53 protein-coding genes and 1 pseudogene (1 of these 54 only partly in view) are annotated in these 57039 nt (G+C 69.5%); 32 read left to right on the top strand and 22 right to left on the bottom strand.

Annotation, left to right across the window (positions count from 1 at the left end; all coding sequences use genetic code 11):
* The 6 genes and pseudogenes from ACWF62_RS10510 to ACWF62_RS10535 all read right to left on the bottom strand — a co-directional run.
* Positions 1 to 524 (bottom strand): annotated as a pseudogene (locus ACWF62_RS10510) (protocatechuate dioxygenase); the annotation flags it as partial.
* Positions 525 to 609: 85 nt separating this feature from the next.
* Positions 610 to 1221 (bottom strand): DUF4190 domain-containing protein, encoded by a 612-nt coding sequence (locus ACWF62_RS10515; RefSeq protein ID WP_452629999.1) that lies wholly within the window; start codon positions 1219 to 1221, stop codon positions 610 to 612.
* Positions 1222 to 1299: 78 nt separating this feature from the next.
* Entirely contained in the window at positions 1300 to 2205 is a 906-nt protein-coding gene (locus ACWF62_RS10520; protein ID WP_452630000.1) for a PaaI family thioesterase, read from the bottom strand.
* 30 nt (positions 2206 to 2235) lie between these two features.
* Positions 2236 to 3009 (bottom strand): pirin family protein, encoded by a 774-nt coding sequence (locus ACWF62_RS10525; protein WP_378509249.1) that lies wholly within the window; start codon positions 3007 to 3009, stop codon positions 2236 to 2238.
* 138 nt (positions 3010 to 3147) lie between these two features.
* Complete coding sequence (locus ACWF62_RS10530) at positions 3148 to 4116, bottom strand: pirin family protein (protein ID WP_452630001.1); 969 nt, start codon at positions 4114 to 4116, stop codon at positions 3148 to 3150.
* A gap of 82 nt (positions 4117 to 4198) precedes the next feature.
* A complete protein-coding gene (locus tag ACWF62_RS10535; RefSeq protein WP_452630067.1) occupies positions 4199 to 5140 on the bottom strand; it encodes an NADP-dependent oxidoreductase in 942 nt (313 codons plus the stop codon).
* A 115-nt stretch (positions 5141 to 5255) separates the two neighbouring features.
* Between ACWF62_RS10535 and ACWF62_RS10540 the strand changes: the two genes are divergently transcribed.
* From ACWF62_RS10540 to ACWF62_RS10555, 4 genes are read left to right on the top strand one after another with little or no spacing between them, the layout of a single operon-like run.
* Positions 5256 to 5855 (top strand): TetR/AcrR family transcriptional regulator, encoded by a 600-nt coding sequence (locus tag ACWF62_RS10540; protein ID WP_452630003.1) that lies wholly within the window; start codon positions 5256 to 5258, stop codon positions 5853 to 5855.
* Positions 5852 to 6481 carry a DedA family protein gene (locus tag ACWF62_RS10545; RefSeq protein ID WP_452630004.1) on the top strand — a complete coding sequence of 210 codons (630 nt, stop codon included), beginning with the start codon at positions 5852 to 5854 and terminating at the stop codon, positions 6479 to 6481. Before ACWF62_RS10540 ends, ACWF62_RS10545 begins: the two co-directional genes overlap by 4 nt.
* A gap of 58 nt (positions 6482 to 6539) precedes the next feature.
* Entirely contained in the window at positions 6540 to 7850 is a 1311-nt protein-coding gene (locus ACWF62_RS10550) for a YhgE/Pip domain-containing protein (protein ID WP_452630005.1), read from the top strand.
* 7 nt (positions 7851 to 7857) lie between these two features.
* Positions 7858 to 8568, top strand: a complete 711-nt coding sequence (locus ACWF62_RS10555) for an SIMPL domain-containing protein (protein ID WP_452630006.1) — start codon at positions 7858 to 7860, stop codon at positions 8566 to 8568.
* On the opposite strand, the gene ACWF62_RS10560 is transcribed toward ACWF62_RS10555, so the two are convergent.
* A complete protein-coding gene (locus tag ACWF62_RS10560; RefSeq protein WP_378509255.1) occupies positions 8553 to 8984 on the bottom strand; it encodes a heme-binding protein in 432 nt (143 codons plus the stop codon). The two genes, ACWF62_RS10555 and ACWF62_RS10560, sit on opposite strands and share 16 nt — an antisense overlap.
* 225 nt (positions 8985 to 9209) lie before the next feature.
* Between ACWF62_RS10560 and ACWF62_RS10565 the strand changes: the two genes are divergently transcribed.
* The 9 genes from ACWF62_RS10565 to ACWF62_RS10605 all read left to right on the top strand — a co-directional run bounded on the left by ACWF62_RS10565 (position 9210) and on the right by ACWF62_RS10605 (position 19628).
* Positions 9210 to 10730, top strand: coding sequence for an ABC transporter substrate-binding protein (locus ACWF62_RS10565; protein ID WP_452630008.1), 1521 nt, complete (start codon positions 9210 to 9212; stop codon positions 10728 to 10730).
* A 36-nt stretch (positions 10731 to 10766) separates the two neighbouring features.
* Positions 10767 to 12308, top strand: coding sequence for an ABC transporter substrate-binding protein (locus tag ACWF62_RS10570; protein ID WP_452630009.1), 1542 nt, complete (start codon positions 10767 to 10769; stop codon positions 12306 to 12308).
* Between the two features lie 68 nt (positions 12309 to 12376).
* On the top strand, positions 12377 to 13921 hold the full coding sequence (locus tag ACWF62_RS10575; RefSeq protein ID WP_452630010.1) for an ABC transporter substrate-binding protein: 1545 nt from the start codon (positions 12377 to 12379) through the stop codon (positions 13919 to 13921).
* A 17-nt stretch (positions 13922 to 13938) separates the two neighbouring features.
* Positions 13939 to 14886 (top strand): ABC transporter permease, encoded by a 948-nt coding sequence (locus ACWF62_RS10580; protein WP_452630012.1) that lies wholly within the window; start codon positions 13939 to 13941, stop codon positions 14884 to 14886.
* Positions 14883 to 15788, top strand: coding sequence for an ABC transporter permease (locus ACWF62_RS10585; RefSeq protein ID WP_378570443.1), 906 nt, complete (start codon positions 14883 to 14885; stop codon positions 15786 to 15788). The genes ACWF62_RS10580 and ACWF62_RS10585 overlap by 4 nt, the downstream gene beginning before the upstream one ends.
* Entirely contained in the window at positions 15785 to 16771 is a 987-nt protein-coding gene (locus ACWF62_RS10590; RefSeq protein ID WP_452630013.1) for an ABC transporter ATP-binding protein, read from the top strand. Before ACWF62_RS10585 ends, ACWF62_RS10590 begins: the two co-directional genes overlap by 4 nt.
* Complete coding sequence (locus ACWF62_RS10595) at positions 16768 to 17760, top strand: ABC transporter ATP-binding protein (RefSeq protein ID WP_452630068.1); 993 nt, start codon at positions 16768 to 16770, stop codon at positions 17758 to 17760. Before ACWF62_RS10590 ends, ACWF62_RS10595 begins: the two co-directional genes overlap by 4 nt.
* 39 nt (positions 17761 to 17799) lie before the next feature.
* Entirely contained in the window at positions 17800 to 18660 is an 861-nt protein-coding gene (locus ACWF62_RS10600) for an alpha/beta hydrolase (RefSeq protein ID WP_452630014.1), read from the top strand.
* Positions 18660 to 19628 carry an alpha/beta fold hydrolase gene (locus ACWF62_RS10605; protein WP_452630015.1) on the top strand — a complete coding sequence of 323 codons (969 nt, stop codon included), beginning with the start codon at positions 18660 to 18662 and terminating at the stop codon, positions 19626 to 19628. The genes ACWF62_RS10600 and ACWF62_RS10605 overlap by 1 nt, the downstream gene beginning before the upstream one ends.
* A 166-nt stretch (positions 19629 to 19794) precedes the next feature.
* Here the strand turns inward: ACWF62_RS10605 and ACWF62_RS10610 are convergent, their stop codons facing one another.
* On the bottom strand, positions 19795 to 20232 hold the full coding sequence (locus ACWF62_RS10610) for a 6,7-dimethyl-8-ribityllumazine synthase (RefSeq protein ID WP_378509181.1): 438 nt from the start codon (positions 20230 to 20232) through the stop codon (positions 19795 to 19797).
* Between the two features lie 81 nt (positions 20233 to 20313).
* Here ACWF62_RS10610 and ACWF62_RS10615 point away from each other — a divergent pair, with 81 nt between their 5' ends.
* Positions 20314 to 21054, top strand: a complete 741-nt coding sequence (locus ACWF62_RS10615; protein WP_452630016.1) for a lysophospholipid acyltransferase family protein — start codon at positions 20314 to 20316, stop codon at positions 21052 to 21054.
* 40 nt (positions 21055 to 21094) lie between these two features.
* Positions 21095 to 21403 (top strand): rhodanese-like domain-containing protein, encoded by a 309-nt coding sequence (locus ACWF62_RS10620; protein ID WP_378509179.1) that lies wholly within the window; start codon positions 21095 to 21097, stop codon positions 21401 to 21403.
* 23 nt (positions 21404 to 21426) lie between these two features.
* Here ACWF62_RS10620 and ACWF62_RS10625 read toward each other — a convergent pair whose 3' ends face one another.
* The 3 genes from ACWF62_RS10625 to ACWF62_RS10635 form a co-directional block, all read right to left on the bottom strand.
* A complete protein-coding gene (locus ACWF62_RS10625) occupies positions 21427 to 21798 on the bottom strand; it encodes a DUF5313 family protein (RefSeq protein WP_378509188.1) in 372 nt (123 codons plus the stop codon).
* An 11-nt stretch (positions 21799 to 21809) separates the two neighbouring features.
* Positions 21810 to 22262, bottom strand: coding sequence for a MarR family winged helix-turn-helix transcriptional regulator (locus tag ACWF62_RS10630; RefSeq protein WP_378509178.1), 453 nt, complete (start codon positions 22260 to 22262; stop codon positions 21810 to 21812).
* Positions 22263 to 22391: 129 nt separating this feature from the next.
* The gene (locus tag ACWF62_RS10635) at positions 22392 to 23081 is read right to left on the bottom strand and encodes a TetR/AcrR family transcriptional regulator (RefSeq protein ID WP_452630017.1); all 690 of its coding nucleotides are present in this window, start codon (positions 23079 to 23081) and stop codon (positions 22392 to 22394) included.
* A gap of 101 nt (positions 23082 to 23182) precedes the next feature.
* Here ACWF62_RS10635 and ACWF62_RS10640 point away from each other — a divergent pair, with 101 nt between their 5' ends.
* The 9 genes from ACWF62_RS10640 to ACWF62_RS10680 all read left to right on the top strand — a co-directional run bounded on the left by ACWF62_RS10640 (position 23183) and on the right by ACWF62_RS10680 (position 32614).
* Entirely contained in the window at positions 23183 to 24373 is a 1191-nt protein-coding gene (locus ACWF62_RS10640) for a lipid-transfer protein (RefSeq protein WP_378509176.1), read from the top strand.
* 33 nt (positions 24374 to 24406) lie between these two features.
* Positions 24407 to 24838, top strand: coding sequence for a type II toxin-antitoxin system Rv0910 family toxin (locus ACWF62_RS10645; RefSeq protein WP_378509175.1), 432 nt, complete (start codon positions 24407 to 24409; stop codon positions 24836 to 24838).
* Positions 24838 to 25722, top strand: a complete 885-nt coding sequence (locus ACWF62_RS10650) for a MaoC/PaaZ C-terminal domain-containing protein (RefSeq protein WP_378509174.1) — start codon at positions 24838 to 24840, stop codon at positions 25720 to 25722. Before ACWF62_RS10645 ends, ACWF62_RS10650 begins: the two co-directional genes overlap by 1 nt.
* Before the next feature lie 50 nt (positions 25723 to 25772).
* A complete protein-coding gene (locus tag ACWF62_RS10655; protein WP_378509173.1) occupies positions 25773 to 26642 on the top strand; it encodes an SDR family oxidoreductase in 870 nt (289 codons plus the stop codon).
* A 5-nt stretch (positions 26643 to 26647) separates the two neighbouring features.
* Positions 26648 to 28837, top strand: a complete 2190-nt coding sequence (locus tag ACWF62_RS10660; RefSeq protein ID WP_378509172.1) for an acyl-CoA dehydrogenase — start codon at positions 26648 to 26650, stop codon at positions 28835 to 28837.
* 135 nt (positions 28838 to 28972) lie between these two features.
* Entirely contained in the window at positions 28973 to 30424 is a 1452-nt protein-coding gene (locus ACWF62_RS10665; RefSeq protein ID WP_452630069.1) for a flavin-containing monooxygenase, read from the top strand.
* A 32-nt stretch (positions 30425 to 30456) separates the two neighbouring features.
* Positions 30457 to 31038, top strand: coding sequence for a hypothetical protein (locus tag ACWF62_RS10670; RefSeq protein ID WP_452630018.1), 582 nt, complete (start codon positions 30457 to 30459; stop codon positions 31036 to 31038).
* On the top strand, positions 31031 to 31720 hold the full coding sequence (locus ACWF62_RS10675) for a DUF6308 family protein (RefSeq protein ID WP_452630020.1): 690 nt from the start codon (positions 31031 to 31033) through the stop codon (positions 31718 to 31720). The genes ACWF62_RS10670 and ACWF62_RS10675 overlap by 8 nt, the downstream gene beginning before the upstream one ends.
* Positions 31721 to 31786: 66 nt before the next feature.
* Positions 31787 to 32614, top strand: coding sequence for a PP2C family protein-serine/threonine phosphatase (locus tag ACWF62_RS10680; RefSeq protein ID WP_378509169.1), 828 nt, complete (start codon positions 31787 to 31789; stop codon positions 32612 to 32614).
* An 85-nt stretch (positions 32615 to 32699) separates the two neighbouring features.
* Here the strand turns inward: ACWF62_RS10680 and ACWF62_RS10685 are convergent, their stop codons facing one another.
* Positions 32700 to 33863, bottom strand: a complete 1164-nt coding sequence (locus tag ACWF62_RS10685) for a hypothetical protein (RefSeq protein WP_452630021.1) — start codon at positions 33861 to 33863, stop codon at positions 32700 to 32702.
* 179 nt (positions 33864 to 34042) lie between these two features.
* Here ACWF62_RS10685 and ACWF62_RS10690 point away from each other — a divergent pair, with 179 nt between their 5' ends.
* The 4 genes from ACWF62_RS10690 (at position 34043) to ACWF62_RS10705 (ending at position 39279) form a co-directional block, all read left to right on the top strand.
* Positions 34043 to 35575, top strand: coding sequence for a type I restriction-modification system subunit M (locus ACWF62_RS10690; protein ID WP_452630023.1), 1533 nt, complete (start codon positions 34043 to 34045; stop codon positions 35573 to 35575).
* A complete protein-coding gene (locus ACWF62_RS10695; RefSeq protein WP_452630025.1) occupies positions 35572 to 36774 on the top strand; it encodes a restriction endonuclease subunit S in 1203 nt (400 codons plus the stop codon). The genes ACWF62_RS10690 and ACWF62_RS10695 overlap by 4 nt, the downstream gene beginning before the upstream one ends.
* Positions 36771 to 37694 (top strand): restriction endonuclease, encoded by a 924-nt coding sequence (locus ACWF62_RS10700; protein ID WP_452630027.1) that lies wholly within the window; start codon positions 36771 to 36773, stop codon positions 37692 to 37694. Before ACWF62_RS10695 ends, ACWF62_RS10700 begins: the two co-directional genes overlap by 4 nt.
* A gap of 79 nt (positions 37695 to 37773) precedes the next feature.
* Positions 37774 to 39279 (top strand): DUF222 domain-containing protein, encoded by a 1506-nt coding sequence (locus tag ACWF62_RS10705; RefSeq protein WP_452630029.1) that lies wholly within the window; start codon positions 37774 to 37776, stop codon positions 39277 to 39279.
* Positions 39280 to 39294: 15 nt separating this feature from the next.
* On the opposite strand, the gene ACWF62_RS10710 is transcribed toward ACWF62_RS10705, so the two are convergent.
* On the bottom strand, positions 39295 to 39912 hold the full coding sequence (locus ACWF62_RS10710) for an Ltp family lipoprotein (protein WP_452630031.1): 618 nt from the start codon (positions 39910 to 39912) through the stop codon (positions 39295 to 39297).
* A gap of 181 nt (positions 39913 to 40093) precedes the next feature.
* Here ACWF62_RS10710 and ACWF62_RS10715 point away from each other — a divergent pair, with 181 nt between their 5' ends.
* Complete coding sequence (locus tag ACWF62_RS10715) at positions 40094 to 43531, top strand: DEAD/DEAH box helicase family protein (RefSeq protein WP_452630033.1); 3438 nt, start codon at positions 40094 to 40096, stop codon at positions 43529 to 43531.
* On the opposite strand, the gene ACWF62_RS10720 is transcribed toward ACWF62_RS10715, so the two are convergent.
* The 4 genes from ACWF62_RS10720 to ACWF62_RS10735 form a co-directional block, all read right to left on the bottom strand.
* Positions 43528 to 44184, bottom strand: a complete 657-nt coding sequence (locus tag ACWF62_RS10720) for a M50 family metallopeptidase (RefSeq protein WP_378509165.1) — start codon at positions 44182 to 44184, stop codon at positions 43528 to 43530. The two genes, ACWF62_RS10715 and ACWF62_RS10720, sit on opposite strands and share 4 nt — an antisense overlap.
* 7 nt (positions 44185 to 44191) lie before the next feature.
* Positions 44192 to 45604: an amidase gene (locus ACWF62_RS10725; RefSeq protein ID WP_378509164.1), complete on the bottom strand. Its 1413-nt coding sequence runs from the start codon at positions 45602 to 45604 to the stop codon at positions 44192 to 44194.
* Positions 45605 to 45613: 9 nt separating this feature from the next.
* Complete coding sequence (locus tag ACWF62_RS10730; RefSeq protein WP_452630035.1) at positions 45614 to 47203, bottom strand: ABC-F family ATP-binding cassette domain-containing protein; 1590 nt, start codon at positions 47201 to 47203, stop codon at positions 45614 to 45616.
* 163 nt (positions 47204 to 47366) lie between these two features.
* Positions 47367 to 47915, bottom strand: a complete 549-nt coding sequence (locus tag ACWF62_RS10735) for a hypothetical protein (protein WP_452630037.1) — start codon at positions 47913 to 47915, stop codon at positions 47367 to 47369.
* 102 nt (positions 47916 to 48017) lie between these two features.
* Here ACWF62_RS10735 and ACWF62_RS10740 point away from each other — a divergent pair, with 102 nt between their 5' ends.
* Positions 48018 to 49868, top strand: coding sequence for a penicillin-binding transpeptidase domain-containing protein (locus tag ACWF62_RS10740; protein ID WP_452630070.1), 1851 nt, complete (start codon positions 48018 to 48020; stop codon positions 49866 to 49868).
* 15 nt (positions 49869 to 49883) lie between these two features.
* Here the strand turns inward: ACWF62_RS10740 and ACWF62_RS10745 are convergent, their stop codons facing one another.
* On the bottom strand, positions 49884 to 51353 hold the full coding sequence (locus tag ACWF62_RS10745; RefSeq protein ID WP_378509161.1) for a peptide MFS transporter: 1470 nt from the start codon (positions 51351 to 51353) through the stop codon (positions 49884 to 49886).
* Between the two features lie 54 nt (positions 51354 to 51407).
* Positions 51408 to 51785, bottom strand: a complete 378-nt coding sequence (locus ACWF62_RS10750; RefSeq protein WP_378509160.1) for a DUF3054 domain-containing protein — start codon at positions 51783 to 51785, stop codon at positions 51408 to 51410.
* Positions 51786 to 51901: 116 nt separating this feature from the next.
* On the opposite strand from ACWF62_RS10750, the gene ACWF62_RS10755 reads away from it, so the two are divergent.
* Positions 51902 to 53428 carry an FAD-binding protein gene (locus ACWF62_RS10755; RefSeq protein WP_378509159.1) on the top strand — a complete coding sequence of 509 codons (1527 nt, stop codon included), beginning with the start codon at positions 51902 to 51904 and terminating at the stop codon, positions 53426 to 53428.
* Between the two features lie 68 nt (positions 53429 to 53496).
* Here the strand turns inward: ACWF62_RS10755 and ACWF62_RS10760 are convergent, their stop codons facing one another.
* Positions 53497 to 54048 carry a YceI family protein gene (locus ACWF62_RS10760; RefSeq protein WP_378509158.1) on the bottom strand — a complete coding sequence of 184 codons (552 nt, stop codon included), beginning with the start codon at positions 54046 to 54048 and terminating at the stop codon, positions 53497 to 53499.
* Positions 54049 to 54230: 182 nt separating this feature from the next.
* The gene (locus ACWF62_RS10765; RefSeq protein WP_452630040.1) at positions 54231 to 55919 is read right to left on the bottom strand and encodes a 2-isopropylmalate synthase; all 1689 of its coding nucleotides are present in this window, start codon (positions 55917 to 55919) and stop codon (positions 54231 to 54233) included.
* 162 nt (positions 55920 to 56081) lie between these two features.
* Here ACWF62_RS10765 and ACWF62_RS10770 point away from each other — a divergent pair, with 162 nt between their 5' ends.
* The gene (locus tag ACWF62_RS10770) at positions 56082 to 56771 is read left to right on the top strand and encodes a FadR/GntR family transcriptional regulator (protein WP_378509156.1); all 690 of its coding nucleotides are present in this window, start codon (positions 56082 to 56084) and stop codon (positions 56769 to 56771) included.
* A 40-nt stretch (positions 56772 to 56811) separates the two neighbouring features.
* Here the strand turns inward: ACWF62_RS10770 and ACWF62_RS10775 are convergent, their stop codons facing one another.
* Positions 56812 to 57039 carry the end of a lysylphosphatidylglycerol synthase transmembrane domain-containing protein gene (locus tag ACWF62_RS10775; protein ID WP_378509155.1) on the bottom strand. It continues 924 nt past the right edge of the window, so only the last 228 of its 1152 coding nucleotides appear in the window; the start codon falls outside the window, past its right edge; it ends in the stop codon at positions 56812 to 56814.

Consider the following 57039-nt stretch of genomic DNA (forward strand, 5'->3'; position numbering starts at 1 on the left):
GCGCTGTAGGAGCCGTTGGAGAGGATGAAGGAGGTGTCCGGGCCGGGTGCGCCCTGGGTCGGCGGCCCGCCCGGCGTCGCGGCCTGCGGTGGGTAGCCGTTGGCGCTCCGGGAGCCGGACTCGAAGCCGGAGTACACGCCGCCCGCGTCGCAGTGCCAGATCTCGACAACCGCGTTGGCGATCCCGCCGCCGCTCGCGGGGGTGCAGGTGTCCGAATCCTGGATGCGCAGAACCACTTCGAACGTGGTCCCCGGCCGGTCCTCTCGGATGTCGTTGCGGATCGAGTCGACGTCGAACCAGTAGGGGCCCTGCGTTTCCTCCTTGCCTGCGACGCACTGCGGTGCGCGGGCGAGCAGGGCGACCGCGTCGTCCGAGGCGGAGCCCGCCGCGGTCGTCGGCGGGGGGTCGGACGACCCCCCGGTCGAGCAGGCGGCGATCAGCCCGGACAGCCCGACGGTGCCGCCGAGGGCGAGGGCCCGGCGCCTGCTCACCCGCGCGCGGCTGCTCTCGATGTCCTTGTTCACCCGTGACCCCGCTTCGTCCGACGTTGCTGCGACGTCCATTCTGATTCGTCGGGAAATCGCATCGGGCACCGGAGGGGTCGCGGCGTCAGCGGGGGGCCGGCGTCAGCGTGATGGACAGCTGGTTCTCGACGTTCTGCCGGAACTCGTCCTGGCACCGTTCGATCGCGGCGCTGTCGGTGCCCGCATCGCGGAGGCAGTCGACGAGGTCGCGGCCGCCGACCTTGTTGAAGATCCCGACCCCGACCACCACCAGCACGATCGAGACGATCACGGCCAGTGCCCCGAGGATGATGCCCGCCAGGGACATCCCGCCGTTGGTGGCGCGACGCTTCTTGAACTGCGAGCGCCCGACGAAGCCGAGGATGACGGCGAGGACACCGAGCACGATGCCGCCGATGATCGTCCAGACGCCGAGGACCGCGAGAACGCCGAGGATCAGCGCCGCGATCCCCGCGCCGTTGCTTGGGGACGGCTGCGGCTGGTACCCGCCCGGTGGGTAGCCGCCCGGCGGAACCTGTCCGCCCGGGTACGGCTGTCCCGGGTAGGGCTGCCCGTACTGCGGCGGCGGCCCCGGATACGGCTGCCCACCGGGGTACTGGGGCTGTCCGCCCGGGTAGGCGGCGCCGGAGCCGGGCGGTCCGTACTGCGGCGGTTGCCCCTCGGGTGTTCCGTCGGGATTCGGCGGCTGATTCGTCATGACTCTCCTCGGCTGGCGCGACGTCCGCACTAGCAGGTTAGCCCCGCCGACGCCGGGGCGGCGGTCACGACGGTCGTGTCAGAGCAGGTGGACGCTGGACTGCGCGCGGGCCAGCACGATCCCCGACGAGTCGACCGTCTCGGTGTCGATCAGCGCGAGGCGCCTGCCCGCGCGCACGACCTCGGCCCGCACCCGCACCGGACCGCCGTCAAGGGCGGGGGACCGGACGAAGTCGATCCGCAGGTCCAGGGCGCGGTAGTGCTGGCCGGGCGCGGTCAGCGTCTGCGCGGCGAGGCCGGTCATCAGATCCGACACCGCGATCAGGTTGCCGCCCTGCACGGTGCCCAGGTAGTTCGCCATCCACGGCCGCGGCGTGAACGTGCCGACGACGCGGCCCGGCCCGACCTCGGCCAGGTCGACGCCGAACAACCCGGCCAGCGGGCCACGGGCCACCGCGCCGGAGCCGATCGCGGTCACCACGTCGAGACCGGACCGGCCCGCGAACTCGGTGGGATCGGTGCCCGGCTCGGCGTCGGGGACGGGGAGCGGGGGGCCGCCGAACACGGTGTCGGCGTGGGTGGCGCCGCGGGTGACGACGACCGCCCGCGCGGTCAGTGCCGCGTACGACTGCCCGTCCGGCCCGGTCAGGTCGCCCGCGGCCAGTCCGATTCCGGTGTCGAGGTCGAGGTGCACGGCGTTGCCGCGGGCCACGATGTCGCCGCGGTCGGGCAGCGGCGCCGCCAGCGCGGCGGTGACCTGCGACAGCACGGTCTGCGTTCCGGCGGGCACGGACCGCCCGACGGCGCCGCCGGGGACCGCGTCGACGAGGATGCCGACGGAGCCGAGGATCGTCCGGCCGCGATGATCGTGGAACCGGGGTCCGACCTCCTGGGTGTGCTCGGTGCGGCCGGGTTCGACGGGGCCGGGGCGGGCGCCCATCATCGCCATCAGGCGGTCGACGCGAGGAGCATCGGTGGAGGTCATGGCACCGTTTCTACCATCCGGATCGGGCCGTCAGCCGCCGAGCCGGGTGTGCATCTCCCAGACCAGGATCTCGGCGGGCCGGTCGGCCGTCAGGCGGTGGCCGCCGGTCGAGGTGAACCGCACCGCGTCGCCCTCGGACAGCGGGCCTGCACCCTCGAGGTCCACCTCGCCCTCGGCGACGAACAGGTGCAGGTACGGCGCCTCGGGCAGGGTCAGGCTGTCGCCGGCCCGCATCCGCGCGACGTACAGGGCGGCACCCCGGTTGTTGATGGTGATCGCGGAATTGTCCCGATGCTTGCGCATCCCGGATGCCACCGGCACCAGGCCGCCCCGCATCAGTTCGTCCTCGATCTCAAGCTGCTCGTAGCCGGGGGCGACACCGGACTCGTCGGGCAGCACCCACATCTGGATGAACCGGACCGGGTCGGAGTGGTCGGGGCTCGGCGCCCCGGACAGGCGCCATCCGTCGTTCTTCTCCGAGTGCAGGATTCCGGTGCCCGCGCTCATCCGCTGTGCGAGCCCGGGGTAGATCACCCCGGAGTGCCCCATCGAGTCCTGATGCACGAGCGACCCGCGCAGTACCCAGGTGACGATTTCCATGTCCCGGTGGGGATGGGTGTCGAAGCCCTGTCCCGGGGAGACGATGTCGTCGTTGCTGACGAGCAGCACGCCGTGATGGGTGTTGTCGGGGTCGTAGTGCTGACCGAACGAGAAGGAGTGCTTCGAGTCCAGCCAGTCGATCCGCGTTGCCAGGCGCTCGCCGGCGCGATGGACGTCGATCTGCGGGGTGGGTGGTGCCGACATGCAGCCTCCTTCGTGAACTTCGGTCTTCAACATAGCGAGCGGCGCAGGAGTTCCCCTCATCCGTGATCGAGCCGATGCGTGAACGTTGCCGGTGAGCCGCATCGAATCTCGGTGCACGAGTGAGGCGCTCGGGCCTCTTCAGTCCAGCGTTTCGTGAGCGGCCGGGATCGACCCGAGCCTGCCTGCCTGGAAGTCCTCGAACGCCTGGATGACCTCCGCCTTGGTGTTCATCACGAACGGGCCGGCCATCGCGATGGGTTCGCGGATCGGCCGCCCGCCGAGGACGAAGACCTCGAGCGCCTCGGTGCGCGAGTCCTGGGTGTCGGCGGCCGCGATCGTGATCGTGCTTCCGCGGCGCCCGAACACGGTGAGTTGCCCGGTCCGGACCGGGCGACGTTCCGTACCGACCGTTCCGTCGCCAGCGAGAACATAAGCCAGCGCGTTGAATTCGGGATTCCATGGCAGGGTCACCGAGGCGCCGGGCGCGATTGTCGCGTGCAGCAACGTGATCGGCGTGTGGGTCGAGCCGGGGCCGTGGTGTCCGTCGAGTTCCCCGGCGATGACCCGGATCAGCGCACCGCCGTCCGGCGAGGACAGCAGCGCCACCCGGTTGCCGGTGATGTCCTGGTAGCGGGGTGCGGCCATCTTGTTGTCGCGGGGCAGGTTCACCCACAGCTGCACGCCGTGGAACAGGCCGCCGGTGACCACGAGCTGTTCGGGTGGGGTCTCGATGTGCAGGATGCCGCCGCCCGCGGTCATCCACTGGGTGTCGCCGCCGCCGATCGCGCCGCCGCCGCCGTTGGAGTCCCGGTGTTCGAGGGCGCCGTCGATCATGTAGGTGACGGTCTCGAAGCCGCGGTGTGGATGCCAGGGGGTGCCCTTGGCCTCGCCGGGCGCCGCCTCGTTCTCGCCCATCTGATCCATGTGCAGGAACGGGTCGAGGTGGGCCAGGTCGACGCCAGCGAAGGCGCGCCGGACCGGGAAGCCCTCGCCCTCGTAGCCGCGCGGGGCGGTGGTCACCGACAGCACCGGGCGGGCAAGGGCGTCGGGCGCTGCCGCGGAGACGCGGGGCAGCGCGAGGATGTTGTCGGCGGTCACGGCGGGCATGCTGCGCTCCTCGGATTAGTAGTTGATTATTCAACTAGCTCACCGTACTCAACGTGCGCCGCCCGGAACTATTCCCGCACCGTCACGGCAGCAGTACGAACTTGCCTCGCGGGTGCCGTCCGGTCAGCTCGCGGTGCGCACGGGCCGCGTCGGCGAGCGGAAACGTCGCTGCGATCGTCACCTCGAGCGATCCGCGACCGGCGAGTTCGACCAGCTCGGCGCGCGCCTCGCGCCGGATCCGGGCGCTGTCCGGGTCGCCGCCGCCGATCGCGCGGAAGCCGTCCCGCCCGGCCCGCTCGAACGCGACGATCGTGACTATCCGGCCGCGGTCGCCGACGAGGGCGAGCGACGCGTCGATCGCCTCGTCGGTGCCCGCGGTGTCGATCGCCGCATCGACCCCGTCCGGGGCCAGCGCCCGCACCCGGTCGAGGAGCCCGTCGCCGTACTCGACCGGGATCACCCCGAGCGCGCGCAGGTGGTCGTGGTTCGTCGCGCGAGCGGTGCCGATCACGGTGGCGCCACGGGCGAGCGCCAGCTGCGCGGTCGCGGCGCCGACGGCCCCGGAGGCGCCGTGCAGGAGGACGGTGTCACCCGTCGCGACCCGGGCGGTGGTCAGCGCGTCGACGGCCGTGGTTCCGCTGGACAGCAGGGCGGCCGCCTGCTCGAAGGACAGGCTCGGAGGCTTGGCGAGGGTGACGGATGCCGGCACCGTGAGGCACTCGGTGTAGGTGCGGGCGCCGGGGTTGACGATGACCTCATCGCCGACCGAGACCGGACCGGTCGGGCCGACCGCGTCCGCCCCGACGGCCGTCACCACGCCCGACGCCTCGATGCCCGGCCGGATCGGCAGCCGTGCGGGATCGGCGCCAAAAGCGCCGCTGTACGACTTGACGTCGAACGGGTTGACCCCGATCGCGCGCAGGCGTACCTGCACCTCGCCCGGTCCGGGAGCGGGCACCGGCTCGGTGATGACGGTGAGGACCTCGGGGTCGCCGTATGCGGCCGCCACCACGGACGCGGTCATGCCATGTTCGGTCATGTCCGGCCAACCCGGGGTCGGCACTAGCTATTCCCAAGCGCCGAAATTTGTACCTCATACAAATTTGGACCGAGTGTAAGTTCGGGCGTAGGCTGGTGCCGTGACCCAGGCATCGGGGCTGCGCGCCGCCAAGAAGCTCGACACCTGGCGCGCCCTGCGCGGCGCCGCCGTCGATCTCGTCACGGCCCGCGGTTTCGACGAGGTGAGCGTCGAGGAGATCGCCGCCGCCGCCCGCGTCTCCAAGAGCACGTTGTTCAACTATTTCGACTCCAAGGAAGCGCTGCTGCTCGATCCCGACCCCGAGGATCCGGCCCGCTGGCGGGCGTTGGCCGATGCGCGGCCCGCGGACGAGCCGGTGTGGCAGGCACTGTGCGAGATCCTCGTCGGGGTCACCTGTCGCGACGAAGCACGGCTGCTGCTGCGCAAGGCGATGATCGAGCAGTGCCAGGCGATGCTCGAGCCCGCGATCGCCGCCAGCGAACCGTTCCGCGGATTCGTCCGGGAATGGGTCGGCGGCCGGATCCCCGCCGACCCGATGCTCGTCGCATTCGTCGTGAACTCCGCGCTCGCGGTGATGCACACCGCGTACCGAGGCTGGCGACCCGACGAGGGTGCGCCCGCCTTCGAACGGATCCTGCGCGACGGGTTCGCCGTTCTCGGTCGCGGACTGCTCGACCTCCCGTCTGCGGGCCCGGTGTGACCGCCCTGCTGGAGCGGCTACAGGAGCTCGAGCCGCTCGTCGTCTACCTCGCCGTCGCTGCCTTCGTGTTCGTCGAGGACGCCCTGTTCATCGGGTTCGTCGTGCCCGGCGAGACGGCCGCGATCGTCGGTGGGGTGATCGCCAGCCAGGCCCGCGTCGACCTGTGGGCGATGATCGTCGTTGTCGTGGTGGCCGCACTGCTCGGTGACACCGTCGGCTTCGGGGTCGGCCGCCGGATCGGGCCCCGGATCCTGCGGCTGCCGTTCGTCGCGGGCGGCCGACTCGACGGGGCACGCGACCTGCTGCGCCGCCGTGGTGGTCCGGCCGTGTTCCTCGCCCGGTTCGTCGCGTTCCTCCGGACCGTGATGCCCCCGCTCGCCGGGATCAGCGGCATGCCCTACCGGCGGTTCCTTGCCTTCAACGCGGTCGCCGCGCTGATCTTCGGGGCGGGCAACGTCCTGCTCGGCTATCTTGCCGGGCACTCCTACGAGCGGGTCGAATCGGCGCTCGGCAGTGGCATGTGGCTGCTGGTCGCCGTCGCCGCGGCGGGGGCGCTCGGCTGGTGGGTGCGGCGCCGTTTCAAGCCCGGGTCCGGCGCGCACACACCGGAACCTGATCCCGTCTGAGAGCAATTCTCATGTGCGTGCCAATCCCTCCCCAGGGACCGCACGTACGGTCGGTTGCATGCCTGATGTCCTACCCGTCCTCCGCCGCCGGTGGCCCGTTCTCGCGTTGACCGCCGTCCTGCTGATCGTCGGGGCCGGGCTCGTCCTCGGATTGCGGCCCGCGGCGCCGCCGCCGCGCACGGTGGCGATCGTCAACGACGACCGCGGGGCGGACGCGATCGGGGAACGCGTGATCGACGCGCTCGAACGGTCCGAGGGATTCGCCTGGGAGGTCGTCGACGCCGACACGGCTGCCGACCGGACGTACCTTGCCGCGGTCACCATCCCGGAGGACTTCTCCGACGCCGTCACCTCGCTCGGAACCACGGCGCCGCGGCAGGCGGAGGTGACGGTCCGGCGCGGCAGCGCCGCCGACGACGAGACGCTGACCCGGCTGGCGGCCACCGTCACCGAGGTCACCTCCTCGGCAGGCATCCGGGACCTGCTGTCCGGGATGGCCTCGGCCCGGTCACAGGTGCAGCAGGCGCTGCTGCCCGCCCAGGTCCTGTCAACCGCGACCGCCGCCGCCGACACCCAGGCCAGGCAGATGTTGGACGGGGTGACCGCAATGCTGCCGTACCTGCAGACCGCGAACGACGGCGCGAACCAGCTCGTCGACGTCGCAGGGCAGGTATCGGGCATGGTCGAGCAGGCCAGGGGGCCCGCGGGTGAGCTGGCGACCCGGCTGACCGACCTCGGTGTCACGGTCGGGGATGTCACGACCGGCCTCGACCGCGCGCAGCGGGGACTCGACGAGGTGGCGGCGCGGGTGACGGCCGTCGACGGCGACGCCGCAGCGGCGCTGGAACGCACCGGCAGTGACCTGGCCGACCTCAGCCGGCAGCTGGGCGCGATCACCGGGCTGCTCGGCAGCGGGGTCGGACCCGACACCACCCTCGGCGACGCGGTCGGCGACGGCTTCGGGCAGCTGGAGTCGGTCTCGGCCCAGCTGTCCGGCGCGGGCCGCCAGCTGCAGGACGGGATCGGTCCGATCGCCGCGCAGGCCCCCGAACTGCTCGGTGGAACCACCGACCAGATCCTCGCCGGCATCGATCAGCTGAAGTCGGTGTCCGGGCAGCTGCGTGACCAGGTGGCGAAGGGGGTCGACGCGATCCCGGCCCGCAGCGGTGCTCAGCAGGACGCGATGTCCGATGCGATGGCCGCGCCGGTCGCGGTCGCGGTGACCGGCACCGCCGGGACCGACCCGATCGGCCCCCGGACCCTGATGATCCTGTTCGCCGGGACCACGGTGGCCCTGGCCGCGGCGCTGGCCTGGGTGGGGACACGCCGGACCGGTAACCCGGCCACACCGGCGGCGGCTGCGTCATAGTTGGGGCATGGCAACCTTGCGGGCGGTGGGCGTGGCGGTGTCGGCGGCGGCGGTGATCCTGGTCGCGGGCTGCGCCGCGGACACCTCGTCGGGTGGCGGATCCGAGTCCGCGCCTCCGGGAATCAGCACTCAGGGTGTCGGGAAGGTCAGCGCGGCCCCGGACACCGCGACCGTGGTGCTCGGCGTGCAGACGCAGGACGCCACCGCGGAGGCCGCGCTTGCCGCGAACGCGGAACGGGCAACGGCCCTGACGGATGCGTTGAAGAGTCGCGGAGTGGCGGCGGCGGACATCGCCACCAGCGGGCTGTCAGTGCAGCCGACCTATGCGCCCGCATCGTCGACGATCACCGGCTACCAGGTGACCAATCAGGTGACCGCCACCGTTCACGACATCGCCGGTGCGGGCGGCCTCATCGACGGGGCGGCCGCCGCGGCAGGGGACGCGGTGCGGGTGCAGCAGTTGACCTTCTCCATCGGCGACGACAGTGACCTGCGCGCCGAGGCCCGCGCCAGGGCCGTCGAGCAGGCGCGGGCGCAGGCCGGGCAGATCGCCGACGCGGCGGGCGTCGAGCTCGGTGACGTCCGGTCAATCAGCGAGGTCACCGCGGCGGCACCGCCGATGCCGGGCGTCATGATGGACCGGGCGCCATCCACCCCGATCGAGCCGGGCATGCAGGACCTGACCGTCACCGTGTCCGTGGTCTACGACATCGACTGACCGAGAGCCTTCACCGCTGCATACCCGGCCCGCGCGTAGGCGGCGTCCTCGTCGGGTTCGGCGCCGCTGACCCCGATCGCCCCGACCACGGTGCCCGCCAGCCGAATCGGCACCCCGCCGGGAAGGGTTGTCATCGGGTGCGCGGCCTGCGCCCCGATGAGCTCAAGCAACTCCGGGTGCGCGACCTTCAGCCCGGCGAGGTCGCCGGACGCCGCCCCCATCGCGGCCGCCGTTGCCGCCTTCGCGCGGGCCACCCCCGCCGTGAACCACGGCGCCCCGTCACTTCGCGCAGCGAGCACGTCATGACCACGGTCGTCGACGACGACCACGCTGACCCGCTTGTCCTGTTGCGCCGCAGCCGCGAACGCCGCGTCGACCGCGGCCCGGGCTCTCACCAGATTCAGCACGTTGTTCATCGGGCGACCGTACCCGGCGAGCCGGATCCCGTGGTGCGGGACCGGGACCGGGCGCCCGACCGTGACCGATCGAGCGCGCGGCGCCGGTGACCCGCTCGGTCCCACTGAGCGGGACCTGCTCGGAGTGCTCCACGTCACACCGCTTACGTTCGCGTCAGACCGACGGATTCGGTGTGTTCCCGCGTGCCTCGGCACTGCATGGGTGCGCGTCGGGAAGGAATGTGTATGTCACGCAAGCTCGTTGTCGCACTCGGACTGTCCGCCGCCCTGCTCGCCGGCTGCGGTGCTGCCGAGACGTCGTCGTCCGGGGTGGCCGATCCGAACGCCACCTTCCACTATGCGACGGTCTACGGGACCTCCTCGTTCGACCCGCACAAGACGAAGATCACCAGCGACGCGACCATGCTCAACCTGGTGTACGACCGCCTCGTTCACCGCGACACCGACGCCAATCCCATTCCAGGCCTGGCGGAGTCGTGGCAGTTCGGTGACGGAACGCTGACGCTGCTGCTGCGTGACGGGGTGACCTTCGCCGACGGCACCCCGTTTGACTCCGCCGTCGTCAAGGCGAACCTGGAACGGGCGATGGAGCCGGACTCGGTGACCGCCTCGATGCTCACCGTGGTTACCGGGGTGCAGACCCCGGACCCGCGTACCGCGGTCCTCACCCTGAACGGTCCGGGAGCCCAGCTGGTGCTGACGCTCTCCGATCTGCCGGGAATGATGGTCAACCCCAACGCCTTCGGTACGCCGGAGAAGGACGCTGCGCTCGCCCTGTCGCCGGCCGGAACCGGCAGGTACACGGTCGCAGCATCTCGCCCCGGCGCCGAATACGAGTTCGCGGCCAGGGACGGCTACTGGGATCCCGAGGCGGTCACCTCGACCCGGTTTGTGTGGACCGTGATGACCGACCCACAGACCCGACTGAACGGGGTCGCCTCCGGGGAAGTCTCCGCCGCCATCACCACGCCGCTGACCATCGACGCGGCCGAGCAGCAGGGTCTCACCGTCGAGGCGCCGATCCGGATGGATCACATGGCGATCAACTTCAACCGCACCAGGGGCGAATTCACGAAGCTCGAGGTGCGGCAGGCGCTCGCATACGCGATCGACCGGCAGGCCATCGCCGACACCGCGATGGAGGGTCACGCCGAGGCCGCGACACAGAACTTCCCGAAGCAGTATTTCGCGCACGACGCCGCACTCGACGACACCTACCGGTACGACCCGGAGAGGGCCCGGCAGTTGCTGGCCCAGGCCGGACTGCCGAATGGCTTCAGCTTCACCGCGATTCTGCTGAACCTCCCCGAGAATCAGCTCGTCGCCCAGATCGTGCAGCAGCAGCTCGCCGAGATCGGCATCGACATGCAGTTGCGCCCGCTGCCGCCTGCGGACGCGTCGCCGACCTTCAATCGCGGTGACGCCGACGCGATCGTCACCACCTTCACCGGCCGGGCCGATCCGTCGATCCTGCTGACCTCGCTGTACGGGGCCGCGTCGCCGCAGAACCCGTCGCGCGGCAACGCGCCCGGCTTCCAGGAGGCGCTCGACGCCGCGAATTCGGAACCCGATCTCGCCGTCCGCGGCGAGAAGCTCGGCGCGGTGTCGACGATCGTCAGCGACAACGCGCTCGCGCTGCCGCTGGTGTTCTTCGCGCTCGGCTCGACCCTCGACGATCGGGTCGTCGGATACCAGCCGAACCTGCTCGTCGACGAATGGCGTGGCGTCGGTCTCGCCGCCGAATAGCCGCCCAGTCCAGCCTCATTCGGTCCGATCAAAAGGATGCCTGTGTTCCCACGTAGATTGACGGCCGCGATCGCGGTGTCCACCGCCCTCGTCGCCGGGTGCGGTTCCACCGACTCCGGCGGTGCGTCCGCCGCGGACGTCGACCCGACCGCGACGCTGCGGTACGCCACCACCTACGGCGCGTCCTCCTTCGACCCGCACAAGACGAAGATCACCAGCGACTCGACGATGCTGAACCTGGTCTACGACCGACTCGTGCACCGCGACGTCGACGGCAACCCCGTACCGGGACTTGCGGAGTCGTGGGAATTCGCCGCGGACGGATCCGCGCTGACCCTGCACCTGCGCGAGGGCGTCACCTTCTCCGACGGTGCCGCCGTCGACGCCGCCGCGGTGAAGGCCAACCTGGAGCGGGCACTGGCCCCGGATTCGATCACTTCCTCGATGCTGGCGGGTGTCGCAGGTGTGGACGCCCCGGATCCCGGCACCGTGGTGCTGCGGCTCGCAGGCCCCGGCGCGCAGCTGGTCCTTACCCTCTCCGACCTGCCCGGGATGATGGTGAGCCCGAATGCCTTCGGCACCCCCGAGAAGGACGCGGCCCTCGTGCTCGCGCCGGTCGGGGCGGGCCGGTACACGGTGGTGAACGCGCAGCCGGGCGCCGAATATCAGTACGCGGCGCGGCCGGGCTACTGGGATCCGGACGCGGTGCGGGCCGACGGCTTCCAGTGGACGGTGATGACCGATCCCCAGACCCGGGTCGGCGGCGTTGCATCCGGTCAGCTCGACGCGGGCATCGCGACCCCCCAGTCCATCGACTCGGCGACCGCACAGGGCCTCGAGGCGCAGGTGCAGACCAGCCTGAACAACTACGTGCTCAACCTGAACCGGACGCGCAGCGAGTTCGGGAAGATCGAGGTGCGGCGGGCGCTCGCGCACGCGGTGGACCGCGAGTCGATCGTCGCGTCCGCGCTGGAGGGGCACGGTGAGGCGGCCAGCCAGAACTTCCCGACCGGCTACTTCGCACACGACGACGCGCTCGACGGCCAGTACCCGTTCGATCAGGCGACGGCAAAGAGTCTGCTCGCCGACGCCGGTGTGCCGGAAGGCTTCACGTTCGTCGCCGGGGTGTCGAACCTGCCGGAGAACACCATGATCGGGCAGATCATGAAGGAGCAGCTGGCGCAGGTCGGCATCACCATGGAGATCCGGTCGATGACGCCGACCGACCTGAACCCGGCGTTCAACCGCGGGGAGCTGGACGCGATTCTCACCACCCTGGTGGGTCGGGCCGACCCGTCGCTGCTGCTGACCTCCTTCTACGGCCAGAACTCCGCCCAGAATCCGTCCCACGACGCGATCCCCGGGTTCCAGGAGGCGATGGACGCCGCGAACCGGGCGACCGACCCCGGGCAGCGCGCCGCGCTGCTCGGAGACGTGAGCGAGGTGCTGATGGGCGAGGCCGCGATGCTGCCGATCGCCTTCGCGCAGCTCGGTGCGATCACCTCGGATCAGGTCGTCGGCTACGAACCCAACCGGGTCGTCGACGAGTGGCGCGGTGTCGGCGTGGCGGCCAACTGACGTCACGTGTCGTGCGTCACACTCGGGGCGCTACGGGAGTCTTAGCAGCGGGTGAAATGGGAGGGAACATGTCTCGCAAGATGATCGTCGCGGTCGGGTTGACCGCCGCGCTGCTCGCAGGCTGCGCGGGGACCGCCACCGACGGGGCCTCCGACAGCTCGTCGATGGCCACCGATCCGACCGCCACCTTCCGCTACGCGACCACGTACGGCACGTCGTCGTTCGACCCGCACAAGACGAAGGTCGCGCAGGACAACATCCTGCTCGCGCAGGTCTATGACCGTCTCGTCCAGCGTGATCCGGACGCGAACGCGATTCCGGGGCTCGCGACGTCGTGGGAGTTCGCGCCGGACGGGTCCACCCTGACGCTGCACCTGCGTGAGGGGGTCGTCTTCCAGGACGGGACCCCGTTCGACGCGGCAGCGGTCAAGGCGAACCTGCTGCGGGCGAAGGAGCCGGACTCGATCACCACGACGATGTTGGCGCCCGTCGACCGGATCGACACCCCCGACCCGCGCACCGTGGTGCTCGGCCTGAACGGCCCCGGCGCCCAGTTGGTGCTGACCCTGTCCGACCTGCCGGGGATGATGGTCAGCCCCAACGCCTTCGGGACCCCGGAAAAGGATGCCGCGCTGGTCCTCGACCCGGTCGGCGCCGGCCGGTATACGGTGGCCCGCTCCACACCGGGAGCGGAGTACGAATTCGCGTCCTGGGACGGGTACTGGGACGCGGAGTCGGTCGGGGCGAACCGGTTCCAGTGGACCGTCATGGCCGATCCGCAGACCAGGTTGGGCGCGGTTGCCTCGGACCAGATGGACGCCGCGATCGCGACCCCCCTCATCATCGAACCGGCGCGGTCGCAGGGGCTCGACGTGGAGGTGCAGACCAGCCTCAACCACTACGCGCTCAACCTCAACCGGACCCGCAGCGAGTTCGGCACGGTGGAGGTCCGGCAGGCCGTGACCCGGGCCATCGACCGTGAGGTGCTCGCCGCGACCGCGCTCGAGGGTCACGGCGAGGCGGCATCGCAGAACTTCCCGTCCGGCTATTTCGCGTACAACCCCGACCTCGCCGACCGATTCGCGTACTCCGAGGCGGAGGCGAAGGACCTGCTCGCCAGGGCCGGGGTGCCGAACGGATTCACCTTCACCGCCGGGGTGATGAACCTGCCGGAGAACCAGCTGATCGCGCAGATCGTGCAGGAGCAGCTCGAGAAGGTCGGCATCCGAATGGAGATCCGCACCATGACGCCGCAGGAGATGTCGCCGGTGTTCAACCGGGGCGAACTCGACGCCGTGCTGACCACCGTCGTCGGGCGCGCGGACCCGTCCCTGCTGCTGAGCACCTACTACGGGGCGACGTCGCCGCAGAACCCGTCCGCGGACGCCTTGCCGGGCTTCCAGGAGGCGCTCGACGCGGCGAACCGGGAGTCGGATCCGGTGCGGCGGGGTGAGCTGCTCGCGACGGCGTCCGCGGCCGCGATGGACCAGGCGCCGATGGTGCCGCTGGCGTTCTCAGATATCGGGGGCATCGTGACCGACCGTGTCGTCGGCTACCAGCCGTACCGGGCGATGGACGAATGGGGCGGCGTCGGTATCGCCGCCGCGGACTAGCAGGAGGAACACACACAGTGCTACGTCTGATCGGGAGCCGGCTGCTCGCCGTCGTCCCGCTGCTCCTGATCGCGACCGCGATCACCTTCAGCCTCGTCTTCCTCATCCCTGGCGACCCGGCGCACCGGATCGCAGGCGAGTCGGCGACGCCGGAACAGGTCGAGATGGTCCGGCAGGAACTGGGTCTCGACCAACCGGTCGTGGTGCAGTACGTGAACTTCCTGACCGGCCTCGTGCAGGGCGACCTCGGCACCAGCTTCACCTACAAGGCGCCGGTGCTGGATATGATCGTCGACCGGATCCCGGTGACGCTGTCGTTGGCGGTGGTCTCGGTGATCGTCGCCCTGCTCATCGGTATCCCGGCGGGCATCGTCGGCGGCAGCAGGCCGGGCAGCTGGCAGGATCGGGTCGCCGGTGTCGGGTCAACCCTCGGTGTCGCGACACCCAACTTCGTTCTCGCGCTGCTGCTGGTGCTGCTCTTCGCGATGAATCTGAAGGTGTTGCCCGCCACCGGATACACGCCCCTGGCGAAGGGGCTGTGGCCGTGGCTCTCGCACCTGCTGCTGCCCGCGATCGCGCTCGGCGTCGCCGCGGCAGCGGAGATCGCCAGGCAGCTGCGGAGTTCGATGATCGACGTGATGCAGCAGGACTACATCCGCACCGCGACGGCGAAGGGCCTGTCGCGGCGCACCGTCCTGGTCAAACACGCGTTGAAGAACGCCTTCATCCCCACGGCCACCGTCCTCGGCATGCAGATCGCGTTCCTGCTCGGCGGTACCGCCGTCATCGAATCGGTGTTCGGGCTCAAGGGTCTCGGCGATCTCGCGATCCAGGCGGTGCTGTCCGGTGACCTGCCGACGATTCAGGGCGTGGTCATCTTCGGAGTGCTCGCCACCGTGGTGATGAGCCTGCTGGTGGACATCTCGTACGGCTACCTCAACCCGAAGACTAGGAGGGCCGCATGACCGCACTGGATGCGACCAATTCGGTCACCGACGGATCCGTTGCCGATGTCGTGGAGTCGCCGCGCCGCCGGTTCTTCCGCAGGCTCCGCGGTCGACGGGCAGCGGTGCTGTCGGCGGCCTTCCTGATCGCGATCACCGTCATCGGGCTGCTGGCGCCGCTGATCGCCCCGCACGACCCCCTCGCGCAGGAACTGACCGCCCGCCGACTGCCCCCGCTGAGCGATGGCTACCTGCTGGGCACCGACAACCTCGGACGGGACACGTTGTCCCGGTTGATGTACGGGATGCGGGTCGCGGTGTCCGCCGCCGCGATCTCGGTGTCCGTCGGGTTGGTGCTCGGGGTGGTCCCCGCGCTGATCGCCGGCTTCCTCGGCAAGCGGTGGGACGCGGTGATCTCGCGTGTCGCGGACGCCTTCCTCAGCTTCCCGCCGCTGCTGCTCGCGATGGCCATCGTCGGTGTGATGGGACCGAACCTGACCAACGCCATGATCGCGATCGGCATCGTGTTCGCGCCCCGCTTCTACCGGGTGGTGCGCGGCGCGGTGATCTCGGTGCGCGAGGACACCTTCATCGAGGCGTCTCGGAGCATCGGGACCCCGACCGGACGGATCATCCGCACCCACGTCCTCCCGCACATCTTCTCCCCGCTGATCGTCCAGGTCAGTCTCGCCTGCGGGTTCGCGATGCTCGCGGAGTCGTCGCTGAGCTTCCTCGGCCTCGGTGTGCAGCCACCCGACCCGAGTTGGGGGCGGATGCTCGCCGAGGGGCGCGAGGCGTGGAACTACACGCCGTGGCCGGTGCTGATTCCGGCGGTCGCGATCATCCTCGCGGTGCTGGCCTGCAACACCCTCGGCGACGGCATCCGGGATTCCGTCGGACGCGAGAACAGGAGTGAGCGATGAGCGAGACGTTGCTGACCGTCGAGGGACTCGGCGTCGAGTTCCTCACCCACGGCGGATGGACCCCGGTGCTGCAGGACGTCACCTTCGACGTCCGGGCGGGTGACCTCGTCGGGCTGGTCGGGGAGTCGGGGTCCGGCAAGAGCGTCACCTGCTCGTCGGTGCTGCGGCTGCTGCCGCAACGCCAGTCGCGGGTGACCGCCGGAAGCATTCGCTTCCAGGGCCGCGACCTGTTGGCCGCGTCCGAACGGGAACTGGGCGCGGTGCGCGGTAACGACATCGCGATGATCTTCCAGGAGCCGATGACGAGCCTGAACCCGGTGTTCACCGTCGGTGACCAGATCGCCGAGGTGGTCCGCAGGCACCGCGGCGTCGGCCGCAAGGCGGCGCTCGCCAGGGCTGTCGAGGTGCTCGACCTGGTCGGCATTCCGAATGCCGCGCGGCGGGTCACGGAGTACCCGCACGAGTTCTCCGGCGGCATGCGGCAGCGGGTGATGATCGCGATGGCGCTCGCCTGTGAGCCCAAGCTGCTGATCGCCGACGAACCGACCACCGCGTTGGACGTCACGATTCAGGCGCAGGTTCTCGACCTGATCCGGGACATGGCAACACAATTCGACATGGGTGTGCTGTTCGTGACCCACGACCTCGGGGTGGTCGCGGACCTGTGCACCGAGGTGGTGGTGATGTATGCGGGTCAGGTCGTTGAGCGGGCCCGCACCGGTGACCTGTACGACACCCCCCGACACCCGTACACGGAGGGGCTGCTCAAGTCGGTGCCGTCGATCGACGGCCGGGTCGACCTGCACACCATCCCCGGCTCCCCGCCGGTCCCCGGCTCAATCCCGACGGGCTGCCGCTTCGCGCCGCGCTGCGGGTACCGGGAACCGGTGTGCGACACCACCGTCGGGTTGGGGGGCCTCGGCGGCGAGCGCCTCGCGCGGTGTGCGCGGGTCGAGGAACTCACCCTGGAGGGATGCTCATGACGGTCGACGTGCAGGCCCGGACCGAGGCGCCGCTGCTCGCCGTGCGCGGACTGAACGTGGAGTTTGGTAGCGGGGAAGCGCTGTTCGGTCGCAGACGGACCGTTCGGGCGGTCAACGACGTCAGCTTCGACATCCGTTCGGGTGAGACCTTTGCGTTGGTCGGCGAGTCGGGGTCGGGGAAGTCGACCACCGCGCGGGGAATTCTCCGGCTCGTCGACGTCGCATCCGGGACCGTCACCCTCGACGGCGTCGACGTGACCGCCCTGTCCCGCACCGAGCTTCGGTCCGCGCGCCGCGACATGCAGATGGTGTTCCAGGACCCGTACTCGTCGTTGGATTCGGCGCGCACCGTCGGCGATGCGATCGCCGAACCCCTCGAGGTGCACACCGATCTCGACGCGGAGGCCCGCCGGCGCAAGGTCGGGGACCTGCTCGAGCAGGTCGGGCTCCGGCGGGAGCACGCCCAGCGGTATCCGTACGAATTCTCCGGCGGGCAGCGTCAGCGCATCGCGATCGCCCGCGCGATCGCCGTCGAACCGAAGCTGATCATCGCGGACGAGGCCGTCAGCGCGCTCGACGTGTCCACCCAGAACCAGGTGATTGCGCTGCTCGAACGACTCTCGCGGGAGCTGGGCATCGCGTACCTATTCATCGCCCACGACCTCGCGGTGGTCCGGCACATCGCGCAGACCACCGCGGTGATGTACCTGGGCCGGATCGTGGAGTGGGGGCCGTCGGATCGCTTGTTCAGCGCGCCCGCGCACCCGTACACCAAGGCGCTGCTGTCGGCGGTCCCGGTCCCGAACCCGCGACGGCAGCGCGAACGGGAACGGATCCGGCTGTCCGGCGAGCTGCCCGACCCGGCCAACCCGCCCCCGGGCTGCGCGTTCAGCACCCGCTGCCCGGTGGCGGTCGAGCGCTGCCGGACCGAGGTCCCGGTGGTGACCGAGGTGGTCGGGGGTGGGCAGGTGGCCTGCCACCTGGCGTAGTCGCCGCGCGCCGGGCGTCGGGCGCATATCGTGGGCGAGGTGACGCGCACAGAGGGATCGTTCACCGGCAATCACGGCACCCGGATCACCTACGACACCTGGACCCCGGACGGGGATCCGGTCGCGATCCTGGTGCTGGCCCACGGGTTCGGCGAGCACGCCCGCCGCTACGACCATGTCGTGCGGCGGCTCACCGACCTCGGCCTGGTGGTGTACGCGCCCGACCACCGCGGGCACGGACGATCCGGCGGTAAGCGCGTCGAGCTCCGGGAGTGGCGCGATTTCACCGACGACCTGCACCGGGTGTTCGCCATCGCCCGCGCCGCGCATCCCGGGCTGCCGGTGTACCTGCTCGGTCACAGCATGGGCGGGGCGATCGCCCTCGACTACGCACTCGACCACCAGGCGGACCTGGCCGGGCTGATCCTGTCCGGCCCCGCCGTCGACGTGGCCTCGGAAACTCCCGGCGTCGTGGTCGCGTTCGGCAAGATGCTCGGCCGGTATCTGCCGGGGTTGCCGGTGGAGACGCTCGACGCGAACCGGGTCTCCCGCGATCCGAAGGTCGTCGCCGCATACAACGCGGACCCGCTGGTGCACCACGGCAAGGTGCCAGCCGGCATTGCGCGCGGGTTGATCGTCAACGCCGAGTCGCTGCCCGCGCGACTGCCCGCGCTGACGGTGCCGTTGCTGCTGATGCACGGCGAGCAGGACGGGCTCGTGAACGTGAACGGCAGCCGGATGATCGCGTCCACCGCCGGGTCGACGGATCTGACATACCGGGAGTACCCGGGCCTGTACCACGAGGTGTTCAACGAACCGGAGCGCGAGCAGGTGCTCGGCGACGTGGTCGAGTGGCTCGCGGCGCATCTGACCGACTCGACGCGCACGGAACGCTCCTGATGTCGGAGCTGACTCATCGGACCCTGCCGGTGAACGGCATCGACCTGCACGTCGCCGAGCAGGGGCAGGGGATGCCGGTGGTGCTGTGCCACGGCTTCCCCGGCCTGTGGTTCACCTGGCGGCACCAGATCGAGGCGCTGTCCCGGGCCGGGTACCGGGTGATCGCCCCCGACATGCGCGGCTACGGGCGCAGCAGCGCGCCCGGCGACGCCGCCGCCTACGACCGTCCGCACACGGTCGGCGACCTCGTCGGGCTGCTCGACGCCCTCGACCTCGAGCAGGCGGTGTTCGCCGGGCACGACTTCGGCGCCCACCTGGTGTGGGACCTGCCCGCCTGGGCGCCCGGGCGGGTGCGGGCGCTGATGCAGCTCAGCGTTCCGCGGACGCCTCGGCTTCCGGTGCAGCCCACCGTCGGGTTCCGGTACCTGGCGTCCCAGCATTTCGCGCACGTGCACTACTTCCAGGAGGTCGGCGTCGCGGACGCCGAACTGAACGGTCGGCCGCGGGAGTTCCTCGCGAAGATCCTGCACGCGCTGTCCGGGGCGAACCGGTACCTGGACTGCTGGGAGTTCCCGTCCGAGGGCAACGGCTACCTCGACGTCCTCCCCGCCCCACCGTCGCTGCCGTGGCCGTGGCTCGATGAGTCCGAATTCGACTACTATGTCGAGGAATTCACCCGAACCGGGTTCACCGGAGGATTGAACTGGTACCGCGCGGAGGATGCGGTGTGGGCGCAGAACGAGACCCGCCACGACCTCCCGATCGAGGTGCCGACCGTCTTCGTCGCCGGCGCGAAGGACCCCGTCCTGGAAATGATGGGACGGGACCCGTTCGCCACCATGCAGACCCTCGTCCCCGGGCTGGTCGGAACCCACGTCGTCGACGGGGCGGGCCACTTCGTCCAGATGGAGAAGCCCGACGAGGTCAACGCGATCTGGCTCGACTTCCTCGCCGGCCTCGACGCCTGACCGCCGCCCGGCCTGACCGCCGCCCGGCCTGACCGCCGCCCGGCCTGACCGCCGCCCGGCCTGACCGCCGCCCGGCCTGACCGAATGTGGGATTCAGTCAGACTGACCGAATCCCACATTCGGTCGGAGGGGGCGGCGGGGGCGGCGGGCTCGGCGGGGGCGGGGGTTACGTGATCGTGGCCAGCGAGGCGAGGGTGGCGGAGCAGGCGTCCGCGACCTCGGCGCCCTTTTTGTCGAAGTGGGCGGTGAAGAAGTCGGCGTGGTCGGTGTGCTCGTGGAAGTGGTGCGGGGTGAGCACCGCGGAGAACACCGGCACGTTGGTGTCGAGTTGCACCCGCATCAGGCCGTCGATCACGGCGGACGCGACGAAGTCGTGCCGGTAGATGCCGCCGTCGACGACGAGTCCCGCGGCGACGACGGCGTCGACGCGTCCAGTGCTGGCCAACCTCTTGGCGTGCAGCGGAATCTCGAACGCGCCGGGCGTCTCGAAGAACTCGATATCGGTGGGGTCGTGTCCGAGCTCGCGCCAGCGGGCGGCGAATGCATCCCGCGCGTGGTCGACGATGGACCGGTGCCAGGTGGCCTGAACGAAGGCGATGGTCATGCGCCGATGCTAGTCCCGGACGCCCGAACCGCCGCCGAGCGGACGTGCCGACCCGACCTAACCTACGGTACCGTAGGTTTTATGACGAAGCCGAACGTGACCCTCGAGAACTCCGACGTCGTGTACGACTTCTACCTCGCGCACCGGCAGAACCGGCTGCTCGCGAAGGCGGCGTACGCGACGCTGGCCGCGAAGTTTCGCCCACGGGTGCGGTTCGCGGAGGGTGCCCGCGAGACGATCGCGGCGCTGGTCCGGGACGGTGTCAGCGTGGTGTTGTCGGTGAACCACCTGTCCGAGTCGGATCCGTACACGGTGGCGGGGGCGGCCTGGCGCAGCCCGCTGCGGTCGGTGATCGGCCGGACCAGGGTGCTGGCCAAGGACGAATTGTTCGCCGACCGGGCGCTGCGCGACCGGATCGACCTGATGGGCTCGATCCCGGTGTTCCGGGGCCGCAACCACGGCATGCGGGCGGTCAACGCCGCGGGCCAGCGGATGATGGACGTGTGCGCCGAGCGCATGCGCCGCGGCGACAGCCTGGCGATCTTCCCGGAGGGCACCTGCAACGAGGGCGACCCGAGGCGGCTGCAGGCCGTCGGCAGCGGCGTCGGGCACATCACCAGCCGGGCGATCCGGCTTGGGGTCACGCCCGCGCTCCTGCACATGGGCATCAGCTACGGCGGGTCCGGTGGCCCGGCCACCCGCGGCGCGAGCGTCTACTTCGGCACCCCGATCACCGAGCTTCCCGACAAGCCCGCGGCGATCGCCCGACTCGTCCGTGATCGCCTGCAGGAGGCCGTCGACGGCGCGGTCGCCCGCTACTGAGTCGTCGGTAGACTGTCGTCGACCCGTCTGGAGGACGAAAATGCAGCAAGTGGATGTGAACGCGCTGGCGGAGGAGCTCGCCGCAGGCGCCGCGCTGATCGACGTGCGCGAGGCCGACGAGTACGCGCGGGCGCGGGTCCCCGGCGCGGTGCTCGTCCCGCTCAGCGAGTTCACGGCCCGTCTGGACGAGATCCCAGCCGCGGACCCGGTGTACGTGATCTGTGCGATGGGTGGCCGGAGCGCGCAGGCGGCGCAGTATCTGGGCGCGACGGGTATCAACGCCGTCAACGTCGCGGGTGGCACCGAGGCGTGGATCGCGTCGGGACGTCCGGTCGAGAGCGGCTCCTGAGCGGTCGGTGACGTGACCGACGGTCAGCGCCACAACCGGTCGTAGGCCTCGATCTCGGCGGCGCGCGCGGCCCGACGCTTGTCGTTGTCGAGGTCCATCGGCAGGCCGTTTTTCTGCAGCCGCCGTGCCCGGTTCTGGTGGATGTAGACCACCGAGTAGAAGACCGCGAGCGACATGCCGAGCAGCACCATCGAGGCGCGCAGCCACAGCGGCCCCGGGAAGAGCAGGAACATCGCGTACAGCGGGAGGAACGGAACCTGCTGCCGCAGCAGGTGACGCACCACGTAGCGGTCGCCGGTGAGGTCATTGCGTACCCAGTCGTTCATCGAGGCGGGAAGCTTCGCGCCGAACGCATACGCGATCCACTGCAGCGGGTTGGGTGTGGTGGTGCCCATCATGCCTGTGCTCACTTCTCCAGTGCCCCGGCAGCCAGCGCCGCCGTGTTGATGCCGGTGAGGACTCGGTGCAGTTCCTCAAGTTGGGGTAGCCCGACGCCGAGGGCGGCGACCACGGCAGGGGGGATCCGCTCCGCATCGGCGCGCAGCGCGCGACCGGCGTCGGTCAGGTCGACGACGAGCGCGCGTTCGTCCTCCGCGCTGCGGGTGCGGGTGATCAACCCGGACGCCTCGAGGCGCTTAAGAAGCGGCGATAGCGTCGCCGAATCCAGTTGCAGCGCAGCGCCGATCGACTTCACGGACATCGGCGCGTCGCCCCACAGCGCGAGCATCACGAGATACTGCGGGTGGGTGAGGCCCATCGGCTCGAGCAGTGGCCGGTACACCGACAGCACGGCGCGGTTTGCCACGGCCAGCGCGAAGCAGACCTGGCGGTCGAGGGCGAGGGGGTCGTCGGCCGTCACAATCCGAAGCGTACACGATTAAGTAGCGCACAATCTAATACCCCGCGCGATGCGTTGAATGGGGGTTCATGTGCGAGATTGCGCCGCCAGATGCCGAATGAACCCCCGTTCAATGCTTCGGAGGGCGGGTCAGAGGAGGCGTGCGACCGGCGTCGTCGGGTCGAGGTGGACGCCGAGGCGCTGCAGGTTGCCGTCGAGGACCTGCCAGATGGACGCGGTGAGGAAGGCGGCGAGCTGGTCGGCGTCCACCGCGGGGTCGGCGTTGGACAGCCAGCGGTTGACGCTGACGTCGACCAGCCCGGTCAGGCCGAACGCGAGGGTCTCGGACAGGGCGGTGTCGGCGTCCGCGGACCGGAGCATCGACTCGAGGAGCCGGGATAGTTGCAGCGCGATCGCCGTCTTGGTACCGGTGACCGCGCGCGAGCCGGTGGTGCGCCTGCTCGGTGAGCCGGTGCCGAGGAACTGGTGCAGCCGCGGCGATCCGACGATCCAGCGCAGATAGTTGTCCACCGCGCCGGCGATGGCCTCCTCGATGGTGCCCTCGGGGGCGAAGGTCGGCGTGACGTGCGTCATCAGCCGGTCCAGGATCCGGGCCCGCAGCTGTTCGTCGAGGTCGCCGCGGTCCTTGAAGATCCGGTACACCACCGACCTGGGCAGGTTGGCCCGCGCGGCGATCTGCGCGACCCCGATGTCCGGCCCGTCCTCGGCGATCGCCTCGATCGCGGCCTCGAGGATGAGGTCGCGTCGCTCGGCCTTGTGTCCGTCCCAGCGGGTGGACCGGCCGTCTCCGGGGGCGGTGGCGTCGGTGGTCGTCGGCATCGCCGCAACCATACCCACGGAAACGATTGACTGGACACCGTGTCTCACCTACCTTGTGCTGGACAGCGTGTCACACACAACTTCCGCCTCCAGGAGTGCAGATGAGTAACCGGGTGTTCGTCGTCGGGGTCGGGATGACGAAGTTCGAGAAGCCGGGGGCCCGCGAGTGGGACTACCCGGACATGGCCCGCGAGGCCGGAACCAAGGCGCTCGAGGATGCGGGCATCGACTACCGCCTGATCGAGCAGGCGTACGCCGGCTACGTGTACGGCGAGTCCACCTCCGGTCAGCGCGCGATCTACGAGCTGGGCCTGACCGGTCTCCCGATCGTCAACGTCAACAACAACTGCTCCACCGGCTCGGCGGCCCTGTTCCTCGCCGCTCAGGCGATCCGCGGCGGGCTCGCCGACGCGACACTGGCGCTCGGCTTCGAGAAGATGCAGTCGGGTTCGCTGGGCACCACCTACGACGACCGCGAGCAGCCCATGATGCGGCACCTGCTCGCCCTCGCCGAACTCCAGGAGTTCGCGATGCCGCCCGCCCCGTACATGTTCGGTGCGGCGGGCAAGGAACACATGGAGCGCTACGGCACCACAGCCGAGCAGTTCGCCAAGATCGGTGTCAAGAACCACAAGCACTCGACGAACAACCCGTACGCCCAGTTCCAGCAGGAATACACGCTCGACGAGATCCTCGCGTCGAAGCCGATCTACGGGCCGCTGACCAAGCTGCAATGCTCCCCGACGTCCGACGGGTCCGGCGCGGTGATTCTCGCCAGCGAGCGGTTCGTCGATCAGCACGGCCTCGCCGACCGGGCGGTCGAGATCGTCGGGCAGGCGATGGTCACCGACCTCGAATCCACGTTCGCCGACAAGAGTGCCATCAGCCTCGTCGGCGCCGACATGACCCGCACCGCCGCCCGAAAAGTGTACGAGCAGGCCGGGATCGGGCCAGACGACATCGACGTCATCGAGCTGCACGACTGCTTCTCCACCAACGAGTTGCTCACCTACGAGGCGCTCGGACTGTGCGCCGAGGGGGAGGGCGGCAAGCTCGTCGACGCAGGCGACACCACCTACGGCGGCCGATGGGTGGTCAACCCGTCCGGCGGCCTCATCTCCAAGGGACACCCGCTCGGCGCCACCGGACTCGCCCAGTGCAGCGAGCTGACCTGGCAGCTGCGCGGCGACGCCGATGCCCGGCAGGTCGACGGCGCCCGGGTCGCGTTGCAGCACAACATCGGACTCGGCGGCGCCGTCGTCGTCTCCGCCTACCGCCCCGCCAACCGCTGAATCCTCTTCCACCACTACAGCAAGGAGTTCGTCATGGCTTCCGTCTCCGTCTCCGCCTCCCTGCCCGCCGCCCCCGACAAGACCTGGGACGCCCTCTCCGATCTGTCCCGCTGGGAGGAGTGGCTGACCATCCACCAGGGCTGGAAGAGTGACCTGCCGACCGAGGTCGCGCTCGGGGTCCGCTTCACCGAGGTCGTCTCGGTGATGGGCATGGCCAACAAGATTGAGTGGACCGTCACCGAAGTCGACGCGCCCAACCTGGTCCGCATCGCAGGCACCGGCATGGCCGGGGTCACCGTCGAGTTCACGCTTCGTGTGGAGCCGGAGGGCTCCGGTTCGAAGGCCAGCGTGGATGCGAGCTTCAAGGGCACCATGATCGTCGGGCCGATCGGCAAGGCCGTCGCAAAGAACGCCGCCGCGGACCTCGAGACGTCGCTGGCGAAGTTTGCCGAAATGGTCGGCTGATGAGCGCGCCCACAGTCGAGTTCGACTCGTCGAGCCTCGGGGAGTGGACCGAGGCGCAGACGTTCGACGTCACCGCGCAGCGGATCGCCGAGTACGCCGCGGCAACCAACGACCCGATCGAGCGGCACCTGCGCGGCGAGATCGCGCCGCCGGTGTTCGCGGTGGTCCCGGCGTTCACGTCGATGGCACCGGCCGCGCTCGCGGTGGCCCCGGTGGAACTGCTGATGAAGCTCGTGCACGGGGAGCAGGACTTCCACTTCCATCGCCCGATCCTGCCGGGGGACAGACTCGTCACCCGAGCCAAGCCGGTCGGGTTCACCGGGCGCGACAACGGCTCCACCGTCGTCGTGTACGTCGAAACCCGCACCGACGGAGGTGAACTCGTGAACGAACAGTGGATGACGGCGTTCTTCCGGAAGGTCGACGCCGGACCCGGTCTCGGGGAACAGGCACCCGGCCACCGGTTCGACGAGGCGCTGCGCGCGACCGACCCAATCGCGGAGATCGCGCAGCACATCGACAAGGACCAGACCTTCCGGTACTCGCCGGCGTCCGGTGACCCGATGCCGATCCACCTCGATGACGAGATCGCCAAGATGTCCGGGCTTCCCGGCATCATCAACCACGGCCTGTGCACGATGGCATTCACGTCCTGGGCGGCGGTTACCGAGTTCGCGGACGGACGCACCGAACGGCTGAGGCGACTAGCGGTGCGGTTCGCGAAACCGGTTCTGCCGGAACAGGACATCACCACCCGATTCTGGGCTGTGAGTCCTTCTGGCCCCATGGCGGGCCAAAAGGACTCACAGGCGTATGCCTACGAGACGACGGTCGGGGACGATCTCGTCCTCAAGGACGGGCTCGCCGTCATTGCCGACGCCTGACGGCTGACGCATCCGCATCACACACACGACTTTCGAGGAGAACGGTACTGATGGGAACCCTGGACGGACGCGTCGCGATCATCACCGGCGCGGGCCGCGGCATCGGCCGCGAGCACGCCCTGCTCTTCGCGAGGGAGGGTGCCGCGGTCGTCGTCAACGACCTGGGCGGCGCCAACGACGGCACCGGCGCCGACACCGGACCGGCGCAGCAGGTTGTCGATGAGATCGTCGCCGCGGGCGGGCGGGCCGTCGCCAACACCGACAACATCGCCGACTGGGCGGGCGCCAAGGCCCTCGTCGACCAGGCGGTCGCCGAGTTCGGCGGGCTCGACATCCTGGTCAACAACGCGGGAATCCTGCGCGACGCGTTCATCGCCGGCATGGAGGAGTCCCAGTGGGACGCCGTCATCGCCGTCCACCTCAAGGGACACGCCGCGACCCTGCATCATGCCGCCGCGTACTGGAAGGACCGGGCCAAGGCGGGCGATCCGGTGCAGGCGGCGGTCGTCAACACCGCGTCCGCGTCCGGCACCTTCATGCCGAACGCCGGGCAGGCCAACTACGGCGCCGCGAAGGCCGGGATCGCCGCGATGACCCTGGTCGCCGCCGACGAACTCGAGCGGTACGGGGTGCGGGTCAACGCGATCGCGCCGATCGCCCGGACCCGGCTCACCCTCGCCACCCCCGGCATGGGGGCGCTGTTCGCCGCCGAGGTCCCGGAGGGCGAATTCGACGCCTTCGCGCCATCGAACATCTCCCCGCTGGTTGCCCGCCTTGCGGCGGCCGACTGCAAGCTGACCGGCAAGGTGTTCGCGGTGCAGGGCGGGGCGATCACCGAACTCGTCAACTGGTCCGGCGGCGAGACCATCGAATCCGAGGGGCCGTGGGGCATCGACGATCTCGCGGACCGGCTCGGTTGATCGCGATGGCGCACAACAGCTACGAGCTCGGTGTCGGGCTGAGCGAGGAACACGCCGCCCTCGCCGAATCGGTGCGGGCGTTCGCGGAGCGGACGATCACCGCCGAGCAGGTCCGCGCCGCCGTGGAAGCCAAGACGGAGAGCAAGTTCCCGGAATTCTGGGCGGCCCTGGTGGCGCAGGACCTACTCGGGCTCGCGGTTCCGGAGGCGGAGGGCGGACAGGGCGCGGGTTTGCTCGGTCTGGCTGTGGCGCTGGAGGCATTGGGGCGCACCGTTTCTCCCGGACCGTTCGTGCCGACCGCGCTCGCTGCGGCGGTGCTCGCCGCGGACGGCGGAGCGGCGGCCCGGCATCTCCTCCCCGGCCTGCTCGACGGGACCGGGACCGCGGCGCTGGCACTGGGCGGCGACTTCCGGCTCGACGGAGACCGCCGACTCACCGGGTCCGCTGACGCGGTACCCGGCGCCGAGCACGCCGACGTGCTGTTGCTCCCCGTCGACGTGGACGGTGAATCCCGATGGCTTGCCGTCGATTCCGATGCGGTCACCGCGACCGCGCAGGACGGACTCGATGTGCTGCGCGGGTCGGCCCGGATCGAGGCGCTCGGACGGGTTGTTGCGGCGGACCGGGCCATCGGACTCGAGGACCGCCGCGTCCGGTCCATCGCGTCGGTGGTGCTGGCCGCCGAGGCGGTCGGGGTGATCTCCTGGTGCGTGTCCACCGCCGCCGAGTACGCGCAGACCCGGGTCCAGTTCGGGCGCCCGATCGGGCAGTTCCAGGGCGTCAAGCACCGCTGCGCGTACATGGGTGTCGCGCTGGAGAAGGCCCGCGCGGCACTGTGGGACGCCGCATCCGCACTTGACAAGGGCGACGACACCGCCGATTTCGCGGCCGACGTCGCTGCGGTGATCGTGCCCGACGCTGCCGTGCAGGTCGCCCAGGACTGCATCCAGGTGCACGGCGGCATCGGATTCACCTGGGAACACGACGCCCACCTGTACTACCGGCGGGCCCTGTCCATCCGCGCCGTCCTTGGCACCCGCGAGGATCGGGTGGAGCGGCTCGCCGTCCAGGCGCTCGCCGGGACCACCCGGGTGTCCGAACTGGAGTTGCCGGAGGAGGCGGAGCGGATCCGCGCGACGGTCCGCGCCGACCTCGCCCCGATCGCCGCGATCGACGACGAGGACGACCAGCTGATCGCGCTCGGCGACGGGGGCTGGGTGCAGCCGCACCTGCCGAGGCCGTACGGCCGCGGGGCCGGACCGCTCGAGCAGATCGTCATCGCACAGGAGATCAAGTCGTCGGGCATCGCGATGCCGCAGCTGCTGATGGGCGGCTGGGCGGTGTCCGCGCTCGTCGGGCATGGCGATGAGCGGCAGAAGCGGGACCTGGTAGTGCCGACGCTGCGCGGCGACCTGGTGTGGTGCCAGCTGTTCTCCGAGCCCGGCGCAGGCTCCGACCTGGCGTCGCTGACCACCAAGGCCGTCCGGGTGGACGGCGGCTGGAAGGTCACTGGGCAGAAGATCTGGACGACGGTCGCGCAGTTCGCGGACTGGGCGATGCTCATCGCCCGCACCGACCCGGACCGGCCGAAGCACGAGGGCATCACCTACTTCGTGCTGGACATGTCCACCCCGGGGGTGACGGTTCGGCCGCTGCGGGAGATGACCGGGTCCGCCCTGTTTAACCAGGTGTTCCTCGATGACGTGTTCGTTCCGGACGAGAACGTCGTCGGGGAGGTGAACGACGGCTGGCACGTCGCAAGGACCACCCTCGCCGGGGAGCGGGTTGCCCTCAGTCAGAAGATGGAGGCGTACGCCAGCGATGCCGACCTGACGGCCTTCGTGCGGGGTCGCGATCTCGGCCCGGTCGGTCGATACCGGTTCGGGGAGCTGATCGCCGAGAGTCAGGCGATCGACCTGATCGGTTCCCGGGTGGTGCTCGGCCAGCTGTCCGGGTCGGACGTGAGCACCACCTCGTCGGTCGGCAAGCTGCTCGCGATGGGGCTGGGGCAGTCGATCTCGGAGTTCGTGGTCGCGGAACTGGGGGCGGCCGGTGCCGTCGCGGTGTCCGGGCAGCCCAGCGACAAGGCGATGGAACAGTTGCTTGCCGGTCGCGCGACCACGATCTACGGCGGCACCACCGAGGTGCAGCTGAACGTGATCGGGGAGCGGATGCTCGGCCTGCCGCGGGACTGAGTCCGGCCGGGAGAGTGTTCTTCCCTTCCCTCCTCAAGTGAGTGATACTGACAGTGACACACACTTGAGGAGGGCGGCCCGGTGGACCAGCAGACGCAGTACGACGCGGTGATCGTGGGGGCGGGATTCGGGGGCATGGGCGCGGCGATCGCGCTGAACCGACTCGGCATGACCAACCTCGCCATCCTCGACAGGGAGGACGACCTCGGCGGCACCTGGCATGTCAACCGCTACCCCGGGTTGGCCGTCGACATCGCGTCCGTCACCTACTCGTACTCGTTCGAACCCAACCCGCACTGGTCGCGGCTGTTCGCGCCGGGCGCCGAACTGAAGAAGTACGCCGACCACGTCGCCGACAAGTACGACCTGCGTCGCTACATGCGGTTCGGTGCGGTGGTCTCCGGTGCCCGCTGGGACGACGATGCGCGGCACTGGGTGGTCTCGATCGACGGGCAGGAACCGGTCACGGGCCGCTACCTGCTGACCGCGACCGGCTTTCTGTCCCAGCCGCACCTGCCGGACATCGACGGCATCGACTCCTTCGCTGGCACGATCCTGCACACCACCGCCTGGGACGATTCCGTCGACCTCGCGGGCGCGCGGGCGGCGATCATCGGCACCGGCGCGACCGCGGTCCAACTGATCCCGGAGGTGGCGCGCACGGCCGCCGAGCTGACCGTGTATCAGCGCACCCCGATCTGGGTGGTGCCGAAGCTGGACCTGCCCATTCCCGGTCCGGTGCAACGCCTGTTTACGAAGGTCCCGCTCACCCAGCGGGCCGCCCGCACGGTGAGTGACGGGCTGCTCGAGGGGCTGATGGTCACCGCGGTCCTGCACTACCGGCAGGCGAAGGTGCTGAACAAGATCGCGGCGGCGGCGTCGCGGCTGTTCCTGCGCACCCAGGTGCCGGACCCGCGGCTGCGGGCCGAGTTGACCCCCGACTACGACTTCGGCTGCAAGCGGCCGACGTTCTCCAACAGCTACTTCCGCACCTTCACCAAGGGGAACGTGCGGCTCGAGACCGCAACCATCGACCGGATCGAGGCGGACGGCATCGTCACCGCCGATGGCCGAACAACCCCGATCGATACCCTGATTCTGGCAACCGGCTTCAACCTGTGGGATGTGAACTTCCCGGCCATTGAGGTGATCGGACGGGGCGAGCGGAACCTTGGAAAGTGGTGGCGGGACAACCGCTTCCAGGCCTACGAGGGAGTTTCGGTGCCGAAGTTCCCGAACTTCCTCACCCTCGCCAGCCCGTACTCGTACAGCGGCCTGTCCTACTTCACCACCATCGAGTCGCAGATGGCGCACATGACGCGGCTGTTCACCGAGATGCAGCGGCGCGGCGCCGACGTGTTTGAGGTGACCGAAGACGCCAACACCCGCTTCCTGGACCGGATGACGGAGAACCTCGACGGGTCCGTCTTCTATGCGGGCAGCTGCGCCACCTCGCGGAGCTACTACTTCAACCAGCACGGCGAGGCGGCGTTGCTGCGGCCGACATCGACCGCGAACGCGTTCCGGGAAGCGGAGCGGTTCCCGCTGGGCGACTACCGGATGGAGGCTGGGCCTGCGTACCGTTGACGGCGCCGCCGTCGACCGCCCGAAGGACCGCCATGACCACCATCCACCCGTCCGCGAGCGACGAGAGCTTCGCCGAACTGGGGCGGGATCCGTTCTTCGAAGTGGTCGTCGACCTGATCGCCGACTACCTCGCCGACGCGTTCGACGATCCCGCGGGTGGGGAGGTGGACCGGTGGACGCTCAGTGCCCTGCCCGCGACCAACCGGACCCCGGAGCGGGAACGGCTGTTCACCCTCAATGTCGGGTCGATGCAGGTGCTGTACGTGGAGCGGTTCCTTGAGGGTGACGACATCGTCGACTACCGGGTCGCGCTGTACGTGTCCCGGTCCGCGCTGATTGCGACAATCGGTTGTGCGGCAGAGGATCTCGTGCTCCGCTATCCGCTGCTGCGGTTTGCGGGGACCGGCCTGGCGTCCGCGGGCGGGGACGGCCTGGTGATCGACTGGTTCGTCTCCGACGAGGGTGCCGACGACCAGTTCTTCGCCCTTCCGCTTGCCGAGTCGATCCGCCCGCTCGCGCAGCACCTCGCGGCCCAGGGTCGCGGCCCGTACGCGCAGTTCCACAACCGCGCGTTCGCGTCGCACGTGCTCGGCCGGGTGGGCACCGATGCCTGATCCGCTGTCGGACGACCCGCTCCTGAGCGGCCCGCGACCGCTGCGGCTGCCGCGCGTCCTGCGGGACGAGGGGGACGCCGCCGCCGTCGACGTGCTGCACGAGTACTTCACCCGCGCCGTCGTCAAGACCGGTTACCTGCGGCCCGGTGCGCTGTGGGACGGCTGGGACCCGAGTGGACGCCGTGCCGCCGACCGCGACGTGTTCACCGCCGACGATCTGGTCGCCGCCACCCTGCTGTCGGTACAGGTGCCGGCGCAGGGTGCACTGGAACTGTTGGGGGACAGGCGGTCCGAGTTCGCCGACCTGCTTTCGGTGATCGGACCGGACCGGGACCTCGTAGCCGAGGCCGAGGTGCTCACCCCGGACTCGACGCAGTGGCGGCTTGAGACCGCGTTGACCGGGATCCACGGCATCGGCCGCACCATCGCGTCGAAGCTGATCGCCAGGAAGCGACCCCGCCTGCACCCGATCTACGACGACGTCGTCGGCCGGGAACTCGGCACCCGCACCGAACACCTGGAAACGGTGCGGTCGGCGTTGCGGGCGGACGACGGCGCACTGCACCGTCGGCTGGTCGGCCTGCGGGTGGCCGCGGGACTCGACGACGCGGTGTCGGCGCTCCGGATCCTCGAGGTGCTGGCCTGGATGCAGGGCAAGAAGTACGTTCCCCTTACCGGGTGAGATCGACCGGCATCCGGCAGCGCGTCGTGCCCGGGTCGCGGGCCCCGGCGGGTGTTGGATGGGTACATGTCGACGACAGGTCACCCGACACCCGCAGGCGTCGTGCCCGACGCCGTCCACGACGCCCTCGACGTGCGGGGATGGACGGTTCGTGCGGCGTCGATCCGCGGCACCGGGCACCGGTCCGACCGGACGCCGCGGCAGGACGCCTACGCGGTGCGGCACGGGAACGGCAGGATCGTGGCGGTCGTGTGCGACGGGCTCGGGGCGATGGAGTTCTCGCACCGGGCGGCCGAGGTGGCGAGCGCGACGCTCGCCGACCACCTGCTGACCGCGGATCTGGAGGTGTCGGGGGACTGGACGGCGCACCTGCGGGTCGCGTCGCTTGCGGTGACGCGGGCCGCCGGTGCGCTGCTCGGCAACCGGGCGCCCCGCTTCGACGACGTCGCCGACCTGATGGCGACCACCGTGACCGCGCTCGTCGTCGAGGATGTCGAGGCGCCGGGCCGGTGGCTCGCGCACACCGCCACCGTCGGGGACAGCAGCGCGTGGTGGCGGCGCACCCGCTCCGGTGCGCTCGGGTTCGAGCCGTGGCTGCTGATGTCGGGTGGGCGCCTGACGCGCCGCGAGATCGCCACCTCCCGGACGTTGGCGTTGCCGCTGCCCGATGACGCCGTCGTCACCGGAACCAGCTATGAGATCGGTCGCGAGGAGCTGCTGATGGTGTGCAGCGACGGGGTCGCCGACGCCTTCGAGGACGGCGGCAGCGCCGTCGCCGCCGCCTTCGCCACCGGCTGGACCAACCCGCCCCGGCTGACCGACCTCGCCGACCGGATCGCGTTCGAATCGTCCGCCGACGACCGCACCGCCGTCGCGGTGTGGACGCCCCGCTGACCGACCGGGCGGTTGTCGGGGCATCGGTCGAGAGGCGCTGACGGTAACCGCCCGTTCGGCGTCGATGCTGGCCGGGCCACCCCGGTCACGAGCCCGGTCTGCCTTCTGCCGCCATTCCGGTGACCCGGTCGGACCAGTCCCGAATGCGGGCGAATCGCCGACGCGCGGATCTGGCCCGCGCGCCGCCCTGGTGGGCATGCGCAGCGAAGAGTTCACGAAGGATGCTGCGGTACATGACCTCGCGGATCGTCCATCCCGGCATGCGCAGAGGGGTATCGGCACGCAGTTGGGCGACGATCAGCACGGGCGGCGCCACGAGCGCGACGCAGAGGGCGACCGCGATCATGCTGACCCCGCCCCTCTGGAACGACACGGCTATCACGCCGAGGACGATGAACACGTAGGTGAGCGCTCCCACGATCGCTGACGCGGCGGCGTCGTCGAAGCGTCGGGCCACGAACGATCGGGCCGTCGACACGAAGGTGAAGGCGGCGAGCACCACGGAGAACAGTCCGAGTCCGGGTACCGCAATGAGGGTGGGCCACCAGTCGACCGACCGACCCGTGCTGTCGAGGACGGCCAGGCACGCGAAAAGCGGCAGTGCGGTGACGACCGCCGCCGAGAGGAGATCGGCCGTCACCCGGGCGCGGAGGTGCGATGTGGCGTCGGGTCGGGGGCAGCGCCACCGGGCGGCGACACGCTCGAGGGCACGGATCCTCCTGTTCCGTGCAATGCGAGGGATCTGGCGCTGCACCGGCATGTCGTTCCCGATGAGCAGCGCGGTGTCGTTGCCGAGGACCGCGATGAACACGGCGCAGCCGAGCAGGATGAGCGCGTCGATGACGCCACGGTTGGGGACGTCGTGGAACGTACTGGCCAGCCCGGTGAGCAGCGCCAGGGCTCCCGTTAACGAACCGCAGAGCGCGAGATACCGGCGCCGAGTATGCGCGAGCGCCTCGCTGATCTCGGCGGAGCGGGTCGCCCACACCAGCACGTTGAGCGCGATCACGATTGACGCCAGGACCGCGAGCAGGTCGGCACCGGCGCCCGGATCGATGGTCACGGGGAAGGTGGGACCGGGTTGCGGATCGTCGGTCGAGGACAGCCAGCCGCTGATCGACAGGATCGCGACGAGCAGCGCGTAGATGACGGTCGTGACGGCAATCTGCCTGGCGACGCCAAACCAGAATCGTGTGTGCCTGGCAGTGACATCGCGGGCGAGGGTGACCTCGCTGGGGTCGTCGATCACGGTTCTCCTGGGTGGTGGGTCTCGGATGCTCAGCGGTGCGAGCCGCACAGAATGGCAGACGGCACCGACACGTTCTCGGACCCGGCACGGCACGCTGGCAGGACCGGTCCGGTGTCGATGGGGTGGTCGATACAGTTCTGTTGGTCGTCGTCGAGCAGAACAGGCAGGTAGCGGTACCCGTGATCACAGGTGACATCAAGAGCAAGGTCGACGCAGTCTGGGACGCGTTCTGGACTGGTGGCATCTCCAACCCCCTCGAGGTGATGGAGCAGATCACCTACCTCCTGTTCATCCGCCGCCTCGACGACGAGCAGACCCTCGCATTGGAGAAGGCGAACCTGCTCGGCACGCCGCTCGACGGCAATCCGTTCCCGGCGGGTGACGACGAGCAGGGCCGGCCGTTCGACGACCTCCGCTGGTCGGTGTTCAAGCATCGGCATCCGGACGAGATGTTCGCGATCGTCGACCAGCGGGTGTTCCCGTTCATCAAGGCGATGCGCGGCGAGGACTCCACCTACGCGCACTTCATGAAGGATGCCCGGCTGACCATCCCGAACGCGGGGATGCTGCAGCGGGTGGTGGACCGGCTCGACAAGGTCCCGATGGACAACCGCGACACCAAGGGCGACATCTACGAGTACCTGCTGGCGAAGATCGCGTCCGCAGGCCAGAACGGCCAGTTCCGGACGCCGCGGCACATCATCGAACTGATGGTGCACATGACCGCGCCCCGGCCGGGCGACCGGATCGTGGACCCGGCGTCCGGCACCTGCGGCTTCCTGGTCGGCGCGTCGGAGTACATGCGCGAGAACCACGCCGACGCCATCAACTCCGGCGCCGGCCGCGAGCAGTACCACCACGACATGTTCCACGGCTTCGACTTCGACAACACCATGCTCCGCATCGGGTCGATGAACATGCTGCTGCACGGCATCGAACAGCCCGACATCCGCTACCGGGACTCCCTCGCCGAGGCGAACACCGGTGACGCCGAAGCGTATTCGTTGATCCTCGCGAACCCGCCATTCGCGGGTTCGTTGGACTACGAGAACACCGCGAAGGATCTGCAGCAGATCGCGAAGACCAAGAAGACGGAGCTGTTGTTCCTGGCGCTGTTCCTGCGGCTGCTCAAGCCGGGCGGACGGGCCGCGGTGATCGTGCCGGACGGGGTGTTGTTCGGATCATCGAAGGCGCACAAGGAACTTCGGCGCATCCTCGTTGAGGAGCAGAAGCTCGACGCCGTCGTGAAGCTGCCGTCCGGGGTGTTCAAGCCGTACGCGGGGGTGTCGACGGCGATCCTGTTCTTCACCACGACCAACTCCGGTGGCACCGACAACGTCTGGTTCTACGACGTGCAGGCCGACGGCTGGTCGCTCGACGACAAGCGCAACCCGCTGCTGGACGAGGGCAAGCTCGGGGTGCTCGCTGCTGTCTCCGGTGACGAGCACGCGAAGAACAACCTGCCGGATGTGTTGCGGCGCTGGAGTCTCCGGGATTCCTCGGAGACGGAGCGGGCCCGGACCGAGCAGAGCTTCTGCGTGCCCAAGGCTGACATTGCTGCGCAGGGGTACGACCTGTCCCTGAACCGGTACAAGGAGATCGTGCACGAGGAGGTCGAGCATCGGGCGCCTACGGAGATTCTCGACGAGCTGGAGACGATCGAGAAGGAAATCGTCGACGGCATGGCGCAGTTGAGGGAGATGCTGGCGTGAGCGTGCAAGCTGTGACGCTGTCGGAGATCGCGGAGGTCAAACTCGGCCGGCAGCGGTCGCCGAAGGACCACGATGGCCCGAACATGCGTAAGTACCTGCGCGCTGCCAATGTCGGGTGGAGTGGACTACTCCTCGACGACGTGAAGGAAATGAACTTCACGGATGCCGAGTTGGCTCAGTTCCGTTTAGAACCCGGCGACATCCTTCTCAACGAGGCATCCGGATCGCCGCGCGAGGTGGGGAAGCCTGCAATCTGGCATGGCGAGATCGCCGACTGCGCGTTCCAGAACACTCTCCTCCGGGTGCGGCCGAGCGAGCAGGTGGATCCCCGCTACCTTCTGCACTTCTTCCGTCGAGAGGCTGGGTCTGGCGCGTTTGTGCGCGGGTCACGAGGAACCGGAATCAACCACATTGGACGGGCGACTCTCGCGCAGTGGCCGATACCTCTGCCCGCTCTGGATGAGCAGCGGCGAATCGCGGCGATCCTCGACCACGCCGACGCCCTCCGCGCCAAGCGCCGCGAAGCCCTCGCCCGACTCGACGAGCTGACCCAGTCGATCTTCGTCGACATGTTCGGTGACCCGGTGGCAAATGATCGAGACTGGCCTGCTGGCGTTGTCGCGGACTTCGTAGACGGTTTCGAGGGCGGACGGAACATTGTGGGGTCCGACGACACGTGCGACGGTTTCCGCGTCCTCAAAGTTAGTGCAGTTACATCGCTTTCGTACCGGGAGTCGGAGAACAAGCGGCTTCCGGCGGACTACGCACCACCTGCCAATCACCTCGTTCGTGCCGGCGATCTGCTGTTCAGTCGCGCCAATACGTCGGAACTTGTCGGTGCGACCGCATTGGTGACTGAAACAGACGGCCGAACGGCTCTTCCCGACAAGCTGTGGCGTTTCAAGTGGAAGGACGAATCTTCGGCAGTTCCCGGATATGTCGCCGCCCTGTTCCAGAGGCCGTCATTCCGGCAGAAGGTCTCTGACCGGGCCACCGGATCGAGTGGCTCGATGAAGAACATCTCCCAAGGCAAGGTCCTGTCGATTCCGGTGGGATTGCCACCCACGACCTTGCAGCGTGAATTCGAGACCCGCCGTTCTGCCATCGCTCGCGTGAGGGCCAACCACCGCGCCGCCCTCGCCGAGCTCGACTCCCTCTTCGCGTCCCTGCAGTCCAGAGCCTTCCGGGGTGAGTTGTGACCGCGTCTGCTCCGGTGTCGGCGATGCCGGTGTGGTCGGGGTTCCTCACTCCGGTGCTGGAAGCCCTCAACGACGGCGGCACGTGGCGGAAGCGGGATCTGCATGCGGTGGTGGAGGAGCATGTTGGGCTGAGCACCGAGCAGCGGGCGGAACTGTTGCCGTCGGGGCAGGGCCGCGCCGACAACCGGATCGGGTGGGCGCTGAGCGGGCTGTACCGCGCCCAGTTGGTCGACAAGCCGGCGCGGGCGACGTTCACCATCACGGATGCCGGCCGCGCGCTGCTCGCCGCGCATCCGGCGGGGATCACCGAGAAGATCCTGAAAGCGGTTCCGGCGTACCAGGACTACGTGCCCGAGCGGCAGGCGAATGCGGCCGCCGTGCGCGTCGACGAACCGGAGTTAGCCGGGGATCCCGTCGAGCAGATCGAGGCCGGGGTCGCGCAGCTGCACGCCGAGGTCGCGGCGGACCTACTCAAGCGGCTGCGTGAACAGCACCCCGACTTCCTCGAACAGTCAGTGCTCGACGTGCTCGTTGCGATGGGGTACGGCGGCACCGAGGGACGGGCGGCGCGGATCGGCGGCTCCGGGGACGGGGGAGTCGACGGCGTCATTGACCAGGACCCGCTCGGTCTGGAGCGAATCTACGTGCAGGCCAAGCGGTACGCCGCCGAGAATACCGTCGGCAGGCCGGAGATCCAGGCGTTCGTCGGCGCCCTGCACGGTGTCGGTGCCGCCCGCGGCGTGTTCATCACCACCAGTGCGTTCGCCTCCGGCGCCCGCGAGTACGCGCAGAACATCGGCACCCGGATCGTCCTCGTCGACGGCCAGCGGTTGGCGTCACTGATGATCCGCTATGGCGTGGCCGTACAGACCCGTCAGACCTTCACCGTCGTCGAGATCGACGAGGACTACTTCGAATAGGGGCGCGGTCTCGAGGTGCTCGCCCGGGCCCGTTGAGTGAACCCGATTTCTTGTCGGTGGGTCTCGCTAGAATTCGAACATGCCTTCGACAGTCGGTGTTGGGGATGGGGACCGGGTGGCATGCCACCTGGCCGCCCTCGACGCCGCCGTCGAGGGTCTGCTCACCGACTCGCTGACGGGGCTGGCCGAGGCCGAGGTGGTCGAGGCGCTGCAGCGGATGGAATCGTCGCTGCGGAAGGCGTCCGCGGTCGGGCACCGGTTGATCGTGGAATCCGTCGAACGATCCATTCCGGGGAACCTCGCCTGCCGGTCCGTTGGCGACTTCCTCACCTCCACGCTGCGGATCTCCGGTGCGGACGCGGCGCGGCGAGTCAAGGGTGCAACCAAGGTCGGCACCTGGAACATCATCAGCGGTGACGGGATGGAACCGGTGCTGCCTGCGACCGCGGCCGCGGTGCGCGCCGGCGCGGTGGGGCCGGATCACGTCGCCGCGATCGCCAGAACCATCCGCCGGATCCCGGCAGGCACCGGCGCCGACGAGATCGCCGTCGCGGAGACGATCCTCGCGGACGCCGCCCGGTCCACCACGCCGGAGGACGTCACCAAGATCGGCATCCACCTGCTCGCGCATCTCAACCCCGACGGCAGCGCGCCGGACGAGAGGGAACGCAGGCGCCGCCGCGGCATCCGGATCGGGAGGCAGGGGACGGACTTGCTGAGCCCGATCTCCGGGATGCTCGACCCGGAACTGCGTGCCCTGCTCGACCCGGTGCTGGCGAAGCTGGCCCGGCCGGGAATGAACAATCCCGACGATCCCGAATCGCCGTCCGGAGACGTCGACTCCGCGACTCTGGACCGGACGGAGCTCGCGCGGGCCGCGGCCCGCGACACCCGGACCGCGGCGCAGCGGAATCATGACGGGTTGACGGTGGCCCTGCGGAGTCTGCTGTCGTCGGGTGCGCTTGGCAGCCATCGTGGGTTGCCGGTCACCGCGATCGTCACGATGACGCTGACACAGTTGGAGGGGGCGTCCGGGGTCGCGACGACGGCGTCCGGGGGGATCGTCCCGATCGGGGATGCGCTCCGGATGGCCGAGCGGGCGCATCCCGTTCTTGTGGTGTTCGATCATCGTGGTCGGCCCCTGCATCTCGGTCGCAGTCGGCGGTTGGCGTCGGCGGATCAGCGGCTCGCGTTGATTGCGGCGTCGCGTGGGTGTACCCGGCCGGGGTGTGATGCGCCTGCGACGTTGACTGCCGTGCATCACATCACGGAGTGGAAGGACGACGGCGGCACCGATATCACCAACGAGGATCTGGCCTGCGATGCCTGTCATGCGTTGGTGCATGACGGTCCGGGTGGGTGGGGGACCGAGGTCGCTGGTGTGGGGTCGACGCATCCGGGTCGGACGGTGTGGATTGCGCCGCCGCATATCGATCCGGAGCGGCGGCCTCGGATCAATCATCGGCATCATCTGGGGGAGCTCGTTGCGGGAACGCTCGCCCGCTATCGGGCGCGGCGGGCCGCCGAGCTGCATCGCTGGCGTGAGCAGCGCGGCGGGACCGACAGCGGCGAGGACGTTCCCTGACCGGATCGGGCCGGGTCAGTACGCGGAGTCGGCTCCGTACTCGGCCTGCGCATAGGTGTACCCCTCGTACACCAGCTGGTCGATCAGACCCGACCTCGAGAACGACGTGTACTCGAGGTACTGCTTCGCGGACCGTGCGGCCTGCTCGTTCCAGTCCGCGTCCACGCTATCCGCGGCAAACGTCGCGTCCTCGGTCGAGAAGCCCTCGTACTCGAGCTGCTCGATCAAACCGCTGTGGGAGAAGGCGGAGTAGTCGAGGTACTGCTCGGCGGACCGGACGGCATTCCGCTGGCTCGAACTCATCTGCGGCTTTGCCGCGGGTGCGGGTGCCTGCGCGGGCGCTGGCGCGACCGGCGCAGCCGATACGGCGGCCGCGGCCGGGGTGGCCGCAGCGGGGGCGGCAGCTGCGGCGGGCACGGCGGGCGGCGCGGGCCGGGTTGTGCTCGGGACAGCCGACTCGCTGCTGACCGCTGCCGCGGTCGCGGTGCCCTCCTTCTCCTTGTCGGCGTCGCCGAGGGCGCCTGCGAGACCGAAGACGATGATGACGGCGCCCACCACCCACGGCCAACGCCGCTTCTTCCCGGCCTGCGGCGGAACGGCGGGCTGGAAGGTCGGGTTCGGATACTCGGTCATGACGTACTCCTGAGGAAGTGACTGGGCCGTGCCGGGCACGGCGCACCTCGTATTCACGAGAGCCGCACAGAATGACAGATGCCACCGACAGGAGACCCCGGTGCGTCGCGCTATGCCAAGATCAGCACGAAACAGACACGTCATTGCGCCAGCGCACCGGCAACAGGAGGACCGCGCGTCCATGGTGGGGAACTTCGACTTTCTGCAGGCCGAATGGCCGCAGCTGCACGCCGAGGCGCACAAGGCCGAGCGGGACGCCCTGTTCGATGCGCGGACCACCTGCTTCTACGCCCGCCGCACGGTCGAACTCACCGTCAAGTGGATCTACCGGACACAGGGCCTCCCTGAGCCGTACAAGGCGGACCTGTCCGCTCGGCTGCACGACGCCAGGTTCACCTCGATCGTGGGGCACGGGCTGCTCGCGAAGATGAACCTGATCCGCAAGCTCGGCAATGCCGCCGTCCACGAGGCCCGACCCGTACCGAAGGACGCGGGCCAGAAGGTGCTCGCCGAGCTGTTCCACATCCTGTCTTGGCTGGCCCGCACCTACGCCACCCAGCCGTCGAGCAAGCCGTCGTCGCAGGAGCAGTTCGATCCGGCACGACTGCCGAAGCCCGGCGGCGGTGCTGTGGTCGCGAAGACCGTCGCCCAGCTCGGCAAGCTTGAGAAGGAACTGGCGGCAAAGGACGACCAGCTCGAGAAGTCCGAGGCCGAGAAGGCGGACCTTGTCGCGCAGGTGAAGGCCCGTGACGCCGCAGCCGAGACCGCCGAGCTTGAAAAGGCGAGCCTGGAACAGGTCGTCGCCGAACTGCGCGCGCAGATCGCGGCCGCGCAGGCCGCGAGCGTGGGGACTCTCGACACCCACGACTACGACGAGGCCCAGACCCGCCGAGACCTGATCGACCTGCTGCTCCGCGAATCCGGGTGGGCACTCGACCAGAGCCGTGACCGTGAGTTCCCAGTCAACGGAATGCCGGACGGTGGCAACGGTTATGTCGACTACGTGTTGTGGGGTGCGGACGGGTTGCCGCTCGCCGTTGTCGAGGCGAAGCGCACCTCCGCGGATCCGGTGGTCGGCAAGCAGCAGGCGATGCTGTACGCCGACTGCCTCGAGCGGATGACAGGCCGACGTCCGGTCATCTACTACACCAACGGATTCGAACATCGCTTCTGGGACGATCGCCGCTACCCGCCACGTCAGGTCGCGGGATTCCACACGCGGGACGAACTCGACCTGCTCGTCGCGAGACGCACCTCCCGCAAGGCACTCGCCGGCCTCGCTGTGCCGCACGAGATTGCCGGACGGCCCTATCAGGAGAAGGCGATCCGCGCGGTCGCCGAGCGATTCGAGCATGAGAATCAGCGTGCTGCCCTGCTGGTGATGGCGACGGGCTCCGGCAAGACCCGCACCGTCGTCGCGCTCGCGGACATGCTGATGCGGGCGAACTGGGTCAAAAGGGTGCTGTTTCTCGCTGACCGCAAGGCGCTCGTCAAGCAGGCCGTCGGTGCGTTCAAGACGCACCTGCCGGATTCGTCCCCGGTGAACCTGTTGACCGACAGGACCACCGAGGGCCGCGTGTACGTCTCGACATATCCGACGATGATGGGGCTCATCGATGAGGTGGACGGGGAGGTGCGTCGCTTTGGTCCGGGCCACTTCGACCTGATCGTCATCGACGAGGCTCACCGCTCGGTGTACCAGAAGTATCGGCACATCTTCTCCTACTTCGACTCCCTGCTGCTCGGCCTGACCGCCACTCCCAAGGATCAGGTCGACTACAACACCTATCAGCTGTTTCACCTCGAAACTGGTGTCCCCACGGACGAATACGACCTGCAGACCGCGATCAAGGAGAAGTACCTGGTACCGCCTCGCGCGGTTCCCGTGCCACTCGCCTTCCCGACGCAGGGCATCCGGTACGCCGACCTGTCCGATGACGAGAAGGCGCGGTGGGAGTCCCTCGACTGGGGTGACGACATCGCTGAGGACGAGATTCCGGACGCCATACAGGCCGAGGCCGTCAACAAGTGGTTGTTCAACATCGACACCGTCGACAAGGTCCTCGAAACCCTGATGCTGCATGGACACCGGGTTGCCGGCGGCGACCGGATTGGCAAGACCATCGTCTTCGCGAAGAACCAGCGGCACGCCGAGTTCATCGCCGACCGCTTCGATGCCAACTACCCCGAGTACAAGGGGGCATTCGCTCGCGTGATCACCCACTCCGTGACCTACTCGCAGGACCTGATCGACAAGTTCTCCCAGCCCGATCAGGAGCCACACATCGCGATCTCGGTCGACATGCTCGACACCGGTGTCGATGTTCCCGAGGTCGTGAACCTGGTGTTCTTCAAGCCCGTGCGGTCGCGGACGAAGTACTGGCAGATGGTCGGCCGCGGCACCCGTCTGCGCCCCGATCTTTACGGGCCCGGGCAGGACAAGGAGGACTTCTTCGTGTTCGACGTGTGCGGCAACTTCGAATACTTCGACGCGCACCCCGATGCGGCGGAGAGCGCGCTTGCGCCGTCACTGTCCCAGCGCTTGTTCGCCGCCCGCACCGAACTTGTTGCCGCACTGGACAAGGTGGACTGCTTTGCGAATCTGCGCCGTGACACCGCCGACCTGCTGCACGGCCAGGTCGCGGGAATGAGCTTGGACAACTTCATCGTTCGCGCCCGGCGCAGAGATGTGGAGAAGTACGCCACCCGAGCCGCGTGGGATTCGCTCACCGAGCGGCAGGCCACCGAGATTGTCGAGAACCTCGCCCCATTGCCGACCACCATCCGCGACACCGACGAGATGGCCAAGCGCTTCGACCTGGTGGTGCTGCGCAGCCAGCTCGCCGTGATCGTCGACGACGGCACGTTGCGCAAGCATGAGGGCACAATCCGTGGCATCGCCGACGGACTGCTCGACGAGGGCCTCGCCATTCCAAAGGTGAAGGCCAAGGAGGAACTGCTGCGAGACGTTGCCGCCGACGAGTGGTGGCAGGACGTCACCCCGGCGATGCTCGAATACGCCCGCCGCGAACTACGGTCCATCGTCGGGCTGCTCGAGAAGAAGCGAAGGGTGGTCGTCTACACCGACTTCACCGACACCATCGGGGAGGTCGTCGAACGGGACATGCCGGAACTGCGCTCCGCCACCGACAGTGAGCGCTATACCGCGAAGGTGCGGGACTACCTGCGGCACCAGCCCGACAACTTGGCACTGCTGAAGGCGCGATCCGGGAAGGCTCTGACCGGGGCCGACCTCGAGTCCCTCGAAGACCTGTTGGCGCGCAGCGGTGCCGGTAACCCCGAGGACCTTGAGCGGGCGGTGACCAACGCCAAGGGGCTTGGACGCTTTATCCGGTCGCTGGTCGGCCTCGATCAGGAGGCGGTTCAGAAGGCGTTCGCGGAGTTCCTCGGTGAGCGCACCGCAACGGCAAGCCAGATCGACTTCGTCAATCTCGTCGTCGGCCACCTGACCCGGCACGGGGAGATGGACCCGTCGCTGCTATTCGAGGCCCCGTTCACCGACCGCGCGCCGCAGGGTCCGACCCAGCTGTTTGATCCCGAGCAGACCCGGCGACTCGTCGGCGTCATCCGGTCGTTCAACGACACAGCGACGGCCTAACCGGCGTACTGCGCCCGCCAGGCAAGCACGCCGGTCCCGACCGCGACCGCGACCAGCAGCACCGTCCACACGACCCGGGGCAGGTGGGTGAGGGTACGCAGCTGGTCCAGGTCGGAACGACCCGACCGGGATCGCGCGGCCTCGTAGAGGGTTCGGAGATTGCCGAGCAGCAGCAGCCAGATTGCCGTGTAGCCGAAATGCAGCTGCATGGCTGGCGATCCGTACCAGGCGACCGCGCCGACCCCCACGCCCGCCGCCGCCAGGACGAGGAACCCGAACACGTTGCGGATGAACGGGACCATCGCCACGATCAGCGCCACCGCGGCCCACAGCAGGACCGGCAGCCGGCCAGCCGCGATCAGCGCGGCCCCGCCGAGACCGAGCAAGGACGGCGCCAGATAGCCGGCCGCGGCGGTGAGGATCATCCCCGGCCCGCGAGGCTTCCCCCGCGACAACGTCAGGCCCGAGGTGTCCGAATGCAACCGGATGCCCGTCAAGCGTCGGCCCGTCGCCACCGCGGCGAGCGCATGCCCCGCCTCGTGCGCCAGGGTCACGGCATGCCGGGTCAGGGTCCACAGCGGACGCCACAGCACCAGGACGGCGGCGACCGCGACGGGAAGGTACGCCGACCAGTCGGCCCAGTACGAGTCCACCGAAGGATCAGTCCTGGATGCGCCGCCACGGCCGCGCCTGCTCGAGTTCGAATGCGAGCTCGAGCAGGGTCCGTTCGTCGCCGTGCGCGGCGGAGAGGTGCACGCCGAGGGGAAGTCCGGTCGAGGTGGTGTGCAGCGGCAGCGAGATCGCCGGGGTTCCGGCCGCGTTGTTCAGTGGGGTGAACGCCGTGTAGCGGATGATCTTCTCGAACAGTTCGTCGAATGGTTGTGTGGGGGACAGGTACCCGAGTTCAGGTGTGGTGTGGCCGAGGACCGGCGACAGGACCACGTCGTAGGTTGAGAACAGGTGCTCGGCACGCTGCGCGGTGCGCTGCAACCGGTAGAGGACCCGGGGTGTCTTCGCGATGCTGCGCCGGTACAGCGCATCCAGTCCGCGGGTCAGGTTGTCGGTGCGGGATCGGTCGAAGTCCGGTCCGAGCATTCGCTTCCCGCCCGCGCACAGCGCGAACGATAGGAAACCCCAGTAGATGCTGAAGTCCTCGACGAACTCCGGCCCCACCGGCAGCGGGGCCTGCGTGACGTGGTGCCCGAGTTCGGCGAGCAGGTCGGCCGTCGCGGTCACCGCAGCCCTGGTCTCGTCGTCGGTGGGGGTGCCGTTGACGGAGTCGGTGACGACGCCAACCCGGAGCCGCGTGCTGCTCGGACCCTCCACCAACCGGATCGGCGGCAGTTTCGGGTTCCGGTAATGGGATTCGGCCGCGGCGTAGTAGCGGGCGGTGTCCCGCACCGTGCGGGTCACCACTCCCTGCGTGACGATCCGGATCGGCATCGACCGGTCCTGCGGGTCCGCGCACATTCGGCCCCGTGACGGTTTGAGTCCCACCAGGCCGCAGGCCGCTGCCGGGATCCGGATCGAGCCGCCGCCGTCGTTCCCGTGCGCGATCGGCACCACCCCGGACGCCACCAGCGCGGCCGCGCCACCCGAGGACGCGCCCGACGAGTAGGCCGGGTTCCACGGATTGTGCGTCGGTTCCGCGCCAGCGAACTCGGTGGTCGGGCTGAACCCGAACTCCGGCAACCGCGACTTGCCGAGCGCAACCAGACCGGTGGACAGCAACTGTGTCACCGACGGGCCGTCCGCGGCAGCGGGCCGCGCGGTGTACGCGGCGCTGCCCTCGCCGGTCGGCAGGCCCGCGACGTCGACGTTGTCCTTCACGAACGTCGGCACCCCGGCGAACGGTCCGGTACCCGGACTATCCGACCGGTGCCGAGCGCGGTCGAAGTCGGGGGTCTCGACGGCGGCCAGCGCGGTCACCGCCTCGGCCCTGGCGATCGCGGCGTCCACCGCCTCCCGCGAGCTGATCTCGCCCGCCGCGATCCGGGCCGCGACCCCGGTGGCGTCGAGGTCGCCGAGGGCGTCGTCGCGGAAGGCGTGAACTGCGCCGGTGCTCACCGTCATGCCTCGACCCTAGAGCGGATCGACCTCGGCGACACCCGACTCCGTCAACTCCAGCCACCGCGTGATCCCGATGTCCCGCAGGAACGGGACGTCGTGGCTGACGACAACCATCGCCCCCCGGAACTGGCCGAGGGCCTCGGTGAGGTGCGCGAGGCTCGGCAGGTCGAGGTTGTTGGTCGGCTCGTCGAGCAGCAGCAGTCGCGGCGCGGGCTCGGCGAGCAGCAGCGTCGCCAGCGCGGCCCGCAGCCGTTCGCCGCCGGACAGCGCCGCGACCGGGACATCGGCGTCACCACCCCGGAACAGGAACCGGGCCAGCTGACCGCGGATCCGTTCGTCGGTGGCGTGCGGTGCCGCGGTGGCCACGTTCTGTGCGAGCGTGCGTGCCTCGTCGAACACGTTCAGCCGCTGCGGGAGTAGTCGCCACGGCACCACGGGCGCCGCGTCGACGATGGCCCGCAGCAGGGTGGTCTTCCCGATCCCGTTGCGACCCACCAGCGCGATCCGCTCGGGCCCGGACACCGTCAGCGACACCGTCGGGCCGCACGCGAGGGCGACGTCGGACAGTTCCACCACCCGTTGCCCGGGGTGCACCACCGTCTCCGGGAGGTCGACCCGGATCTCCCGGTCGCCGCGGATCAACTCCTCCGCATCGCTGAGGTCGCGCTTCGCGTCGTCGAGCCGGTCGAGGTGGTTGCCGCGCAACTTGCCCGCCGACACCTGCGCCTGCCGCTTCCGTTCGTGCGAGATGATCCGCGGGACCCGCTTGTTCGCCTCCATTTTCTTCCCGAACCGCAGCCGCCGGTCCAGCTTCGTCTGCGCCTCCACGAGTTCCCGTGCCTGCCTACGCACATCGGCCTTCGCGTCTCGCACGGCGGCGCGGGCCGCCTGCTGTTCGGCGTCGATGGTCGCCAGGTAGCTGCCGAAATTGCCGCCGAACATGCGCAGCTCGCCGTGACGTACCTCGGCAATGTTCTCCACCCGATCCAGCAGTTCGCGGTCGTGGCTGATCACGATCGCAACGCCGGGGAACTGTTCGACGGCGGTGTACAGGCGTCCCTTCGCATCCCGGTCGAGGTTGTTGGTCGGCTCGTCGAGCAGCAGCACGTCCGGTTCGCCGAGCAGGGCAGCGGCGAGCCCGAGCAGCATCGTCTCACCACCCGAGAGGGTTCGGACGGTGCGATCGAGATCCTCTGCGGCAGCGGCGATGTGCGCGAGTCCGAGTCGATTCAGGGTCGCGAGCGCGCGTTCCTCGACATCCCAGTGCGCACCGACGATCGCGAAGTCGGCGTCGGTGCCGTCACCGGATTCGATGCGGTGCAACGCCCGTCGCTGCGCATCGATGCCGAGCAGTGCGTCGACCGGCCGCGTCGGGTCCAGCGTGAGGTCCTGGGCGAGGTAGGCCAACTCGCCCGATATCGTGATCGAACCGCGTTCCGGCGTCAACAGACCCGCGATGAGACGGAGCAGCGTGGACTTTCCGGAGCCGTTGAGGCCGACGAGCCCGGTGCGCCCCGCCCCGAACGCGACATTCACACCGTCGAACACGGAGTCGCCGTCGGGCCAGGCAAAGGTGAGGTCGGACAGGACAACGGAAGACATGATTCTCCTTCGAAGGGTGGGTGCGGTGCGCACGCGAGAAACGCGGCGCGCGGTCACTACCTCCGAATGAGCAATGAACTTCCGATCGTCGACAACAGGTTCACGACCAGGCTACGTGCGGGACGGACGCCCGGCAACGGAATTTCGCCCGTACCCCGTCACATCACAGTTGCGGACCCTCGCTGCGCAGGTCGTCCACCTTGCGCATCGCCTCCCGCAGTTCCGCCAGCCACTCGTCGGCATGCTGCCCGGCCAGCCGCACCGTCCAGGCGAGTGCATCGGCACGGGAGCGGGCGACGCCCGCGTCGACGAGGGTGTCGAGAACCCGGCGTTCGGGCTGGCGAAGGCGGGTCATCACCGGCACCGCCAGATGGGTGAACAGTTCGCGGTGGTCGCCAATGCGCACCCCCCACGCCACCTTGCGTCCGTAGCGGGCCTCCGCCTCGTCGGCGATCCGCATCCGGTCACCACGGGTGCTCTCACGGAACCGGGAGACCCGCCCCGCGACGGCCGCCGCGGTGGCCTCGTCGGGTGGCGGGAGTTCGCCGGTGACCACGATCTCCTCGCGATCGACCTCGAGGGTCGGCGGTTCGGTGAACCAGTCGTCGGGGAGTCGTCCTGCGAACCAGTCGGCCACGTCGCTGGTGTCGGGGACCTGGGCCTGTTGCCAGCCGCCGCTGCGACCGAATCGGCGATTCGACGAGTATCCCATTGCTCTCACCTCGCAGTTTGCTGGGATTACTTGATTACAACGCTACGCTCGCGGTTCGCTGCGCGCCACGTCGACGAAGCCGCATAGGGTCGGGTGATGCGGATGAGAGCGATGGTCGCGGTGATCTCGGTGTCGGCACTCACGCTCGGGGCGGTGGCATGCAGCAGCGGGCCGACCGCGACCGAGACGGCGGCGCAGGAGTTCGCCGACGCCCTCACCCGCCGGGACGTGCAGGCGGCGGCAGCGCTGACCTCCGACCCCGTGGCGGCGGCCGCCGCGATCGAGCAGATGTTCGGCGGACTCGATCCGACGGACGCGCAGTTCACCGTCGCGGGCACCGACAGCGACGCGGGAACCTTCACGCTCGAGGCGGACTGGACCTTCGGTGACGACGCGACCACGGACCCGACCGGGACGGCGACCGCGACCCCCACCGCGGCAGCAACGGCAGCGTCGAACACCTGGGACTACACCACCACCGGAGGTGGGCAGGCCGTTGCCGACGGCGGCGCCATCCCGTGGGAACCTGCCCTGCTCGCGCCGGATCTCACCGCGGACACCACCCTCCGCTACACCACCCTCGCGGGTGGATCGCCAACAGTGCTCGCCGCCAACGGAACTCCGCTGATGACCGAGCAGACCGTCACCCTCGTCACGCTGGACCCGGCCACCGTCGGCGATCCCGCGGCAGCAACGGCCGCACTTGCGCCGCTCCTCGCTCCCCTCGCCCCGACGATCACCGAGGCCTCCCTGAGCGCGGACCTTGCTGCGGCGCAAGGCCGCCCGCTCACCGTCATCACGCTCCGCGATGCCGACCTCGCGCCCATCGAGGCGGGGCTTACCGCGATCCCCGGAGTCCGGCTAGTCAAGCAGACCCGGCTGTTGACCGTCGACAAGGCGGTGCAATCCCCGGCCCTGGAGGGGCTGCGAACGATGTGGGAGCAGGGCCAGGCGGACACCGCGGGCTGGGCGGTGCAGCTCGTGCGGTCCGACGGGACGGCGGAACGGCTGGCCGGACGCGACGGCACCGCAGCCCCCGACATCGCCACCACCCTCGACCAGGCCGTGCAGACGGCCGCGCAGGCGGCGATCGCGGACCTACCGCAGCAGGCGGCCATTGTTGCGATCCGGCCGTCCACCGGCGGGATCCTCGCGGTCGCGCAGAACGCGGAGGCCAGCGCGCAGGGACCGATCGCGCTCACCGGGCTGTACCCGCCGGGCTCAACCTTCAAGACCGTCACGACATCGGCTGCGCTGCAACAGGGCTCGGTGACCGCGGACACCGTGTTGCCCTGCCCCGGCAGCGCGAACATCGAGGGTCGCACCATCCCGAACGACGACAACTTCGACCTCGGGTCGGTGCCGCTGCACACCGCGTTCGCCCGTTCCTGCAACACCACGATGGGGCAGCTGGCTGTGGCGATGACCCCGATGGCCTTGCACGACGCCGCGCAGCAGTTCGGGCTCGGCGTCGACTACGTCACCCCGGCCCTGACGACGGTCACCGGCAGCGTGCCGCCCGCCGACACCCCGGCCGAGCGGGTGGAGTCCGCGATCGGGCAGGGCCGGGTGACCGCGTCGCCGTTCGGGATGGCGCTGGTGGCGGCCTCCATCGCGCGGGGGACCACCCCGGCGCCGATGCTCGTCCAGGGGCAGCCCGGGATCGCGGACGAGACCCCCGCCCCCGCGCCGACGGCGGTCACCGACGCGCTGAAGGCCATGATGCGGGAAACCGTCACCGCGGGCACCGCCACCCAACTCGGCGACATCGCGGACGTGCGGGGCAAGACCGGCACCGCCGAGGTCGCGGGCCAGCCGTCGCACGGCTGGTTCGTCGGCATTGACCAGGATGTGGCGTTCGCGGTGTTCATCGCCGGGGCGGACAGTTCCGGGCCGGCGGTCGACGCGGCCGGTCGGTTCCTGCGACCCATCCAGGGCCAGCTGCCGCGGTGAGGCGCACCCGCGGTGTCAGTGGACGCCGCGCATCATTCGGCTGATCCACGGTGACAGCACGACCATGAGCACCCCGACCGCGATCGACCCGAGCCCGATCCACAGGAAGTACGGCGCCTGATTCGTCGTGTCGTAGTGCTTGGCCAGAGTGCCCGCCATCGACGAGCCGAGCGCCAACGACAGGAAGAACAGGGCCACCATCTGGGTGTGGAACGCCCGTGGCGCCAACTTCGTGGACAGGGACAGCCCGACCGGGGACAGGAACAGTTCCGCGAACGTGAACAGCAGCAGGATGAACACCAAGCCCAGCAGAGGCGTGCTGTTTGCGGCGCCCCCGGAGAACGGCAGGAACGCCAGGAACGCCAGCCCCATGATCGCGGTGCCCGCCGCGAACTTCAACGGCGACGAGGGTTGCCGCGGACCGAGTTTCGTCCACATCGCGGCGAACACACCGGAAAAGACGATGATGAACACCGGGTTGATCGACTGCACCCACGACGGCGGGAAGTCCCAGCCGAACAGGTTGCGGTCGAGGAACTTCTCGGCGTAAATCGGGACGACGGTGAACTGCTGCTGAAACAGCGACCAGAACGCGGCGCTGGCGAGAAACATCGGGATGAACGCAACGACCCGGCTGCGTTCGGTGCTGGTGATGGCGCGGCTGGAGAGGATCACCGCGAAGTAGCCGATCGCCGCGACGACGGTCAGCGCAACCACCATGTCGGACAGGTTGCCCGCCGTGATCACCCCGGCCAGCGCGAGGGCGATCACCACGACGACCGCGGCGCCGGCACCGACGGCGTACTTCCACAGCACCGATCCGGGCAGCGGATTCGTCGGGGCCGCACCGATGGTCCCGAGCCGCTTGCGTCCCAGCGTGTACTGGATGAGCCCGAGGGCCATGCCGACCGCGGCCAGCCCGAATCCGACGTGGAATCCCCAGTTGTCCTCCGCCCACCCGGTGAGGAGGGGGCCGAGGAACCCGCCGATGTTGATGCCCATGTAATACAGCGAGAACCCGGCGTCGCGGCGCTCGTCGCCCTCCTCGTACAGATCCCCGACGAGGGAGGTGGCGTTCGCCTTGAGCCCGCCGCTGCCGACCGCGATCAGCACCAGGCCGACGCCGACCCCCGCCAGCCCGGGGATGAGCGCCAGCGCGATGTGCCCGAGCATCACCAGCACCGCGCTATAGAACAGCGTCCGCTCCGCGCCGAGCACCCGGTCCGCGATCCAGGCGCCGAGGATCGTCGACAGGTAGACGGTTCCGCCGTACGCACCGACGATCGAGACCGCCGATGCCTCCGAGATGCCGAGTCCCCCGTCGGCGGTGGAGTAGTACAGGTAGTAGAGCAGGATGCCCTGCATCCCGTAGAAGGAGAACCGTTCCCACAGTTCCACCGAGAACAGGTTGGCCAGCGCGAACGGCTGGCCGAAGAACCCGCGGTCGGACCGCGGGTCGCGGGGCGGCGACACGAGTTCGCTCATGAGAGAAACTCTGGCACGTGGGTCGGTGGTCCGCGCGCCGACGACGCCAACTTGTTAGCGGCGCGCGATTCGCGGCGCGACCAGTGCGTACAGTGCGCGCCAGCCGAGCAGGAAGATCGCCAGCGAGGTCGCCGCGACCAGGATGAAGGAGAACGCGGTGCCCTGCCCGGACACCACCCGCAGCAGCATGCCGCCGACGAGGGTGCACACCCAGATCACGATTCCGGCGGGAACTACGGAGACCGGGACCGACTTGGTCCGGTACAGCGCCTCGTTCGCGATCCAACCGAGCGCGAGGCCGCCGAGGAACGGCCACGCCGTCGTCAGCAACCCGGCCAGCGCGTTCGCCTCGTCGTGGCTGCGCCTGCCGATCGCGCAGAACACGATCACCAGGACGATGTCGACGAGCAGGACCGGCAGCACCTTCTTCACGGCATCCAGGGTAGGCGGGCCCGAGCCCGCGCAATCCGTTAACCGATTTGGCCGACGCGGGGCGTCGCGACGGCCGATACTTCGACGACAACACGATCATGGGGAGGCAACGGGCGATGACGCAGTGGAACGACGAGTGTGACGTGCTGGTGGTCGGATCCGGTGCCGGCGGCGTGACCGGCGCCTACACCGCCGCGCGGGAGGGCCTCGACACCCTCCTGATCGAGGCAACCGAGTACTTCGGCGGTACCACCGCGTACTCGGGTGGCGGCGGAATGTGGTTCCCGTGCAACGCCGTCCTGCGGCGGGCCGGCGACGACGACACGATCGACGACGCCCTCACCTACTTCCACGCCGTCGTCGGCGACACCAGCCCCACCGACCTGCAGGAGACGTACGTCCGATCCGGTGCCCCGCTGATCGACTACCTCGAGACCGACGAGCATCTCGTCTTTCAGGTGCTGCCGTGGCCCGACTACTTCGGCAAGGCCCCGAAGGCCCGCGCGGGTGGGCGGCACATCGTCCCCAAGCCGGTGCGGGCGGTGAAGCTCGGCGACCTTGCCGACGCGGTCCGCGGCCCGCTCGGTCGGGACTGGGCCGACGAGCCGGCCGGGGACTACCTCGTCGGCGGGCGGGCGCTCGTCGGTCGCTTCCTCTGGGCGATGCAGGACATGCCGAACGCCCGCCTGCACCGCGGCACCGCGCTCGAGGACCTCGTCGTCGAGGACGGCGCGGTGGTCGGCGCGATCGTCGCCCACGACGGGGAACGGCGCGCGATCCGGGCCCGCCGCGGTGTCCTGCTCGCGGCGGGCGGCTTCGAGCAGAACCAGGAACTGCGCGACAGGTACGGCGTCCCCGGCGAGGCCCGCGACACGATGGGCCCGTGGGGCAATCTCGGCAAGGCGCACCGGGCAGGCATCGCCGCGGGCGCCGACACCCGACTGATGGACCAGGCGTGGTGGTCACCGGGCCTGACCCACCCCAACGGCCGGTCCGCGTTCGCGCTCTGGTTCACCGGCGGCATCTTCGTCGACGCGTCCGGCAGGCGCTTCGTCAACGAGTCCGCGCCGTACGACCGGCTCGGCAGGGACATCATCGACAGCGCTGTGCCGCTGCCGTTCTGGATGATCTACGACGACCGCGAGGGCGCCGTGCCGCCGGTGAAGGCCGCGAACGTCCCGGTCTCCGCGACCGAGGACTACGTCGCCGCGGGCCTGTGGAAGACCGCGGACACCCTCGAGGACCTCGCCGACCTGATCGGTGTTCCCGCCGACGCCCTGACCGGGACGGTGCGGCGGTTCAACGAGTTCGCCGCGACCGGTGTGGACGCGGACTTCGGCCGCGGCGACGAACCGTACGACCGATCGTTCTCCGGCGGGCAGTCACCGTTGGTGCCGATCGAGAAGGGGCCCTTCCACGCCGCCGCGTTCGGGATCTCGGACCTCGGCACGAAGGGCGGGCTGGTCACCGACACCGCCGCGCGGGTGCTCGACGCGTCGGGCACGGTCATCGCAGGCCTGTATGCGGCGGGCAACACGATGGCCCCGGCGAGCGGCACCGTCTACCCGGGCGGCGGCAACCCGATCGGCGCGAGCATGGTGTTCAGTCATCTGGCCGTGCGGGACATGATCGGGCGCGACTGAGACATGGACGCGCCCGGCGCAGCTCGGAGGGGGATACGAGCAGCGCCGGGCGCGAGTGCGTGGGGCGATCAGGCCTGAAGGCCCGCCTCGATCTCCAGGGTGATGGTGATCTTGTCGCCGACGACGGCGCCGCCGCCCTCGAGCGGCATGTCGATGGTGATGCCGAAGTCCTTGCGGTTGAGTACGGTGCTGGCCTCGAAGCCGGCGACCGGGCCGTTGCCCATGCCCGGGTTCACGCCACCGAACTCCAGCTTCAGTTCCACCTGGTTGGTGACGCCGCGCAGGGTGAAGTCGCCGACCAGGACGTAGTCGTCGCCGTCCGCGCGGACCGCGGTGGAGGTGAAGGTCGCGGTCGGGAACTGCTCGGCGTCGAAGAAGTCGGCGGACTTGATGTGGCCGTCGCGCTGGTCGTTCTTGGTGTCGATCGAGGCGACCTGGATCTCGGCCGTGACGGCGGGGGTGCCGTCCTCGGCGACGGTGATCGCGCCGGTGAAGTCGTTGAACGTGCCGCGGACCTTGCTGACCATCAGGTGCCGGACGCTGAATCCGACGGTCGAGTGGGCCGGGTCGATGGCCCAGGTGCCTGCGGTGAGGGTCGGCAGGGCGATGGCGGTGGTCATGGGAGCTCCTAGGCGAGTAGTTGAATGTTCAAGCACTGGCAGGGTCAACGGTGCCATCGGGCGAATGCTTCCCGCAACCTGATGTGAGGTCCGTCACACTCGGTGTCGTGAGGTGCCGGGTGAAGGGCACCCTCGCCCGGTCTGACCGGTCGGAGGTGCCCTTCACCCTGGGGTGGGTTGGCTCAGGCGCGGGCGACCGCGGCCAGGACGGCGCGCAGGCTCGACGCCGTCACCGAGTGGGCCAGGCCGACGCCCCACGTGGCCCGGTCGCCGACCCGGCAGTGGGCGAACGTCACCGCCTCCGCGTCGCGTCCGGAGCCCACCGACTGCTGCGTCAGTGTCAGGATCTCGACCTCGGTGCCGTGCTCGGCGAGGATTCGGGTCATCGCGTCGACCGGGCCGGACGCGGTGGCGTCGCCGACGACGTCCCGGCCGTCGATCGTCGCGCGGATGCGCAGCGCGTCGCCGCCCTCGATATGCTCCACCGCCCACCAGTGCAGATCCCCGCTCCGGGAGTAGTTGTCCCGCAACAGTTGCCAGAGTTGCGCGGCGGTCATCTCGGTACCGCTGCCGTCGGTGGCGTGCTGCACCCGCCGCGCGAAGTCAATCTGCAGTCCGCGAGGCAGGTCGACGCCGTAGTGTTCCTGCAGCAGGTGCGCGACACCACCCTTGCCGGACTGGCTGTTGACCCGGATCACCGCCTGGTAGTCGCGACCCACGTCGTGTGGGTCGATCGGCAGGTACGGCACATCCCACGGGGCCGCGTCCGGGTCGACGCCGGCAGTCGCCGCCGCCGCGCGGTGGTGTGCGACCCCCTTTCGGATCGCGTCCTGGTGCGTCCCGGAGAAGGCGGTGTACACCAGGTCGCCGCCGTAGGGGTGTCGAGGATGAACGCCGATTCCGGTGCAGTACTCCACTGTTCGTCGGACCGCGTCGATGTCGGAGAGGTCGATCATCGGGTTGACGCCCTGCGCGTGCAGGTTCAGGGCGAGCGTGACCAGATCGACGTTCCCGGTGCGCTCACCGTTCCCGAACAGGCAGCCCTCCACCCGTTGCGCTCCCGCGAGCACCGCGAGTTCGGCGCAGGCGACGCCGGTGCCGCGGTCGTTGTGGGGGTGCACCGACAGGATCACCGACTCCCGACGGGCGAGATGGCGATGCATGTACTCGATCTGGTCGGCGAATACATTCGGTGTCGAGATCTCCACGGTCGCAGGGAGGTTGTGGATCACCGGCCGATCCGGGCAGGCGTCCCACAGCTCGGTCAGGCTGTCGCAGACCTGCAGCACAAAGTCCGGCTCGGTCAGGTTGAACACCTCCGGAGAGAACTCGAACCGCACGCCGGGTCGCGCGTCGGCGCCGCGGGCAACCTCGCTGGCCGCGGCGACGATCAGCCGGTGCAGTGATCCTCGGTCGTGGCCGAGGACGACCTCGCGCCAGGTCGGTGCCGTTGCGGTGTACATGTGCAGCACCACGTTTGGTAGTCCGCGCACCGATTCGTAGGTGCGGGCGATGAGGTCGGTACGGGCGGCGGTGAACACCACGATCGTGACATCGTCGGGAACGAGATCCTGCTCGGCGAGTTCCCGGACGAAGGCGAAATCGGTCTGGCTCGCGGACGGGTAGCCGACCTCGATCTCCTTGTAGCCCATCGCCACCAGCAACTCGAAGAGGCGACGCTTACGGGAGGGGTCCATCGGCTCGGCGAGTGCCTGGTTGCCGTCCCGCAGGTCGACCGGAACCCACAGCGGCGCTGCGGTGAGTTGCCCTGCGGGCCAGTTCCGTTCGGGGAGGGTGACGGTCACGCGGTCGGTGTGCGGACGGTAGCGATGCGACGGCATCGCGGAGGGGGTCTGGCGATTCCAGTTCATGGCGGTGCTCCGGGGTTGGATCGGGCGACCGGCACGATCGAACCCCGCGGCGGGGAGCCGGTCCGGTCAGACCCCGCCGCGGCGGACGAGGAGCAGTCCACGAACGGCCACGGGCGGTACGCTAGACGCACAGAGCTTGTCTGACAACCCGAGGAGTCGTTCGTGACCGCGCCGCTGCGCCGTAACCTGCTCGCCGACCAGGCCGCCGCCCAACTATTGCGCCGGATCTCCGACCAGGAATGGGAGGTCGGCGCGAAACTGCCAGGGGAAACCACGCTCGCCGCCGAACTCGGAGTCGGGCGCTCCACCATCCGCGAGGCCCTCCGGATGCTCTCCGGGCAGGGGTTGCTCCGGGCCAGGCAGGGCGCGGGCGTGTACGTCGAACGCACCACACCCCTGGTCACCTGGGAGGCGGTGCTGCGGGGCCGGGCCATCGCCGAGGTGGTCGAGGTCCGCAATGCGCTCGAGGTCGAGGCCGCCCGCCTCGCGGCGACCCGCGCCACCCCCGACGACGTGGCCGCGCTGCGCGGGACGCTCGCCCGCCGTGCCGAGGCATTCCCGCTCGGCGACCGCGCCTTCGTTGAGGCCGACATCGAGGTCCATCGTGCCGTCGTCACCGCCGCCCACAACACGGTGCTGACCGAACTGTTCGAGACCTTCGTTCCCCGACTGACCGAGGCGATGGTCGACATGGTCACACTGCTCGGGACCCGCGCCAACGACCCCGGACCGGACGCGGACGATCACCGCGCGATCGTCGACGCCATCGTGGCCGGCGACCCCGAGGCCGCGGTCGCGTCCGCCCGCGCACACCTCGACGCCATGCTTACCGCCGTCCACAACCCAGGGTGAAGGGCACCTTTTGCCCCGTCAGACCAGGTGCATGTGCCCTTCACCCGGGTTGGGCTGGCGGGCCGTCGTCGGGGGAGGAGCGTCGGCGCTCGCGCTGTTCGCGGCGTTCGAGTTCGACGTCGAACTCCAGGTCCTCGTGCTGGTGGCCGCGGAACAGGAACGCGAACACGATCCAGCCGACGATCGCGACCAGGATGAAGCTAACGCCGCGGTAGACGAAGGCCGCCGCGACCGCCTCCGATGCGCTGATCCGCGCCGCGGTCGTCAG

The organism is Rhodococcus sp. NPDC054953 (assembly GCF_053609225.1).

Excerpts from the sequence above, each read along its gene's own strand:
- ACWF62_RS10515 (WP_452629999.1), bottom strand. The coding sequence starts at position 1,221 with ATGACGAATCAGCCGCCGAATCCCGACGGAACACCCGAGGGGCAACCG.
- ACWF62_RS10520 (WP_452630000.1), bottom strand. The coding sequence starts at position 2,205 with ATGACCTCCACCGATGCTCCTCGCGTCGACCGCCTGATGGCGATGATG.
- ACWF62_RS10525 (WP_378509249.1), bottom strand. The coding sequence starts at position 3,009 with ATGTCGGCACCACCCACCCCGCAGATCGACGTCCATCGCGCCGGCGAG.
- ACWF62_RS10530 (WP_452630001.1), bottom strand. The coding sequence starts at position 4,116 with ATGCCCGCCGTGACCGCCGACAACATCCTCGCGCTGCCCCGCGTCTCC.
- ACWF62_RS10535 (WP_452630067.1), bottom strand. The coding sequence starts at position 5,140 with ATGACCGCGTCCGTGGTGGCGGCCGCATACGGCGACCCCGAGGTCCTC.
- ACWF62_RS10550 (WP_452630005.1), top strand. The coding sequence starts at position 6,540 with ATGCCTGATGTCCTACCCGTCCTCCGCCGCCGGTGGCCCGTTCTCGCG.
- ACWF62_RS10555 (WP_452630006.1), top strand. The coding sequence starts at position 7,858 with ATGGCAACCTTGCGGGCGGTGGGCGTGGCGGTGTCGGCGGCGGCGGTG.
- ACWF62_RS10560 (WP_378509255.1), bottom strand. The coding sequence starts at position 8,984 with ATGAACAACGTGCTGAATCTGGTGAGAGCCCGGGCCGCGGTCGACGCG.
- ACWF62_RS10565 (WP_452630008.1), top strand. The coding sequence starts at position 9,210 with ATGTCACGCAAGCTCGTTGTCGCACTCGGACTGTCCGCCGCCCTGCTC.
- ACWF62_RS10570 (WP_452630009.1), top strand. The coding sequence starts at position 10,767 with ATGCCTGTGTTCCCACGTAGATTGACGGCCGCGATCGCGGTGTCCACC.
- ACWF62_RS10575 (WP_452630010.1), top strand. The coding sequence starts at position 12,377 with ATGTCTCGCAAGATGATCGTCGCGGTCGGGTTGACCGCCGCGCTGCTC.
- ACWF62_RS10585 (WP_378570443.1), top strand. The coding sequence starts at position 14,883 with ATGACCGCACTGGATGCGACCAATTCGGTCACCGACGGATCCGTTGCC.
- ACWF62_RS10590 (WP_452630013.1), top strand. The coding sequence starts at position 15,785 with ATGAGCGAGACGTTGCTGACCGTCGAGGGACTCGGCGTCGAGTTCCTC.
- ACWF62_RS10595 (WP_452630068.1), top strand. The coding sequence starts at position 16,768 with ATGACGGTCGACGTGCAGGCCCGGACCGAGGCGCCGCTGCTCGCCGTG.
- ACWF62_RS10605 (WP_452630015.1), top strand. The coding sequence starts at position 18,660 with ATGTCGGAGCTGACTCATCGGACCCTGCCGGTGAACGGCATCGACCTG.
- ACWF62_RS10610 (WP_378509181.1), bottom strand. The coding sequence starts at position 20,232 with ATGACCATCGCCTTCGTTCAGGCCACCTGGCACCGGTCCATCGTCGAC.
- ACWF62_RS10615 (WP_452630016.1), top strand. The coding sequence starts at position 20,314 with ATGACGAAGCCGAACGTGACCCTCGAGAACTCCGACGTCGTGTACGAC.
- ACWF62_RS10620 (WP_378509179.1), top strand. The coding sequence starts at position 21,095 with ATGCAGCAAGTGGATGTGAACGCGCTGGCGGAGGAGCTCGCCGCAGGC.
- ACWF62_RS10625 (WP_378509188.1), bottom strand. The coding sequence starts at position 21,798 with ATGGGCACCACCACACCCAACCCGCTGCAGTGGATCGCGTATGCGTTC.
- ACWF62_RS10635 (WP_452630017.1), bottom strand. The coding sequence starts at position 23,081 with ATGCCGACGACCACCGACGCCACCGCCCCCGGAGACGGCCGGTCCACC.
- ACWF62_RS10640 (WP_378509176.1), top strand. The coding sequence starts at position 23,183 with ATGAGTAACCGGGTGTTCGTCGTCGGGGTCGGGATGACGAAGTTCGAG.
- ACWF62_RS10645 (WP_378509175.1), top strand. The coding sequence starts at position 24,407 with ATGGCTTCCGTCTCCGTCTCCGCCTCCCTGCCCGCCGCCCCCGACAAG.
- ACWF62_RS10650 (WP_378509174.1), top strand. The coding sequence starts at position 24,838 with ATGAGCGCGCCCACAGTCGAGTTCGACTCGTCGAGCCTCGGGGAGTGG.
- ACWF62_RS10655 (WP_378509173.1), top strand. The coding sequence starts at position 25,773 with ATGGGAACCCTGGACGGACGCGTCGCGATCATCACCGGCGCGGGCCGC.
- ACWF62_RS10660 (WP_378509172.1), top strand. The coding sequence starts at position 26,648 with ATGGCGCACAACAGCTACGAGCTCGGTGTCGGGCTGAGCGAGGAACAC.
- ACWF62_RS10665 (WP_452630069.1), top strand. The coding sequence starts at position 28,973 with ATGGGCGCGGCGATCGCGCTGAACCGACTCGGCATGACCAACCTCGCC.
- ACWF62_RS10670 (WP_452630018.1), top strand. The coding sequence starts at position 30,457 with ATGACCACCATCCACCCGTCCGCGAGCGACGAGAGCTTCGCCGAACTG.
- ACWF62_RS10675 (WP_452630020.1), top strand. The coding sequence starts at position 31,031 with ATGCCTGATCCGCTGTCGGACGACCCGCTCCTGAGCGGCCCGCGACCG.
- ACWF62_RS10680 (WP_378509169.1), top strand. The coding sequence starts at position 31,787 with ATGTCGACGACAGGTCACCCGACACCCGCAGGCGTCGTGCCCGACGCC.
- ACWF62_RS10705 (WP_452630029.1), top strand. The coding sequence starts at position 37,774 with ATGCCTTCGACAGTCGGTGTTGGGGATGGGGACCGGGTGGCATGCCAC.
- ACWF62_RS10710 (WP_452630031.1), bottom strand. The coding sequence starts at position 39,912 with ATGACCGAGTATCCGAACCCGACCTTCCAGCCCGCCGTTCCGCCGCAG.
- ACWF62_RS10715 (WP_452630033.1), top strand. The coding sequence starts at position 40,094 with ATGGTGGGGAACTTCGACTTTCTGCAGGCCGAATGGCCGCAGCTGCAC.
- ACWF62_RS10725 (WP_378509164.1), bottom strand. The coding sequence starts at position 45,604 with ATGACGGTGAGCACCGGCGCAGTTCACGCCTTCCGCGACGACGCCCTC.
- ACWF62_RS10730 (WP_452630035.1), bottom strand. The coding sequence starts at position 47,203 with ATGTCTTCCGTTGTCCTGTCCGACCTCACCTTTGCCTGGCCCGACGGC.
- ACWF62_RS10735 (WP_452630037.1), bottom strand. The coding sequence starts at position 47,915 with ATGGGATACTCGTCGAATCGCCGATTCGGTCGCAGCGGCGGCTGGCAA.
- ACWF62_RS10740 (WP_452630070.1), top strand. The coding sequence starts at position 48,018 with ATGAGAGCGATGGTCGCGGTGATCTCGGTGTCGGCACTCACGCTCGGG.
- ACWF62_RS10745 (WP_378509161.1), bottom strand. The coding sequence starts at position 51,353 with ATGAGCGAACTCGTGTCGCCGCCCCGCGACCCGCGGTCCGACCGCGGG.
- ACWF62_RS10755 (WP_378509159.1), top strand. The coding sequence starts at position 51,902 with ATGACGCAGTGGAACGACGAGTGTGACGTGCTGGTGGTCGGATCCGGT.
- ACWF62_RS10760 (WP_378509158.1), bottom strand. The coding sequence starts at position 54,048 with ATGACCACCGCCATCGCCCTGCCGACCCTCACCGCAGGCACCTGGGCC.
- ACWF62_RS10765 (WP_452630040.1), bottom strand. The coding sequence starts at position 55,919 with ATGAACTGGAATCGCCAGACCCCCTCCGCGATGCCGTCGCATCGCTAC.